The sequence below is a fragment of the Actinosynnema sp. NPDC037264 genome (genome assembly GCF_055603705.1).
Genome location: NZ_JBVJVK010000030.1, coordinates 56,039 through 103,818, shown reverse-complemented (window position 1 = coordinate 103,818; position 47,780 = coordinate 56,039). Strand labels below are relative to the sequence as shown.

Genomic DNA, 47,780 nt, shown 5'->3' with positions numbered 1-47,780 from the left:
TGCACTGGCAGGCCACCAACGACATCGTCGAGACCATCGACTGGATCCGAGCCGCACCAGACAAAACCCGATCATGACCCGGCGGACACGCCCTAATACAGGTGGACGCGGAGGGTCACCGTGCGAGAATCCGCGCGTGGACAAAGGGAACAACGTCCCGGGTACGCACTTCCTGCTCTCGTTGATCGACCCGGACGACGCCGCGACCGTGCGGCGACGCCTCGGGATCGACGAGCCCGAGGCGAATCCCGCGCGGTGGTGGGCGTGGTGGCTCCAGCGGCTCCAGGCGCCGGCGTCGGTGCTGCTGTGGATGTTGGAGCGGGACGACCCCGCCACGAACGCGCTGGCGTACCACCACGCGCACGCCACCGACGCGATCAAGCGCGACATCTACCGCGGCGTCCCGTTCGGCACGGCCCAAGGACCGCTGCCGGTGGTGCGGACGTGCGACACCCCAGGCTGCTCCCACGGCGCACCGCCGCTCGTCATCGGCCCGTCCGGGCTGGTCGGCGAACTGCGGCAGGCGCGGTCCATGGCCGCGGCGCGGGTGGCGGCGGGTGCCGTGGGCAGGGCCGACTGGCCCGAGATCGCCGAAGCGGACCGCGCCGAGCCGCTGCCGGGGTTCGCGCGGTGGGCGCTGTCGATCCGCGTGGACTGCCCACCGGAGGTGCGCGCGCGGTTCGGGTCGCACCCGAAGTTCGCCCACCGGCTGAGGCGGGCGGGCATCGTCGAGGACCCGCGCGAGTACGTCGAGCGCTGGACACCCGCGGCGGCCGTGCTCGACGTGCTCCAGGCCGGCACTGTCCTGTTCCCCGAACGCGCTCGTGAGGCCGCGGAGTTCCTCACGCCGCTCGTCCGGCGGGAACTCGGCGCGAACCCCGAGGCGTGGGCGGTGCTCGCCCAGGTGCTGCCGGCGTTCGCCGGCACGGTGGCGGAGCTGCTGCCCACCTGCGGCGCGGTCGCCTCGTTCAGGTGACGGGCGGCTGGATTCGAACCAGCGTGATCTGCCTTGGCAAGGCGGTGCGTCTGCCCCTGCGCTACGACCCGTCGCGTCGATCGTAGGTGAACAGCGGACAGGTGGACCGAGGAGGGGTCATCAGCCGGCACAACGGGAAGCGGCACGTCGTCGACCTGACCGACCGGCGGGCGCTGGTCGCCTGGCGGCCGGCCGAGCCGTCGGTCGTCGCCGAGGCCGAGCGGCTCAAGGAGGCGGCGCTGCTGGACTTCGGGCTGACCGAGTCCGCGGTGGCGTCCTGGCTGTTCTCCAAGTGCCGTCACCAGCTCCCGACCACGGCGATCGACACGGCGGCGGTCGTCGCCTCCGGTGACGGCACGTGCCTGCTGCTGTTCAACCCCGACTTCTTCGTCGGCATCGGGCTGGACGGCGTCAAGTTCGTGCTGTTCCACGAGGCGCGCCACCTGGTGCACCGGCACCTGTTCGCGGAACCGGAACTGCGCGAGGACCCGGTGTTCGCCATCGCCGCCGAGGTCGCGATCAACCACGTGGCGATGGTCCGGCTGCGCCGCGCCGCGCTCCCCCGCCTCGACGGGCGACCGACCGGTGTGGACCCGCGGGAGGTCCACACCGACTACGTCGCCGACCTGACGGCCCAGGGCCTCGAACCACTGTCCTACGACGACTTCCTGGACACGGACCTGGCCGTGTACCGCGAGCTGAAGCGGATGCGCAACCCGCCGGTGCCCGCGCCCCTGTGCGTGCACCTCGTGCCGGGTCACGTCTCGGCCGACCAGCAGACCGTCGACGCGACCGCGTCCTCGGTGCTGCTGAACTCCCTGCTCGCGGCACGCCGGGGGCACGGGAGCGCGGAGGCGGAGCTGCTCGACCTGATGGACCGCACCGCGAGCGCGTCCGAGCGGGCCGCCCGGATCTGGGGTTCGCTCGGCGCGGGCGCGTTGCGCGGCACGACCGCGCGGACCGGCACCGTCGACTGGTGGCAGCGGTGGCTGGTCGACGTGCTGGCGTCCAAGCTGCGCCAGGGCGAACGGCTGGTGTACCCGAGGAAGCGGGGCGCGGTGCTGGCCGCGCTCGGGCACGACCCCGTGCTGTCGCGCCGCGGCCCGGAGCGCGACAAGGTGCTGGTGATCGCCTACGACACGTCCGGCTCGATGCCGGCCGGCGTGGTCGAGTGGATGACCGAGCTGGTCGGCCGCATCGAGGGCGTCGAGGCGCACTGGCTGTCGTTCGACGGCGTGGTGATGCCGTTCGAACCCGGTCAGGCGGTGCTCGGTGGCGGCGGCACGAGCTTCCAGGCCGTCGTGGACTACGTCGAGGGCCGCACCGCGCTGGACGGCGTGCCGTTCGAGGAGCGGGCCGACGCGGTCGTCGTGCTGACCGACGGCCACGCCCCGCACGTCACGCCCGCCGAGCCCGACAAGTGGATCTGGCTGATCACGCCGAGCGGCGACGACTGGCCGGATGCCCACGACCCACCGATGGCCTGCCACCGCGTGCGGCCAGTGACCCGGACGGCAGGCCGATGAGCGACACGAAGAGCACGCCGTGGCGGCCCAACGCGACCTACCCCGTGCCGCCCGAGGGCTGGACCGGCGGGTCGGGGTTGTCCGCGTTCATCGACGCGATGATCGACATCGGGCAGACCGGGCAGGTGTTCGGCGCGCACGGCATCGGCAAGACGGCCACGTTCTTCTCCCACATCGCCGAGGCGTACCCGGACACCGAGCTGGTGTTCGTGCCCGCGGCCAACCTCACGCCCGACGACCTGCTGATCAACGCGCCGGTGCGCGACGCGGCCACCGGCGAGCTCGTGCTGCGGCAGCTGGTGATGAGCCAGCTGAAGCCGGGCAAGCGGTTCGTCCTGCTGATCGACGACTCGTTGCAGGCCGGTGAGACGATCCAGTCGCAGTTGATGCAGATCGCCTGCGACTGGACGTTGGGCGAGCACGACCTGCGCGCCCTCGGCTGCGTCGGCGTGTTCCTCAGCGACAACGAGTCCTTGGCCGAGACCTCCACCCGCCGCGGCGACCTGGCGATCCTCGACCGGATGGTCACCGCCCGCGTCACCGCGAACGACACGGCGTGGCGCACGACGCTCGCGGCGAAGTACCGGGACTGGGACCTGCGCGGGGTGTTCGACGTCTGGAAGTCGCTCGACCCGGCGACGCGCGAGCTGCTGTCGCCGCGCACCGTCGACCACGTGCTCGCCAACGCCCGCGAGGGCTTCCCGCTGCGCTGGGGGTTGCCGCTGGTCAACGGGGAGCGGTTGCGGCTGGTGGAGCCGCGCGCGGAAGGCAGGCGCGGCCGGGACCGCGACCGCACCGCGGAGGTCCTCGACCGGATCGCCACCGCGCTCGGCGTGCCGAACCCGGCCACGGTCCCCGACCCCGTGCGGCGGGTGCTGCGGGCGGCGGTGCGCAACCGGTGGAGCGTGCTGCTGCAGGGGCCGCCCGGCTGCGGCAAGACCCAGCTGGTCCGGCAGACGATCCGCGAGGAACTGGGCCGGGAGCCGCTGTACTTCTCGTTGCCGGTGACCAACGTCGAGGACCTGTGCGCGCCGATCCCGACCGCCGACGGCACGTTGGAGAACCTGATGGCCAGGCAGTTCACCGGTGGTGAGCCGAAGGCGATCGTGTGGGACGAGTACAACCGGCCCAAGGACAAGGCGGCGTTCGCCAAGCTGATGGAGATCACGCAGGAGTGGTCGCTGGCCGGCCGGCGGATCGAGAACCTCCGCGCGCAGGTCGCGATCCAGAACCCGCCGTACCACCTCGGCCGCAAGCTCCTGGTGTCGCGCAACAACATCGCGCAGGCGACCAGGTTCACCGCCTCGCTCACCGTCGAGCCGGAGGACATCCCCGCCAACGAGTGGCTGATCAGCACCTACGGCGGTGTCGCCGAGACCGTGCTGGAGTGGTGGAAGCACGACATCGACGACGACGGCCGGGCGTGGATCACCAAGCGCACCGTCGAGCGGCTGGTGAAGCTGCACGAACGCGGCCTGCCGCTGGAGATGGCCACGATCTACCTCGGTGACGGCGAGTACGCGCCCGTCCCGCTCACCGCGCTGGTCGACCGGTTGGCGAAGCGCGGGGTCACCGGGCTGGGCGAGCTGGCGCGGCAGGTGGACGCGTGGGAGGGCAGGTTGCGGCGGGCGCGCGAGGAGTCCGGCGAGGGCACGAACGACAGCGACGTGGTCCACCAGGTGCTCGCCAACGCCGAGCTGTCGCAGCTGCGCCGGTACCGCAAGGTGGTGGTCCGGCTGGTCGCCCTGCTGCCGCCGAAGCTGCGGGCGACGTACCTGGTGGGCGTCGCCGAGGACCGGCAGCGGTTCTGGGTGGACACGTTCGCGCGGATGGCTCGTCAGGGCTGACCGGCTGACTGGTTGATCGGGCGGCGGCTCGCTGGGCGGTGGCGAGCCGGGGTGGGAAACGAGCAGGGCGGCGAGCCAGGTGGTGACCAACCGGGGCGAGAGCTGGCCGGGCAGCGCCGAGCGGGCGGAGGCCGGCCGTGGCGAGCCGGGCGGAGGCTAGCCAGGCGGCAGCGGGGCGGGTGGTCCCTGGTCGGGTGGTGGCTGCCGGTGCACGCTGCGCACGGCGGAGACGTCGGCATGCGGGGCGGGATGGGCCGGGATGTCCGTGCTCAGCGCGTCCAACCGGCGTCGGACGCTGGTGGCGATGCCCTTGCCCAGCACGAAACGCGTCGGCGTCACCGCGCGCTGCGCGCCGTCGAGCAGCCGGTGCGCCTCGCGGCTGCGCATCCCCGTGTCGCTCAGGACCAAGTGCCGCAACCCGTGCGGCCGGGCGGCGAGCACCGCGGCGATCGCGGTCGTCGCGGTCTCGTCCAGCCGGTTGTCCCGCGCGCCGAGGACGCCCGCCGCCTTCACCCGGCCGAGGTCGCACACCTCGACGCCCGCGGTCACGGCCGCGGCCACGAGCCGGGTGGCGGCGGCCGGTCCGATGCCGTTGCTCGCGACCGAGAGCCGCCGCAGCCGCCCACCCGGCACGAGCGCCTCCGCGACGGTCTCCGCGCCCCGGTCGCCGAGCCGCGCGGCGGACACGTACAGCTCGCTGATCACGTCGGCCCGCAGGAGGACGGCCAGGTGCGCCGCGCCCTCCGCGCCGAGCGGGTTGCCGCCGACGTAGAGGCGTTCGACCCGACGCCCGGCCGCGCCGGCGGTGACCAGGGCGTCCACCAGGACGGCGAGGCCAGGCGCGTCCAGCCCGGTCTGGACCAGGTCGAGGGTGCGCAGCGAGCGGGCGGCCTCGACGATCCCCGCCGCGGCCTCGCCCGCGCCGCCGTCGAGCGGGTTGCGCTTGAGCCAGATCCCGGTGACCCGGGCGGCCTGCGGTGACGCGCGCAGGTTGTCCGCGATGTCGCAGGCGCCACCGGCGGTGATCCCGTTGCAGCCCAGGTACAGCGTCTCCACTTCCCGTTCGACGGCCCGGCCCGCCACCTCGGCCGCGCCCTGGTCGCCGAGCTCGTCGGTGCCCAGCAGCAGGTGCCGGACCACGCCGGGGCGCAGCGCGTCCGCGACCAGCCTGGCCCCGGTCGGCCCGAGCGCCTGCTTGCACAGGTCGAGGCGACCGTCCGGGAGCGCCGTCCCGGACGGGAAGTCCAGCCGCCGGTCCGCCGTGCCGCCGGTGCGCAGCCACGACAGCAGCGGTTCGAGGTCGCCCGGACGGGGTCGCAGCGGGCTCACCAGTCCACCTCGCGGTAGTCCTTGAGGAGGACGCCGGCGAGAGGCGCGCCCGCTTCACCCCGCACGATCGGGTCGTAGACGCGCGCCGAGCCGTCGACGACATCGAGCGGCGTGCGGAAACCGTTCGACGCGAGCCGGGCCTTCTTCGGCGCCGGGTTCTCGTCGGTGATCCACCCGGTGTCCACCGCGCACATGTACACGCCCTGCCGGGCCAGGTCGGGGCCGCTGGTGCGGGTCAGCATGTTGAGCGCGGCCTTGGCCATGTTGGTGTGCGGGTGCCGGGCGGTCTTGTTCCGGACCGCGAACCGGCCCTCGACCGCCGAGACGTTGACGACGTAGCGACGCGGGAAGGGCGACGCCAGCAGCAGCGGCAGCAGGCGGTCGCACAGCAGGGTGGGCGCGAGCGCGTTGACCAGCTGCGCTTCCAGCACCTCGGTCGGGTCCAGCTCGCCGAGGTGCGCCGACCAGGAGTTGGCGGGCGCGGTGTCGGGCAGCAACCCGGCCTCGTCGAGCTCCACCGCGGACGGCACGAGGGCGAGCTCTCGGCGGCCGTTCCCCAGCACGGGCACCGGGCGGAACCCCGGTGCGAGGCGGGCGTTCGCGGGCAGGGCGCCGGTCTCGCCGCCGATCAGGGCCGCGTACGCCTCGGGCGGTCGGCGCACGGTCTGGGCCGCGTTGTTGACCAGGATGTCGAGCGGCCGGCCCTCCTCGCGCAACGACTCGCACAGGCCGAGCACCTGGCGCGGGTCGCACAGGTCGATGCCGACGACCGACAGCCGGTCCAGCCACGCCTCGCTGCCCGGCACGGCCCGGAACCGCCGCACCGCGTCGTGCGGGAAGCGCGTGGTCACGATCAGTTCCGCGCCGTCGCGCAGCATCATCAGCGCGAGGTGGAAGCCGATCTTCACCCGGCCGCCGGTGAGCAGCGCGCGGCGTCCCGCCAGGTCCGCGCGCGCCGCCCGGCGCTCGGCGTTCTCCGCCGCGCAGGTCGGGCACAGCCGGTGGTAGAACGCGTCGGCGAGCCGGTAACCCGCCTTGCAGACGTAGCAGCGGCGGGACCGGGCGAGCGGACGTGCCGGCGCGGCCGGTTCGACGTGCAGCGGGGCGTCGTCACGGCGATCGAGGCCGCCGGTGGCGGTCGTGGCGTCCACCGCCGCGTCGGCCGCCGCGCGTTCGGCCGCACGCACCTTCCTGCGCCGCTGCTTGCCGTCGCGGACGAACGACTCCGCGACCCGCTCCGCGCGCAGCCGCACCGGGTCGTCGGCGGGCAGGGCGCGCAGCCTGGCGACGGCCGCGTGGAACGCCGCCTGCTCCTCCTCGTCCATCCCCGCCCGTCTTCCGTGCTCGTGGTGGTCCCGGCAGGATTCGAACCTGCGTGTCCGCCTTGCGGAGACGGCGCGTCTGCCTCTGCGCTACGGGACCGGACAGCCTGCCCGGGCGGCCGGATTCGAACCGGCGTGACCCGCACTGCCAGTGCGGAGCGCCTGCCTCTGCGCTACGACCCGGGCATTGGGCGGCATCTTATCGCCGCGCGACACCGAACCGTCCCCCGACGGCGAGCCGGCCGTCAGCGGAGGAGGTCTTCCAGGGCGGTGACGGCGTGCGCGACGCCGTTCTCCGCCCGCACGAGCCCGCCGATCCGGTCCGCTCGACGGCGGAGTTCCTGGTCGTTCACCGCGGTGGTGATGGCCTCGGCGAGCGTGTCGGCGGTGAGCCGTTGTTGCCGCACCGGCGGCGGTGCGACGCCGATCGCGTACGCCCGCTGCGCCCAGTGCGGTTGGTCGGCCACGAACGGGCACACCACCTGCGGCACACCGGCGGCCAACGCGGCGCCGGTGGTGCCGCCGCCCCCGTGGTGCACGACGGCGGCCACGCGCGGGAACAGCACGTCGTGCGGCGCCTGGTCGATGACGAACACGTCGGTCGACCCGGTGGAGGCGAGACCTCCCCACCCGGTGGCCAGCACCGCGCGCACGCCCGCCCGGCGCACCGCGTCGACCACGGTGCGGCCGGTGCGTTCGGCGTCACGGCCGGCCATGCTGCCGAACCCCAGGTAGACCGGCGGGGATCCGTCGGCGAGGAACCGCGCCAACGCCTCCGGTGGCGACCAGGGTCTGCTGGGCAGGAACCAGAACCCGGTGGTGCGCACCCGCGCGGGCCAGTCCGGGTCGACCGGCGTGACCAGCGGGCTGAACGCCTGCAACACCGACCGGTGGCCTCCGTCGGGTGCGTGCAGCAGGTCGTGGCCGTTCCGCCGGCGGGACAGGCCGAGTTCCCCGACCCGCCAGCGGTCGACGGTGCCGGCGAAGGCGCGCAGGGTCGCGGAGACGGTCAGGTACGTGGCGCGGTTGAGGGCCTTGGGCAGGCGCGGCAGGGGCACCATCGGGCACGGGAACAGGCTCGTCGGCACCCAGCCCGGCTGCAGGGCGGCCACGGCGGCGGGCACGTCGAGCATCTCGGCGACGTGCTGGGCGGGCACGGACGGCGTGTGCACCACGACGTCGGCACGGGAGCCGCGGGCGACGTCGCCGAGGTCGTGCAGCACCCGCGCCATCAGCGGTTTGATGCGGCGCGCGGTGCGCACGGCGGTGATCTTGCCCCGCAGGCCCCGGTAGCCGCCCTCGACCGCCTGCTTCACCACCGGGTCGTCCACGAGCCGGTTCGGCCCCTCGTCCAGGGCGGCGAACTCCACCTCGTGCTCGGCGGCGGTCGCGGCGAACGACCCCGGCGCGGCCAGCAGCGCCTCGTGGCCGGCGCGACGCAGCGCCACGGCGAGGGCCAGCATCGGCTGCACGTCGCCGCGCGTGCCGTGGGTGACCAGCAACGCCCTCATCGTCCGCCCCCGTCCAGCTCGGTGAACGCGGTCAGCCAGCGGTCGTCGGTGAACACTCCCCTGGTGAGCATCTCCAGCCCGGCGCGTGCGCCCCGGGTGGCCGTGGCGGGTTCGGCCGGGTCACCGCCCAACAGGCGCCCGACCTGTTCGCCGAGCACGAGCGGCGCGAGCTGCCAGGCCACGTAGACCACCGCGCGTGCCCGCGCGTCGCCGGTGGGCCGGACCTGGCCGGCCGCCTCGCCGCCGGCCAGCCACTTCTCGGTGCGGTCGACGATCGTCGTGAACAGCGCCGTCGCGCTCTCGGCGCCGTCGAGCAGCGCGCGGGCCAGGTAACGGCGGACCGGGGTGGCCGCGGCGAGCAGGTCGGCCAGCGCCGTGACGTCGAGGTCGTCGTCGACGTCCATGGCCGCCAGCACGTGCTCGTCGCACGCCCTCCGCAGTCCCTCCTTGGAACCGAAGTGGTGCACGACCAGGGCGGGCGACACGCCGGCGTCGGCGGCGATGGCCCGCACCGAGGCGCCCGCGATGCCGTCGGCGCCGAACCGGGCCAGCGCCGCGTCGCGGATGCGGGCGCGGGCGGTGAAGTCGGACGTGACTGAACGCATGTACAGAGTATTGAACAGATGTTCAGCCCGGCGCACGTCCTTTGACGCGATCTTGACGCCGGACACCGCCGGGGACCGTGATCCCTCCTCCCCGACCGACCAGCCAGAGCGCCGGGTTCAGCCGGCGTCCGGATTCGCGGTCCTCAGTGGACGGATCACCAGGGTGACCGTGACGCCGACCAGTGCCACCGCACCGCCGACCACCAGGTCGTTGACCGTCGCGGCCGTGGGGTCGACCTGGTCGCGGTAGCCGATCAGCCACGGTGCGGCGGCGAGCCACGCGCCCGCCGCGACCAGCACCGGACCGGACCACCTCGCGTCCGCGGGAGCCATCGCGCCGGTCAGCGCGACCACCACGACGACGATCCCGGTGACGACCTCGTTGCCGTGGCCGGTGAACCAGGTCCCGACGACGCCGTAACCCAGTGCGAACGGCGACACGACCAGCCACAGCCCGAGCAGGAACGCACCCGAGCTCAGCCGGGCGGCGATCGCGTAGCGGCGCGGCGTCCGCGGCGGTGGGGCGCCGACGACGCGGAACGAGTGGTCGAGTTCGTGGTCGATGGCGACCTCCTGGTGCGGGATTGCGGTCGGCGTGCCCGACCGGGCCGTGCGGACGGGGTCAGTCGGCGAACCGCACCTTGGCCCACACGGTCGTGCTCGCCGCCGCCCAGACGACACCCCACTGCTCGACCAGGCCGTCCACGATCAGCAGCCCGGCGCCGAGGGACCACGGCGCGCTGTGCCGGGGCGCGTGGTCGCGGACGCGGATCGTCAGCGTGTCGGTCCACTCGTCCGTCGTCAGCTCCAGCACGTAGGGCGGCTCGCCGTGGCGCCGGGCGTTGTCCAGCAGCTCGCCGACGACCACACCCACCCGCCGGGCGTCCTGGCCGGGCCGACCGCCGACGCGCTCCCGCAACCACGACGCGACCTCGGGCGCCGGCGGGGAGTCGTGGTCCTCCATGACCAGGGCGACGGTGTCGTGGCCGCGTGCCGGATCACGGGGTTGACGCTCGAAGTACACGTTCCAGCATCCCGTGAACCGGCCTCGGCGAACCTGACGATCGCCTTTCGGTCGCGGGTGCGCCGGGTTCACGCCGCGCAGTGCACGCACGAGTGCGGCCCGATCGCGCGGTCGCGGCCACTCCACCCGTCCGCGACCGCGTGGGTCCACAGCAGCCGCCAGACCGCGTGCGGCCGGCCGCCGTCGTAGGACCGACCGCAGTGGTCGCAGATCAGCAGGAGTGCGGCGGAATCGTGCTCGGCCGGAATCGCGGTCACGCTGCCGGAGCTCGACTTTCTCAGCGGGGGCGGGGAGGCGGGCGTCGGCCGCCGCGTTGCGGCCGACGCCCGGTCGTGCACAGGAATCGTCGTCGACGAGCGTGTACCACTGTGGCCGAGAACGGCGCGGGTGAACCTTGCGTTCGGCTTGCGATCCCCGCACGCGCCGAGCTGTCCGTCGCCGACCCGACCCCCCGACCCCTGATGTGAAGATTTGTCAGCTACTCGTCAGGTCAGCCACCAGCCACCCGCCCGCAGGATGGACGACATCCCCGAGACGGAACCGGAGCAGCCCGTGGTCGACGACGTCCCCCCGCAGACCTTCCGCCGCGCGATCAGCGCACGTCGGCCCATCGCGGTCGTGGGACGCGACCGCGCGGCGCGGAGGTGAGCATGGCGTTCGCGGAACGGACCAGGTCGGTGCCGGCGGACGCCGAGGCGGTGTTCGACCTCGTCACCGACCTGGAGAACCTGTCCGCGTGGCTGCCCGCCGGCGTCGAGGTCGAGCGGTACGGGCCCAACCTGGTCCGGCTGTGGCTCGGTGAGCAGAGCGTCGAGCGGCAGGTCGCGGTCGACTGGGACAAGCTGCGGATCGACTGGGGCGGCCGGTCGTCGCCCACGTGCTTCGGCACGCTGCGGGTCCTGCGCGTCGCACCGGGCCGCAGCGCCGTCACCGTCCGGCTGACCGGTCCCGACGGCTTCCCCGCGCCCCGCCTGGACGACTGGCTGGCCGACGCGCTCGAAGCGCTCGTCACGGCGGTCGGCGCGGAACGCGGGACCTCTCCGGCATTTCCCGGCTGCGCTCCCCCGCCGGCGGAACGGCTCGCCCGCACGGCGGACAGGCGCGGGGTGGCTGAAAAGTGGTCGACTCGCGTGGGTACCGCCCCCGCGAGTCGCCACACCATCATGCCCTGACCGGCGCCCGCCGGACCTGACGAACACCTGACGATCCTCTTCGGCCCCGCGGGCCGGACGAGGTCAGGCGGTCAGCCGACGAGCCACCGCTGGACGGCGAGCCCGTTGCACGTCCACTGCTGCACCGGCGAACCTGCCGCCGTGCCCCAGTCCTTGTTGTCCAGGCACAGCCCGCTGTGCCGGTTGACCAGCGTGGTCGTGCCGTTGGTCGTCGTCAGCCGCCACTGCTGGACGGCGAGGCCGTTGCACGACCACTGCTGCACCGGCGAGCCCGCCGCCGTGCCCCAGTCCTTGTTGTCCAGGCACAGCCCGCTGTGGCCGTTGGCCACGGTGTAGTAGCCGTTGCCGACCGGGGTGAGGTACCAGTCCTGCACGGCGAGGTTGTTGCAGGTCCACTGCCGGACCTCCGCGCCCGGTGTGGTGACGAGGTTGTAGTCGTCCAGGCAGAGGGCGCTGTGCTCGTTGCGGATCCGCACGCGCGTACCGCCGCCGGTCTCGCCGGACGGCCCCTGGAGCACGGTGGACGTGGAGACCGGCACGCCGAGGTTCGGCGTGCCGTCGGCGTTCCAGGAGATCTTCTGCACCCGCGTCGTGCGCGTCTTGCCGCAGCCCTGGGACGCCGAGTCGTTGGCGTGGTAGGCGATCCAGGTCTCGGCGCCGTCCGGCGAGGTGAAGAACGAGTGGTGACCGGGGCCGTAGACGCCGGCGGCGTCGTTGCGCTGGAAGATCGGGTTCGCGAACTTCGTCCACGAGCTCTGCGCCAACGGGTCGCCACCGCGGTACTCCAGCATGCCCAGCTTGTAGTCGGCGGTGCCGCAGTAGCTCGCGGAGTAGGTCAGGAACGTCCGGCCGCCGCGCTGCAGGGCGAACGACCCCTCGTTGACCGGTTGCCCCTGCCGCTCCCACGCCAGGGTGGGCGCGGAGATGCGCGTGCCGTGCGTCGAGACCGTCGTCGGGCTGCTCATCGGCGCGATGTAGATCGACTGGAGGCCGTCGGCGTGGAAGGCCGAGTAGTGGAAGTACAGGGCTCCGTCGAGCTTGAGCACCGCGCCGTCGATCGCCCAGCCGTTGTTCGGCATCAGGTTGAGCACACCGCGATAGGTGTACGGGCCCGCCGGGTCGTTCGCGGCGCTCTCCAGCACGTGCGTGCGGCGCGACCCGTACCCGGACCGCGGTTCCACCGAGTAGTACAGGTACCAGCGGCTGCCGATCTGCTCCAGGTGCGGGGCCCACATCGTGCAGCAGCCCTCGTTCTGGGTCGCGGTGAAGATCCGCGTCTCCGGGGCGCTGCGCAGACCGGCGATCGTGGACGACCGCCGCATCAGGATGTCGGAGGTCCACGTCGTGGCGACGTAGTAGTACTGGCCGTTGTGCTGCACCAGTGTCGGGTCGGCGCTGTTGGGCGCGGGCACGACCGGGTTGGTGAACGACGGGCCGGGCGCGGCGTCGGCGCGGTCCTGGACCACCAGGATCACGGACAGCGCGGCGACCAGGGCGACGGCGAGCGACAGGGCTCGCCGGCCCGCACCACGCCGATGGGCAAGCAGCATGAGAACTCCTGGGTCGGCAGGTCCGGCGAGGTCCTGACAGGACAGTTCGGGCCCGGGTGACAGCCCTCGGAGGGTTCGGACCCTGCGGTTGACGTGGAACCCTCCCGGCACCACTTCTGTTAGCGCTAACAACTACGCCACACGGTTGACCCCGCGAAGAGGGTCGTGACATGGCCGTGGACAGGCGCAGAGAGCAGGGGCTCCACCGGGAAGCCCGGTCGATCGGAACGGTCGAGAGCGTGCCGCAGCACCGTAGCGCAAGTTTTTCGTCGCGAGCAAGACCCGATCGTCGAGCCCGAATCGTCGTCGGTTAGCGCTCACAACATCACCGGTGGAGTCGACGGGCCGTCACCAAGGAGCCAGATCACGGCAGGCGAGCATCGTTAAAACGCTTTCAGCCATCGCCGCGACGCACGGGCACCACCAATCTCGCTGCTGACGAAGAGGTAGCCCGCTGCGACCGGATGTTGACAGCCGCTCCGGTCGCCTGGTTCGCTACCGGGCGAGGTAACCGTTTTCACGCGGTCGCCCGCACGCGCTGCCGTTCCCCGACGTGGAGGCACCGATGCCCCCAGTTCCTCGTCGCAGCTCCCTGGTGCGCAGCGCGCTCGCCGCCGGATCGACGCACACCGCCACAACCGAACTGTCCGATCGTCGGGGTGCGTGCCACACCCGACACGTCAAGGGACCATCATGAGACGACCGACAAAGACGTCCGCAGTCGTTGCCGTGACCGCAGTCCTGTCCGGTATCGCGGTGGCGGTGGTGTCCGCGCCCGCCGTGCACGCCGCGACGACCCGGTACGAGGCCGAGGCCTCACCCGCCACCTGTGACGGCGCCGTCGCCTCGAACCACTCCGGCTACTCCGGCTCCGGGTTCTGCGACTCCGACGGCGCGGTGGGCGCGTCCGCGCGGTTCACGGTCAACGCGACCACCGCCGGCGCCGCGACCCTCGCCATCCGGTACGCCAACGGCTCCTCCAACCGGCCGGCGGACATCAGCGTCAACGGCGCGGTGGTGCAGGCCGGCTCCGCGTTCGACGGCACCGGCGCGTGGAACACCTGGGCGACCAGGACGATCACCGTCCCGGTGACCGCGGGCGCGAACACCGTGCGGCTCGCCGCGACCACCACCGGTGGCCTGGCCAACATCGACTACCTCGACGTCACCACCACCGACGGCGGCTCCGACGGGGCCAGGCGGATGGAGAGCCTCGGCCGCGGCGTGGTGGCGGTGCGCTCCAGCAGCACCGAGGTACTCGTCAGCTGGCGGCTGCTGGGGCTCGACCCGACCGGCATCGGCTTCAACGTCTACCGGTCGACCGACGGCGGCGGCGAGGTCAAGCTCAACTCCTCCGTGCTGACCGGCGGCACCAACTTCACCGACTCGACGGCCGACGCCACCCGCGCCAACAGCTACCGGGTGCGCCCGGTGGTCAACGGCGCGGAGCAGGCGCCCAGCGGCGCGTTCACCCTGGCCGCCAACCGCGCGGTCGAGCCCGTCATCCGGGTGCCGCTGCGCGCCGGCGGCGCGGTGAAGTTCCTCTGGGTCGGCGACCTGGACGGCGACGGCGAGTACGACTACGTGCTCGACCGGCAGACCTCGCCGCAGAAGATCGAGGCCTACCGCCGTGACGGCCGGTTCCTCTGGCAGGTCGACATGGGACCCAACAGCACCAACCAGAACAACATCGAAGGCGGCTCCGCGACGATCGACGTCGGCCACAACGACGGCGTCACCGTCCAGGACCTCGACAGCGACGGCCGCGCCGAGGTCGCCGTCCGCATCGCCAACGGCGTCACCTTCGGCAACGGGACCAGGTTCACCAACAGCGACGACAACCGCCAGTTCATCGCCATCCTCGACGGCATGACCGGCGCTCCCCGCGCCACCGCGCCGGTGCCGACCGACTACCTGGCCGACGGCCCGATGTACGCGCGCTTCGGCGTCGGCTACCTCGACGGCGTCAACCCGAGCCTGGTGGCGTTCATGAAGAACCGGATCGGCAGCGGCGACTTCAACCTCATGTTCGCCGCCTGGCGGTTCACCGGCAACGCGCTCACCATGCAGTGGAAGTTCCTGCGCGGCAACCAGAACCTGCCCGACGGCCACAACACCCGCATCATCGACGTCGACGGCGACGGCAAGGACGAGATCGCCGAGATCGGGTTCGTGCTCAACGGCGACGGCCGCCTGCGCTACTCCCTCGGGCCGGCGGGCGTCGTGCACGGCGACCGCTTCCACATCGCCGACCTGGACCCGGGCCGTCCGGGGCTGGAGGGCTACGGCGTCCAGCAGGTCAACCCCAGCGGCCTGCGCGACTACTACTACGACGCCGCCAACGGCAACATCATCTGGCGCCACACCGAATCCGGCACCGCCGACGTGGGCCGCGGCATGGCGGGCGACATCGACCCACGCCACCCCGGCATGGAGGTCTGGGCCTTCTCCGGCCTGTACAACGCGCCGACCAACCGGCTCACCCAGTCGAGCACTTCGCTGCAGCCCTGGCCGCAGCTGGGCCTGTACTGGGACGGCGACACCACCATGGAACTGCTCAACGACGGCAAGTTCGAGAAGTGGAACCCGACCAGCCCCACCACCACCAACAGCGTCCCGCGCCTGCTCACGACCTCGCAGTACGGCGCGGTCGACGCGGCCCAGGGCAACTCGCCGGTCATCTACGGCGACATCCTCGGCGACTGGCGCGAGGAGGTCCTCTACACCAACGCCGCCTTCAACGAACTGATCATCTTCACCACCAACCGACCGAGCGGCACCAGGCTGTACACGCTCGCCCACAACCCCGCCTACCGCAACGCCATGACCCTCAAGGGCTACATGCAGTCGCACCACGTCGACTACTTCCTCGGCGCGAACATGGCCACGCCGCCCCGCCCGGCCATCACCTACCCGTCGAGGTAGGCACGTCCGCGTGAGGTGAACCGAGAAGCCGCCCGCCGCGGGCGTCCCAGAGGCGGCGGGCGGCTTCCGGTGGGATGCGCGGACCCGTGGGGCCCTCAGGAGTCCTACGCGGACGGCCGAGCGGGAATCGTCGCGGGGTCCTCCGAGTCACGCCGGGTGAGCACCAAGGGCTCGTCCTCGGTGATGGCGATCGTGTGCTCGGAGTGGGCCGTGCGCGAGCCGTCGGCCGAGCGGATCGTCCAGCCGTCCTCGTCGTAGACGATCCGGTCGGTGGTGCGGGTGAACCACGGTTCGAGCGCCAGGGTCAGCCCGGGCCGGAGCTTCAGGCCGCGACCCGCCCGGCCCTTGTTGGACACGTGCAGGTCCTCGTGCATGGTGCGGCCGATGCCGTGGCCGCCGAACTCGGTGTTGACCGGGTAGCCGTAGTCGCGGGCCACCGCCCAGATGGCCGCCGAGATGTCACCCAGGTGGTTGCCCGGCCGCGCCACCCGGATCGCCGCCTCCAACGCCTCCTCGGTGGCGCGGATGATCCGCAGGTCCTCCTCGGCGGCGGTGCCGACGATGACCGTGCGCGCCGAGTCGGCCACCCAGCCGTCGATGCCGACCGCGAGGTCCGCGCTGAGCACGTCACCGTCGCGCAGCGTGTAGTCGTGGGGCAGGCCGTGCAGCACGGCGTCGTTGACCGACAGGCAGATGACGTTGCGGAACGGACCGCTCCCGAAGGACGGCGAGTAGTCCCAGTAGCACGACTCGGCCCCACGCCGTTGGATCATGCCGCGCACGTGGTGCTCCAGGTCCAGCAGGTTGACGCCCACCTCGGCGAGCCGGCCGACCTCGGCGAGGACCTCGGCGACGAACCGCCCGGCCACGTGCATGCGTCGGATCTCCGCAGGCGTCTTCAACTCGATCACGGAATACCTCGCGCCCCAGTGTTGGTATAGTTATACCGTCACCGTAGCACTTGCCGGTATAACTATACCAACCCTATCCTGGGGACATGGTCCGCCAACCGCTCACCCCCGAGCAGCTCGAAGCCGGCCGACGCCTGGGCGCCCTGCTGCGCCGCGCGCGAGCGGAACGCGACGCGGCGGAGGTCGCGCACGCGGCCGGCATCTCGCCGGAGACGCTCCGCAAGATCGAGACCGGACGGCTGCCGTCACCCGGGTTCGGCACGATCGTCCGCCTCAGCGAGGCGCTCGACGTGCCGCTGCACGACCTGGCCGCCACCTGGCGCGGCGCCGACCAACCGTTGAAAGCCGTCTCGTAGCCGGCGGCGTCCTCCTAGCCGGCGTGGACGGCGGCCCGTGCCACCTGCCGCTGCCCGTCACGCAGGCCGGCGACCACCGTCCCCCACAGCACCGCCGCGCCGCCGAAGCCGGGCACCAGTCGCCACGCCCACTCCAGCCCCGCCGCGCCGAGCACGACGGTGAGCGCGGCCGTGCCGCAGAGCAGCGCGGCCAGCAGCAGGTACCGGTTGGCGCCGAACAGCTTCGCGAACGGCGCGAAGTGCGCGCCGACGGCGAACAGGACCCACGCCGGGGTCGCCTGGGCGAGGTCGAGGTGCGCCAGCAGCCGTGAGCCGGCGAAGATCCCGATCAGCATGAGCAGCACCGCGATGCCGTACCCCTTGCCGAACGGGCTGTCGGACCGGCCGCCGCCAGGGGGCAGCCCGCCGCCGGAGCGGCCGAAGTGGACCGCCCAACCGATCAGGCCGAGCACGATCGCGACACCCACCACCGCCAACGCCGTCGCGCCGCCCGTCACCGACCCGACGCCGGAGAACCACCACCCGCCGCCGAACCCGACACCGATCAGCGACGTGATCACCAACGTGATCACGTGACCCTTGGTGAACTGCTCGTCACTCATGCCGCCCCCACTGTCGCGATTGCCCGACACTTACCTACACGTCGAGAAATCGCTGGTCCCGAGCGGGGCACTGCTGCACATCCGCCAATGTGGACTTTGAATTCATTTCTGTCAACACTGAAGCTATTGAGACCGCTATCTCAGCGCAGGTATCGTCGATCGGACCGGTCCCGGAGCTATTGCGGGCGCACTGCCCTGATCCACAGGTGCCAAGGAACCGTGTCGTTGTCGACCTGCGGTTCCCGCAGCGCCTCGATGAGCAGACCGGAGTCCTCCAAGGCCGTGGTGTAGGCGCTCAGCGGGTGGTTCCACCCCTGGAACTTCATCGCCATCCCGTCCCGCACGACCTCCTCCTCGAAGCGGTGACGTCCGAAGTACGGGCGGTCGAGCACGAACACGCCGTCACGGCGGCTGCCGGTGTTGGTGATCGGGTGGGTGATCGCCAGGCACAGCCTGCCGCCCGGTTCGAGCACCCGGCCGATCTCGGCGACGGTGCCCGGCAGGTCGTCGACGTCCATCAGCACGCAGTAGGCGATGACGAGGTCGAAGCTGTCGTCCGGGAAGGGGAGGTCCGCCGAATCGGCGAGCAGGTACCGACCCTCGGGGTGGGCCTGTCGCGCGGCCTCCAGCAGGGTGGGCGAGGCGTCGATGCCGGTGACCCGGTGCCCGCGCTCGACGAGGTCGCGGGACACCCGGCCTTCGCCGCAGCCGAGGTCGAGGGTGGCCCGGCCGGCGGTCGGCACCAGCTCGAAGAACGCGTCGCGGTAGCGCCAATAGGAGTCGAAGCCGGGTTTGCGCACCCAGGCGGTCCAGTTCCGCGCCTGCGTCTCCCAGTCCTGCCCGGCCGCGGTCAACGCACTGTCGGTCATTGGCCGCAGCCTAGTTCGGACCGGGAACCCGGCAACCGACTTTCCACGGCCGCGTTCGCCGTGCCGGTCTCAGCCGCGTGTCGGGAGGCGGACGGTGAACACCGCGCCGCCCTCCCCCACCCCGGCGAGCGACGCCGACCCACCGTGCGCTTCCGCCACCGAGGCGACGATGGACAGGCCCAGTCCTGCCCCGCCGCGGCCGTCCACCCGTTCCGAGGTGCCCCGGTAGAACCGCTCGAACACGCGATCGCCGTGGTCCGCGGCGACACCGGGGCCGTCGTCGGCCACCTCCAGCACGGCCTGGTCACCGGCGACGTGCACCCGCACCACCGCCCGCGTGCCCACTGGCGTGTGCTGGGCGACGTTGGCCAGCAGGTTGGCCAGCACCTGGCGCAACCGGTCCTCGTCGCCCACCACCGCGACCGGCTCCGCGTCCACCTCGAAGACGTGCCCCGGTGACGCCGCACGGGCGTCGGCCACGGCTTCGGCCGCCAGGTCCGCCAGCCGCACCGGCCGCGCCTCCAGCGGTCGACCCTGGTCCAGGCGGGCGAGCAGGAGCAGCTCGTCGACCAGCACGCCCATCCGCTCGGCCTCCGACTCGATCCGGCGCAACGCCGTGGCCAGGTCGTCGAGCCGGGTCGCGGCGCCGAACCGGAACAGCTCGGCGTACCCGCGGATGGTGGCGATCGGCGTCCTCAGCTCGTGCGAGGCGTCCGCGACGAACCGCCGCAGCCGCTGCTCGGAGTCCTCACGCTCGCGGAACGCCGACTCCACCTGGCCGAGCATCGCGTTGAGCGCGGCGCCGAGCCTGCCCACCTCCGTGTCGGCACCCGCACCCTCGACCCGCCGGGCGAGGTCGCCGGAACCGATCGCCGCCGCGGTGTCGGAGATGTCCTCCAAGGGACGCAGACCGCGCCGCACCGCGCGCAGCGACAGCAGGGCCAGCCCGACCAGGGCGACCGCGCTGGTGATCACGGCGACGTTGGCGACCCGGGAGCTCAGCTCGGCGTAGTCCTCGGTGCGCATCGCGACGACCAGGACGTCGCCGCCCCCGGCCACCCTCGACGTGCGGACCAGCCAGTCGGGGTCGACCTCCGCGAACCGCCCGCCGTCGGGGTTCCCGGCGGTCACCGGACCCGGCCACAGCGCCGCCGGCAGCGGGTCCGCCAGGTCGGGCGCCCCGCCGACCGCCGCCGTGTCCCGCACCCGGCCGTCCGGGGTCCTGACCTGGAAGAACGACGGCACCTGGCCCTGCTCCGCCGCCGCACGCAGCGGCCCGTCGACCGCCGTCGGCCCGATGCCCGCGAGCACGTCCTCGCGGAACCGGTGGCCCACCGAGGCCAGCACGTCGTCGTTGACGTCACCCGACCAGTCCTGCAACGCGCCGAAGATCGCGCCGACCGACGCGCCGAGGGCGAGCACCAGCAGGCCCACCATGGTCAGCACGAGCCGGGTGCGCAGCGACATCAGGTGGACGAGCCCATCCGGGGCCACCCGTCCGGGACCCGCAGGACGTAGCCGACCCTGGGCACGGTGTGGATCAGCGGCGGTTCGAAGGCGTCGACCTTGCGCCGCAGGTAGGAGATGTAGGTCTGCACGACCCCGTCGTTGCCGTTGAAGTCGTACTCCCAGACGTGGTCGAGGAGCTGCCGCTTGGACAGCACCCGCCCGGCGTTGGCCGCCAGGTACCGCAGGAGCTTGAACTCGGTCGGGGTCAGGTCGACCGGCTCGCCGTGCCGGCGCACGCGGTGCGCGTCCTCGTCGACCTCCAGGTCGGCGAACCGCAGCACGGCCCCGCCGCGCGCGTCCGGGCTCGTCCGCCGCAGCACGGTCTGGACCCGCACGACCAGCTCCTCCAGGCTGAACGGCTTGGTGACGTAGTCGTCGCCGCCCGCGGTCAGGCCCGTGATCTTGTCCTCGGTGGCGTCCCGGGCGGTGAGGAACACCACGGGCGCCCGGACGCCGTCGCGGCGCAGCCGGCGGCACAGGTCGATGCCCGAGGTGTCGGGCAGCACCACGTCGAGCACGATGAGGTCCGGCCCGAACGTGCCGACCCGGCTCAGGGCCTCGCCGCCGGAGTTCACCGTCGCGGTCTCGAAACCCTTGTAGCGCAGGGCCGTCGCCACCAGGTCGGCGAGGTAGCGCTCGTCGTCGACGACCAGGACTCGGGTCGATCTGTCGGTCACGCGCACAGTGTGCCGCAGCGCCGGCGCGTGATCCGGTTTTGACAGAGAACTCCCAGGACGGTCGCAGCGGCCCGGAAGATCCGCCTGGTGACCTGGTCGCCATGGAAAACCTGTCCAGGTTCGTGTTGGGCCGCAAGCGCCTGGTCGGCGTGCTGACCGCGGCCCTGCTGCTCGCCGGCGGCGCGGCGATCGCGCTGGTGCTGCCCTCGGTGTCCGAACGCAACGCCTACCCCGGTCTGCCCGGCTACGAGGCGAACCAGCGGATCGCCTCCACCTACGGCACGGGCGGCTACGAGCGCCCGTTCGTCCCGGTGATCACGCTCCCGGAAGGCACGACGGTCTCCTCGCCGGGCGTGCGAGCCGCGTTGGGCGAGGCGTTCGACGCCGTCGCCGCGGCGACGCACGCCCGGGTCGTGTCCTTCGCCGACACCGGCGACCCGGTGTTCGTCGGCGACGGTGGTCGCACCACGTTCGGGCTGGTGTTCGGCGGACCCGTGGAGCAGGGCGGGCTGCCGGGCAGCGCCCTCGGCGAGGGCTCCGACCTCGACGCGGCGATCGCCGAGGCCCTGCGGCCGGAGTTGCCGGCCGGCGCCGAGCTGCACGTCACGGGCCTGGACGCGCTGGCGACCGGAGCCGACGCGGGCGGGCTGAACGTGCCCGTCAAGCTGCTGGTCACCATCGCGGCCGCCGTCGCGGTGCTGGCCTGGGTGTTCCGGTCCGCGCTCGCCTTCGTGCCGCTGGTGACGGCGTTCGTCGCGGTGCCGGTGTCGTTCGTGGGCCTGCTGGTGGCGAGCGCCTTCATCGACGTGCACGAGACGACGCTGATCATGCTGCCGCTGTTCGGGATCGGCATCGCCGTCGACTACGCGCTGATCCTGGTGACCCGGTGGCGCGAGGAGCGGGCGCGGGGCGTTGAGGGTGACGCCGCGGTGCACCGCGCGATGGCCACCGCCGGCCACGCGATCGTGTTCAGCGGCGGCGCGGTGGCCATCGGTCTGATCACCATGATCGTGCTGCCGATCCCGCTGCTGCGCAGCCTCGGCGTCGGCGGCACGCTGGTCACCGCCGCGTCCGCGCTGGTCACGCTGACCCTGGTGCCGCTGGTGCTGTCGTCGGCGGGACGTCGGCTCGACCGGGTCGACCGGCGCGAGGAGCCGGCCGGCCGCTGGTGGGCGTCGTGGGCGCGGGGCGTGGTGCGGTTCCGCGTGGTCGCCGTCGTGCTGGCGGGCGGCGTGCCGGCCGCGCTCGCGCTGGTCGCAACGGATCTCAACCTCAAGGTGCCGGAAACGGCGAACCTGGCCCGGTCCGGTCCCGCGAGGGACGGGCTGTCGGCGCTGCGGGACGCGGGCATCCCGTCCGGGACGCTCACCTCGTTCGACGTGTTCGTCCCCGCGGGCACGTCCGCCGCGGACGTGGTGGCTCGGCTGCGCGACGTCCCCGGCGTGCACGGCGCGGTGACCGCCGCCGACCCGGCCTGGCAGCGGGACGGATCGGCCCTGGTGACGGTGATCCCGGCGGACGAGGGCGGCACCACCGCCGGTGAGCGGACCATCGAGCGCGTGGTCGACGCCGTGCCGCACGGGACCCTGGTCGGCGGCAACGTCACCCAGCAGGTGGACTACGTGGACGTCACCTACACCGCGTTCCCGTGGATGCTGGCCCTGCTGTCGGTGGCGACCTACGTCATGCTGGCCCGCGCGTTCCGGTCTCTGCTGCTGCCGTTGAAGGCGATCCTGCTCAACCTGCTGTCGCTGGGCGCGGTGCTCGGCGCGATGGTGCTGCTGTGGCAGTGGGGGTGGGGCACCGAGGCGCTGCTGGGTCTCCGGCCGGACGGCGCGATCGGGACGTTCGTGCCGATCACCGTCTTCGCGTTCCTCTACGGGCTGTCGACGGACTACGAGGTGTTCATCATCGCGAGGATGCGCGAGGAGTACGACCGCACCGGCGACACCACGACCGCCGTGGTGCACGGGGTCCGGCGCACCGGGCGCCTGGTGACGTGCGCGGCGCTGATCCTGTTCCTGTCGTTCGCCTCGATGGCGTTCGGCGGTGAGCTGGACGTGGCCGTCTTCTCGTCGGGTGTGGCGCTGGGCATCGTCCTGGACGCGACGCTGATCAGGTCGGTGCTGGTGCCCGCGGCGGTGGCGGTGATGGGGCGGTGGAACTGGTGGCTGCCAACGTGGGCAGCCCGCGTGCTGCGCGTGCCGGCGTCGCCGCTGCGCGAGGACCGCCTCCTCGGCGACCCGGCGTGACCCCCGGTGGTGCGTCCGCCGGTGATCACCTGCACTATCGGGGCATGCGCAGCTCACTGTTCAACCACGCCGAGCGGTCCGTCGAGCCCGGCAGCTTCCAGTTGCAGAACGACCGCATGCTCAAGGTGGACCTCACCGGCAGCGGCGGGTTCTTCTTCGCCAAGCAGGGGTCGATGGTCGCCTACCAGGGCGACGTCGACTTCGCCTACGAGGGCAGCGGCGGTCTCGGCAAGCTGTTCAAGAAGGCCTTCACCGGTGAGGGCATGTCGTTGATGAAGGTGTCCGGCAGCGGGGACGTGTTCCTCGCCCAGGACGCCGACGAGGTGTTCGTGCTCTACCTGGAGGACGAGGGCGTCACCGTCAACGGCCGGAACGTGCTCGCGTTCGAGAGCACGCTCACGTGGGACATCAACCGCGTCGAAGGCGCGTCGATGCTCAGCGGCGGCCTGTTCAACACGACGTTCACCGGCACCGGCGCGCTCGCCGTCACCGCCTTCGGCACGCCGGTCGTGCTGAACGTGGACGTGCCGACGTACGTCGACATGCAGTCCTCCGTCCTGTGGTCCACCTCGTTGCAGTCCTCGATCCGCAAGACCGCCAAGCTCGGCGCCGCCATCGGGCGCGGCTCGGGTGAGGCGTACCAGCTCGCGCTGTCCGGCCAGGGCATCGTCGTCGTGCAGGCGTCGGAAGGCCACCCGACCCCGCCCAAGCAGTGACGCGCACCGGGGCCGGGTCGTGCTCACGCCCGGCCGCGGGTCCTCTGTGGACGATGTCCGCGACGCCGTGGGGATCGCACTCGTAGCGCGACGTCCGGCGCGAGTCGTGGTGCCGACGGCGACACCGTGACCGTCACCGAACGGCGATGACCGACAACCGATCGAAGGACACCGGCCCTCAGAGCCGCCGGGCGCGGAGCACGCCGGTCTGCATGGGCAGGGTGAACCCGCCCCGGCCGGTTTCCGGTCGGCTCGCGAGGAAGGCCCGGATCGCGCCGAGCGTGGCGTCGCGGTCCCGTTCCGGCATGACGAGCATCCCGGCGCGGGTCGCGAGCGTCGCGACGAGGGAGTCGGCGGTGCGGCGCTGCCCGTGCGGGAACTCGACCTGCTCCGGTGAGCCGAACCGGGCGGCCCCGGTCTCCGGAAGGTGCAGGCCCGCCGTCGCCGCGCGCCAACTGATCACCGTGTCACGCGGACCGACCGCCGCGCTCCCGGCGACCCGCGTGAGTCCCGCGACCCAGTCGACCCGGTCGTCCAGCACGTTCCACAGGCCGGCCGGCACACCGCCGGGCGCGAGCACCCTGGCCATCTCCGGCCCCGCCACGGCGAGGTCGAACCAGTGCAGGGCGTTGCCGGCCAGGACCGCGTCGACGGACGCGTCCCGCAGGGGGATCGCCTCCGCGCTACCCGCCAGGGCACGGACGCCCGGCAACGCGCGGCGCAACTCGGTCAACATCGCCGGGTCGGGCTCGACCGCGACGACGTCGGCACCCGACGCGAGCAGCGTGGCCGTCAGCTTGCCGGTGCCGGCGCCGAGGTCGAGCACCCGCCGGCCGGGCGAGAACTCCACCGCCCACCGCACCGCGGCCCGCGCGTAGTCCGGGCGGTGCTCGGCGTACGCGGCCGCCGCCGTGCCGAACGACGAGCCGAGCAGGCCCCGCTCTCCCACTGCCCCACCCCCGCCGACGTGCCCCCGGTTAGACCGCTTCCAGGACGAAGAACAGGAAGCTCAGGAACGCCCCGGAGGGGAACTTCGCCAGCTCGTCGGGGAACAGCTCGCGGGCTTCCGGCGCCGGGTGCGGTTCGCTGATGACGGCGGTGCGGAAGCCGGCCGCGGTGAAGGCGTCGGTCATCGCGTGCAGCGGCCGGTGCCAGTAGGTGAGCACGGCCGGCTGACCGTTGAAGCTGTGCTCGCTGGACCACTTGCTGGTCGCGAAGTAGTCGGCCGCGGGATCCACCAGTTTGACGAGGAGGGGGTGGTTGACGACCACGACCAGCCGCCCGCCGGGCTCCAGCACGCGCCGCAGCTCGGCCAGCGGTCCGGTCCAGTCCTCCAGGTAGTGCAGCACCAGGGCCGCGACGACGTCGTCGAACGCGGCGTCGGGGTACGGCAGCGGCGCGGCGATGTCGGCGACCCGGAGGTCCACGTCGTCGCCCAGTCGCCGCCGGGCGAGCTCCACCATCTTGGCGCTGCGGTCGAAACCGGACACGACGGCGCCGCGGTCGCGCAGCGCCGCGGTCACCGTGCCGGAGCCGCAGCCGGCGTCGAGGATCCGCCGCCCGGCCACGTCCCCGACCAGGTCGAGGACCGCGGGCAGGGTGTAGTAGGCGTTGAGGAGGCTGGTCTCGTTCTCCGCCGCGTACGCCTCGGCGAAGCCGTCGTAGTCGTTCTCCACGGCCACGCCGGCGGAGCTCTCGAGATTGGCAGGCATGGACCCATACTGCCGGCGGTTCCCGACGACCCGCCCCACCCGGGACACCGCGCCGGCTAGAGGTACGAGACGAGCCTCTCGGCCAGCTCCACCGGGTGGCTGACCGGGACGCAGTGCGGCCCGTCGATCTCGTCGGGCTCCAGGCCGAGCCGCTCGCGCGCGACCCGCCGTTGGAACTCCGGCGGGAAGAACCGGTCGTCCCGGCACAGCAGCACGCGGGTGGGCACGTCCGGCAGCGCGTCGAGCGGCCAAGGCTCGGAGGACTCCGCGCTGACCTGCGATCGGCCGTGCGCCTGGGCCCGCGCCACGACGTCGGCCGGGACGCCGTTGAAGAACACCTCGGTGTCGTCGAGGCCCTCGGGGTGCTCGAAGCCGGTGTTGTCCCACCAGTCGCCCGGCTTCTCCCCCGGCGCGGGCACCATCCCGGCGAGGAACACCAGGAGCCGCACGGGCAGCCGTGCGCACACCAGCGGTGCGGTGAAGCCACCGTAGGAGTGCCCCACCACCACGAGGTCCCGGCGTTCGCCGATGGCGTCCACGACGGTCTCGGTGAACTCGGCGAGCCCGGCCGCCGGGTCGTCGATGGGCAGGTCGGGGGCCACGACGTCGTGGCCGCGCACGCGCAGCTCGGGTTCGAGGCGCTCGAAGTCCCGACCGCTGCCGCCCCCGCCGTGGACCAACACGAAGGTGCTCATGGCCACACCCTGCCACCCCGGGTCGCCCTGCTCCGGAGAAGGGCGGCGCACCAGTGGAAGTGGCCGTCGCCGCCGTCGGCGGAGAACAGGTCGTAGGTGGTGAGGGCGTACACGGCCTGGTAGAGCGCGAGGGTCTCGACGGGGTGGCCGAGCTCGTCGGCGAACAGGCGGGTGAGGGTCGCGGTGTGGTGGTCGGCGTGGGGTCCGTACATGTCCCAGACGGCGGCGGTGACGGCGGCGTCGAACGCGGGATCGCCGGCGGTGGTGAAGAAGCCGAAGTCCAGGACGGCGGTGGGGCGGCCGGTGTCGTCCACGTGGATGTTGGGCGGGACGAGGTCGCCGTGGACGACGCTGACGGGTGGGTCGGGCAGGGCCGTGAGGGCGGCGAGGACCCGTGCCACCGTGGCGTGCAGGTCCGGGACGTGGGAGGCGAGCAGGTCGCCGTGGCGGCGGGCGGCACGGCGGACGAGGGCGGCGAGCGCGTCGGGGAACCGCGCGTGCCCCTGCCAGAGGGGGCGGTCGTCGCCCTGGACGGTGAGTTCGCGCATGGCCTCGGTGCCGGGCACGGTGGCGAGGCCGCGCAGGACCGTCAGCAGCGCGGTGGTCTCGGTGGCGGGCAGGTCGCGTTCGGCGGAGGTCATGACCGGGTCGGCGCGGAAGGGTGTCCCGGTCAGCTCCCGTTCGTAGGTGACGAGGACGCCGTCGTGGACCTCGGTGTCGAGGATCTCCGGCGTGGCGAAGGGCAGCCGGTGCCGGGCGACGTCGACGTAGACCCGACGCGTGAGGTCGAGGTCCGCCGGCGGCCGGCCGCTCCACACCTTGGCGACCAGACCCGCGTCGAGCCGGTAGACCGCGCCCTCGACCCCGGCGGCCAGCGGGCGCGGCGCGCGGTGGCCCCGGCGGACGAAGTGCGCGACCCACTCGTCGGTGTGACGCTGACGGTGTTCGACCATGACGGGAGTACACCCGCCCTCCCCCGTGCCCGCACCCGGATTTCACGGCCGACCAGTCGAGCCGCGGCAGCGCGAAGCCTCCCACGCCGAGCCGCCCACGACCCCGGCGGATCACTGCGGGTTGCGGCCCAGCCGGTCGCGGATCCCGTCGACCAGGCCGTAGGCGAGGGCCTCCTCCGCGGTGAACCACCTGCCCACGGCGGCATCCGCGGCGACCTGCTCGACGGGCTGACCGGTCTGCGCCGCGACGATGGCCGTCATCTCGTCGGTGGTCCGGGCGAGCATGTCGAGCTGCGCCGGGGTCGGGTCGGCCGGCCACGACGGCTTCATCATCATGATCTTGGCGTGCGGCAGCGCGTACCTCTTGCCCGGCGCGCCGTTCGACAGCAGGACCGCGGCGATGCCGGCGGCCAGTCCGGCGGCCCAGGTGACCACGTCGGGGCGGATGTGCCGCATCGTGTCGAAGATCGCCATGCCCGCGGTGACCCCGCCGCCCGGCGAGTTGAGGTAGAAGTGGATGTCCGCGGTCGGATCGGCCTGTTCCATGAGCAGGAGTTGGCCGACGACCTGGTCGGCCGCCGCGTCGTCGACCTCGGAGGTCAGCAGGACTATCCGTTCCCGCAGCAGTCGCTGAGCGCGGTCGACCACGCCGTGCCCGCTCACCACGGCTTCAAAGGGAAGATCATTCACCCACCTTAGGGAGCGACGGGCCACCGGCAGGACCTGTGACCTGAAGCTGTCACGCCCGGCAGAACACGCTGGTCGAGCACGGAGGGCTGCGGGACCGTCATCCCGCAGCCCTCCGTCCTCACGTGCCCGGTCAGCGCGCCGCGTGCTGCTCGGCCACCTCCGCGTCGGTCAGGGCGCGGTCCACGGCTCGGACCTCGTCGACCGCGCCGTGCCAGAAGTCGCCGCGGACGCCCGCGTACTTGGCGCGGCCGACGGCCAACGGTCCGGTGCTCACCTCGTCCGGCCCGATCGGGATCGCGGCCGCACGCACGCCGTCGACGTACAGGCGCGTCTCGCCCGCCGCCTCGTCACGCACGCCGACCAGGTGGTACCAGCGGCCGAGCTCCGGTGTGGCGGCCAGCGTGGCCCGCCGGCCGCCGGGCACGCTGAACGCCCACCGGCCCTGCCCGTACTGGAGGTAGAACGGGTTCTCCACGCGCCGGCCGTCCTGGCTGACGGCGGTGGCGTAGTTGCCGGGCAGCGAGTCCATCCGCACCCACGCCGACACCGAGTACGAGCCGGTGGTGTCGAGCACCGGTCCGGTGGTCTGGGCGTAGTCGCCGTTCCCGTCGAACGCCAGCGCCTGCCCGCGCACGCCGGCCGTCCACGCCGCGTCCCCGGTGAGGGACAACGGGTTCGGCGCGCCGCTCGTGTCGTCGCCGTTGCCGTCCAAGGACCAGGAGCCCTTGCCGTCGTACGTGCGCTCGGCCGCCGCGGCGCCGGCCGCGACCACCCGCCTGTTGATCTCACGCACCGGTCCCGGGTCGACCTTGATCTCCCGCCGGTCGTAGGTCCACAGGCCGTTCAGCTCGGTCTCCACGTCGGTGATCTGCGTGTAGACCGACCCGGACAGCTCCGCGCCGGCCGCGTCGAGGTAGAACGTCTCGGTGTTCGACACGTACTTCGCGGTCAACGCGGCCTTGTCGGGCACGCCGCTGTAGATCACGGCCGGCGCGCCGGGCCACTGGTGGCCGGGCGTGCGCAGGGTGAACCCGCCGTGCTCGCCGTCCATCGCGACGCGGGTGGCGTCCGGCCAGGCCGGGTCGGTGTTGTTGTAGTCGTGGTGGTCGATCACGTCACCCTTGCCCGAGTCGCCCTTCGACGCGCAGCAGTTGACGCCGCTGTGCGCGTTGACGACCCGGGACGGGTCCGCGGCCTTGACCGACTCGGTGATGCGGCCGGTCTCCTCCCGGTTCCACTCGCCCCAGCCCTCGTTGAACACGACCCAGCCGATGATGGCGGGCGAGTCGTGCAGCTGCTCCATCGCGCGCCTGCCCTCGGTCAGGAACGCCTGCTGCCCGGTCTCGTCGGTGACGTTGACGTTCACGAAGTCCTGCCACACCAACATGCCGAGCTGGTCGGCGTGGTAGTACCAGCGGGCGGGCTCGACCTTGATGTGCTTGCGCAGCGCGTTGAACCCGAGGTCCTTCTGGGCCTTGATGTCCCACGCCAGCGCCTCGTCGCTGGGCGCGGTGTTGAGGCCGTCGGGCCAGAAGCCCTGGTCCAGCATGGCCAGCGAGAACACCGGCTCGCCGTTGAGGACGAGCTTCGGGAAGCCGGCCACGGTGCGCACACCGATGGAACGCATGCCGAAGTAGCTCTCGACCTCGTCCTTGCTGCGACCGTCCTCCAGGGTCACGTCCAGGTCGTACAGGTACGGGTCGTCCGGGCTCCACAGGCGCGGGTTCGGCACCGGCAGGGTCAGGTCGGTGTTCGGCGCGCCGGTGACCGTGCCGACCTTCGTGCCCCGCTTGTCTCGGGCGGTGGCGGTGACCTTGGCGTTCGCCGAGGCCGTCGAGGACGACACGTGGACGGTGAGCGTGCCCTTGGTGATGTCCGGCGTGGTCTTCACGTCGTCGATCGCCTTGTCCGGCACGGGCTCCAGCCACACGGTCTGCCAGATGCCCGAGGACGGCGTGTAGACGATGCCGCCGGGGTTGCGGGACTGCTTGCCGATGGGCTGGTTGTCGCCGGTGGTGTCGGTGACGGCGACGATCAGCTCGTGCCTGCCGCCGCCGCGCAGGGCGTCGGTGATGTCGGCGGTGAACGCGGTGTAGCCGCCGGTGTGCTCGGCGACGAGCGTGCCGTCCACCCACACCCTGGCGTGGTGGTCGACCGCACCGAAGTTGAGCTTGAGCCGCTGGCCGCGGCCGACGCGCCAGTCGCGCGGCACCTCGAACTGGCGGCGGTAGAACATGTGGTCCTCGTGGCGTTCCAGCCCGGAGAGCTGGGACTCCACCGGGAACGGCACGGTGATCCGCTCGGGCAGCGCGCGGCCGAACGCGGGCTGCTGCCCGGCGGTGGCGGCGGAGAACTCCCACCGGCCGTTGAGGTTGAGCCACTCGTCGCGCTCCTGCTGGGGGCGCGGGTACTCGGGCAGCGGGTGGTCCTCGTCGAGTTCCTCGCCCCACTCGGTCAGCAGGCGTTGGGTGGAGGTGTTGGTCGCGCTGCGGATGATCCGCGGCACCGTTTCCGCGCCCACGACCAGGCCGCCGCTGCCGTCGTAGGTGACCCGGACGCGTTGCGGCTTCTGGATGGTCGCGCCGAGCTTCACGATCACCTTGGTGCGGTCGCGCCGGTCGACGGCGGCGGACTCGATCGGGAACGGCACGGTGTCGACCTCGACCTTGAGGTGCGACTTCAGGTCGCCGAGGGCGGTCACCGGCTGGTCGAAGGCCGCCTCCAGCCGCCGGCCGTCCGGTGACACGGTCAGGCCGACCGGGTAGACCGGGAAGTCGGCGGGCGGGAGGAACGCCGTTTCCGGCACCGGCTGCTTGGCCAGCGTCGGCGTCGACCAGCGCAGGCGCAGGTTCGCGCCGCCGACGTCCTGGAAGAGCTCCATCCGGAAGTCGTGCCGCTCGCCCGCGACGAGGTGGACCGGCGCGCTGTGCTGCTCGACGTCCCAGTCGCCGACCCAGTGGTCGATGACCGGCGCGCCGTCGAGGAACAGGCGGAAGCCGTTGTCGCCGATGGCGTGGAAGGTGTAGTCGCCGGTGGCGGGCGCGGTGAGGCTGCCGGTCCAGCGGGCCGTGGTGTGCTCGGTGCGGCCGGTGAGCTGCTGGAACGTGCCGGTCAGGTCGGCGAAGTCGACGTTCGGGTCGAGGGTGGCGCCGCCGGACTCGGCGAAGTCGCGGGCGCCGGGAGCGGACATCCGGAAGTACTCGCCCTTGAGGCCGTGCGCGGGCGGCGCGGCGGCGGTCGCGGTACCGGCGAGGACGGGGGTGAGCAGGAGTGCCAAGAGCAGGGCGGACAGCCGTCTGGCGGCACGGGGCATGTAACTCTCCTCGGGGCTCGACTATGAGGCCCATCACAAACGCCGTTCATCTATCCACAAACCCCCGCAGAAGACAACAAGAAGCCTCACAGTTGGGAGCGCTCCCACAGCGTCACCGCTCAATCCCACACAAAGGTCCGAACCATCGCGGACCTCCCGAGCCCGCTGGAGGCCGGCGTTCGGCGGCACTCCCTGTTATCCGAGGCGGCCTCGGTCCGGCTCCGCGCGGAAGGTCCTGTCCTAGTAGTCCAGTTCGAAGTCGCGGTGGTCGTCGGGGTCGACCGCCGCGACGAGCTTGTTCCCGGGCCTGAGGCTGGGGTGGTACCCGGCGTCGTGCTCGATCTCGAACTCGGGCACGTCCGGGCCGCTGATCCGCAGCCGGACGCGAATCGTGGAGTCCTCGCTGATCGGCTCCATCGACAGGACCTCGGCGGTCGCGGGCAGACCTACCTCGTCCAGGCGCAGCAGCCGCCGCTTGGCGCGTGCGATACCGCGCCACACGGCGATGCCCAGCGGCAGCAGCACCACGGTGAGCACGATGCCGACGGTGCCGCCGTCGTTGGCCGCGTAGACGATCGGTCCGGTGACCATCAACGCCAGGGCGAAGAGGTGCAGGATCACGTTGTTGCCCCGGTTGGCCCCGCGTACCTCGACGAACCCGTCCTCCGCCATCCCCGCACCTTAAGCGGGCCGTGCGGCACCGTAGGCCGGGTTGGCGCGAGTGCGGCCGGACGGCGGAGGGCGTGAGGGGACCAACACCGGTCGGCTAAGCGACCGCAGAAACCCTGCCTACGCCGCGCACTTGTCCTGCCCCGGCGAGAGGGCGGCCCGCACCTCCCGGCTCAGTTCGCCGCTGCGCACGAGTTCCGTCGCCTTCTCCAGGTCCGGGGTCAGGTAGCGGTCGTCGACCAAGGGCGCGATGTGCCGCCGCACGGCTTGGTGCAGCCGGTCCGTGCCCTGGCCCAACGGGAACGCGGCCATCTTGTCCTTGATCAGGTCGATCCCCTGGGCCGCCATCAGCACGTGCACCGCCAGCACCGTCTCCAGGCGGTCGAGGTTGGCGTGCAGGGCGCGGACCGAGGCCATCGCCATCGTGTTGTGGTCCTCCTGCCCGAACTTCGCCGGCCGGGACAGCGTGCCGGCGGGCGTGGCCAGCTGCTGCATCTCCGGCACCAGCGCCACCGCGACGGTCTGCGCCTGCACCATGCCGGAGTTCAGCCCGATCTCGCCGCCGGCGAGGTTGGCCGGCAGGTGGTAGCTCCACTTCTCGGACAGCAGCCGCGCGGACAGCTCCTGCGACAGCACGCCGAGGTCGGCGATCTGGGCGTTGAGCGAGTCGATCTCGTGGCCGAGCAGCGCGGCGTCCCAGTTGCCGCCCATGACGAACTCGTGGCCGCCGCCCGGCTTGGCGAACACCAGCGGGTTGGACGTGGACGCGTTCGCCTCGCGTTCGACGTGAACGCGGGCGTCGGTCAGCCGTTGCCGCAGCGCCCCGACGATGTGCGGGGTGGCGCGCACCGACACGGCGTCCTGGATGCGCGGACCCTCGTCGCTGATCGCCTTGCGCCCCTCCTCGGTCATCCACCCCGTGCCGCAGATCAACGCCCTGGTGACGCGGGCGGCCTCGACCTCGGCGGGGATGCGCCGCTCGTCGTGGGTGCGGGCGTCGAACGCGCCCTGTTCGGCCCTGGTCGCCTCCAGGAACAACGCGAACGCACCGTCATAGGTGTCGAGCAGCCGTTCCGCGCGCACGACCGCGTCGACGTACCGCGCGGTGACCACGCTGCTCCCGCTGATCAGCGGCAACGCCTCGCCCTGCGCCAGCTGGAACGTCGGCGCGACGCCGGCCGCGGCGAGGATCTCCGGCGCGGGCGCTTCCCGGCCCTGGAAGCGGGCGGGCGCGGGCTCGCCGGTGAGCACCAGGCCCGCCGCCGCCATCGGCTGGAGGTCGCCGGTGCCCAACGACCCGATCTCCGGCATCCGCGGCGTGACGCCGGCGTTGACCAGTTCCAGGATCCGGTCGACGAACTCCGGCCGCACCCCCATCGTGCCGCGCGCCATCGTGTTGGCCCGCAGCACCAACGCCAACCGCGCCACCCGGTCGTCCAGCGCGGGACCGACACCGGCGGCGTGCGAGCGCAGCACCCGGCGCTGGAACTCCACCCGGTCCGCCTCGGGCAGCGGCTGGTCCTTCAACGGGCCCAACGCCTGGTTCCACCCGTACACGCGCTGCCCGGCCGCGAGCGCCGCCTCGGCGCCCTGCCGGGTCTTGACCATCTCCTGGCGGGACTTCAGGCCGAGGCGGACGGTGACGCGGTCGGCTTCGAGCACCTCCACCAACCGCGACCAGGTCAACGAGTCGCCGTCCAGCTCCAGCGCGGGCGCGTGCTGCCGGGTCGCCACGTCGGCCGGCGCGGCGGCCGTGCTCGACACCGTGACGGCGCCGACGGCGAGGACGACCAGGAACCGCCACGGGACCTGCATTCGCGCTCCTACCTCGTTCGAGGACCAGGTTCTCGCCCGGGATCCTGGCACCGGGAGCGTTCCTCGGCCGGGCGTGCGCGCACGAACCGAACGATCGGGTGATGCCCACGACGTGCACCGCTGATCACCCGGCACCTCACAGCAGACGGGTGCGGACGCTGGTGTCCCGGCATATCTTCGGGACGGGGAACCCGGCGCGGAACCGGCAGTCCGCGCCACGACCGGGTCCTGCGGCACGAGCAATCAGCTAAGGAGCACGGGTGAGCATTAAGGCCAGCGAGAAGGTTCCGGCACCGGACGCGTCCCGCGAGGAGGTCTTCGCGTGGAACGCGGCCGTCCTGGAGGAGTACCGCGCCAACGGCGGCCGGGTCGGCGGCGCGATGGCCGGCATGGACCTGCTGCGGCTGACCACGACCGGTGCGCGGTCGGGCAAGCCGAGGAGCATCCTCACGCTCCACCACCGCGACGGCGACCGCTACCTGGTGGTGGCCAGCAACTTCGGCAAGCCGCGCCACCCGGACTGGTACCACAACCTGGTGTCCACCCCCGAGGTCACCGTCGAGGTGGAAGGCGAGCGGTTCGCCGCCGACGCGGTCGTCCTCGACGGCGCGGAGCGTGATCGGGCGTTCGAGACCGTGGCCCGTCGGTACCCGTTCTACGCGGGCTACCAGGCCGGCGTGACCCGCACGATCCCGGTGGTCGCGCTGACCCGAGCCGATCGGGCCTGACACCAATCGATACGCTCCCCGGCCCGATCCGCGCCAGACCTTCTCGCTGCGCAACTTCTTCGCTACGGTCGCCCGGGAGCGTTCCCAGGCCCAGCGTCGGACCCGGATCGTGGAGGAACAGGTGCACACCACCCGCTATCGGTCGGCGATCGCCGGCGTGGCCGTCGTCGGCGTGACCGCGGCCTTGACCGCCGTCGCCGTCACCGCACCGGCCCAAGCGGCCGTCGGCTGCAAGGTCACCTACCAGGTGACCAACCAGTGGTCGGGTGGTTTCGGCGCGAACGCGAGCGTCACCAACCTCGGCGACCCGGTCGCGAGCTGGCGGCTGACGTGGTCGTTCGCCGCCGGCCAGAAGGTCACCCAGCTCTGGAACGGCACGGTGAGCCAGTCCGGCGCGCGGGTCCAGGTCGACAGCGTGAGCTGGAACGGCCGCCTCGGCACCGGCGCGAGCGCCGGGTTCGGCTTCAACGGCTCGTGGACCGGCTCGAACCCGGCGCCCACCGACTTCGCGCTCAACGGCACCCCGTGCACCGGGACCACCGTCACGTCGACCACCACCACGACGACGTCCACGCCGCCGGTGTCCGACATCCTCGGCCGGACGCACACCGTCGGCCGGGTCCGGGCCACCGCGGACACCGCGCGGTACACGTGGCCCGGCATCTACTTCGAGAGCCGCTTCCGCGGCACCGGTGTCGGCATCGTGCTCAACGACGCCGTCAACGACTACGACGTCCAGGTCGACGGCCGGACCGTCGCCACGCTGGTCACGCCCGGCCGGGTCACCCGGTGGATCAACGGCCTGACCGACGCCGAGCACACCGTCCGGTTGGTCAAGCGCACCGAGAGCACCTGGGCCAGCGGCGAGTTCGGCGGGTTCCTGCCCGCCGCCGGCGGCGAGATCCTCGCCAAGCCCGCCGCGCGCACCCGCCAGATCGAGTTCATCGGCGACTCGCTGACCGCGGGCTACGGCAACACCTCCACCACCCGTGACTGCTCGGCCAACGGCGGCGTCGACCGCAACACCAACACCGACCTCGCGTTCGGCCCCCTCACCGCCCGCGCCCTCGGCGCCGACTACCAGGTCAACGCCCACTCCGGCCGCGGCATGGTCCGCAACTACAACGGCGGCGACCCGGACACCACGTTCCGCACCTACTACGACCGCGGCCTGCAGAACGTGGCCGGCGACGTGTGGCGCAACCCGGACACGTGGCGGCCCCAGCTCGTGGTCGTCGGCCTGGGCACCAACGACTTCTCCACCGCGATCAACCCCGGCGAGCCGTGGACCCCCGACAGCCTGACCGCCGCCTACCGGACCGCGTACCTGGGCTTCCTCGACAAGCTCCGCGCCCAGTACGGCCCCGACACCGTCATCGTGGTCAGCGCCACGGACCTGTTCGCCGAGGCCGCCCGGCAGGTCGTCACCACCCGCAACGCGGGCGGCGACGACCTCGTGCGCTTCTGGAACTACGAGGACCCGAGGCTCGACCGGCTCGGCTGCGACTGGCACTTCTCCCTCAACGACCACCGGCTCATCACCGGCCTGCTCACCGACTACGTCGCCACCCTCCCGCTCGACTGGTGACCGGCGCGGCTACGGGCGGAAGACGGTCAGCGTGGTCGGGCCGGTGAGGCTGGAGATCCCGGCGCCGGCGCACTGCAGGACGTCCGGTGTCACCAGCACGGCCACCTGCTCCGCGCTCGCGCCCGCGAACGTGCCGCTGGTGATCAGGCCGGTGTTGGTGATCACGGCCTGGCCGGCGACGTCGCTGACCGTCCAGTTGTAGGTGAACGTCGTCGGCGCGGCCAGCGGGTTGGTCCACGTGTACGTGCGCGACGCCGCGCCCGCGGTGAGCAGCGTCGCGCACGACACCGTGTCGGTGAACTCCTGGCCGTAGAACCCGCTGGGCGCGGCCGGGTTCGTGCACGTGGGGAAGACCCCGGTGAGGTTGCCGCGCACGACCTGCGGCGTGTTGGTGATGGGCGGGTCGTAGGTGACCGCCCACGTGCCGGCGCAGACCTGCTCCACCGTCACCGCGTTGGCCGCGCCGGCCGTGGCCGCCACAGCGCCCGCCACGACCACCACCAACGCCAATAACGAACCGAACCTCCGTGACATGACACCTCTCCCTTTCCGGACGCCTACTCGCAGCCGACGCCGTCGTGGTCGGCGTCCAACTGGTACTCGTCGGGACCGATGACCTTGATCGGGCCGGTCACGTACGCGGGGCCATTGCCCTTGCCGGGCTTGCAGTCGACGTCGCTCGCGATGGGCACGCACGGCTCGTAGCTCGGGTGGCAGCCCTGGTTCGGCGCGGGCGGTGGCGGGGCTAGGGTTTCCGGCTGCGGCTGCGGCTGCGGCTGAGGTTGCGGCTTCGGCTTCGGCTCCGGATTGGGCTGGGGCTGGGGCTTCGGGGCCGGCTCGGCAAGGGTCGTCGTGGTCGTGGTCGTGGTGGTCGGCGGGGCTGTCGTGGTCGTGGTCGGCACGGTTGTCGTCGTGGTCGTGGTCGTGGTCGGCAGGGTGGTTGTCGGCACGGTGGTTGTCGCGTCGGTCGCGGTCGTGCTCAGCGTGGCAGCTGAGTCCGTTGTGGACGGTTGCTCGTCGGCGAGGGCCCCGATGACGACGAACAGGAACACCACCGCCCCGGCGGCGATCCACATCGGACGGCGGGACTTCCGCTTCACCGGCGAGGCGAAGGCCCCTGCCGGCACGACGACGGCCGACGGGTCGCGCGGCAGCTGGACCACGATCTCGTGACCGCGCTCGCCGACCCGGATCACCGCCTCGCAGCCCGGCCTTCCGCCGGCGTCGATCACCTGGCCCATGATGTCCGCGTACCGCCGTGACATCAGGTACGTCAGCTCACCGACCCGCTGCCCGTCCAACCGGACCTCGATGGCGTACTGGCCCAGGTACTTGCCGGAGTTGATCGTGCACCACGCCAGGGCGACCACGACGCGCCAGCTCCCGCCCGGCGCGACGGGGTACCTCGCCAGCCAAGCCTGGTGGTCCTCCTCGCCGGTGACGACGACCGGAACCTCGGCCTTCAGCAGGAACAGACCTGCCGCAGGGTCCTCCATGAGGCACCCCCTTTGACACCGAACGTATGTACGCAGGTCATCGACGCGGTTCTCGACGCCGTTACCAGATCCACAAGAGTGACTGAACACTCACCAGTCGAAACCGGCCACACTCTCAGCATCACTTGACAGAAGACCGGCCCACGCGGTGAGCTGTAGACGTAGTGAGTGACTAACCAATCACACGCCCGGGAGTTGTCATGACCGCCCCTGCCCTCGACCGCCGAACGCCCTCGCCGACCACCGCCCTCACAGCCTCCGCAGTGCTGGCCGTGGCGAACGCGATCGCCTTCCTGGTCCTCGCCGGCCAACCCAACCCGGGCATGGCCGCCCTCTCCGCCCTCCCCCTGGCCGCCGCCGCACTGCTGTGGCGACGGGTCCGGGTCGCGCCGGTCGTGACCATCGCCGTGGCGGCCCTGGTCGTGTTCATCCGGCCGGTGGAGCTGGCGTTCGACCTGGTCCGCCCCGGTGACGTGCTGCCCTTCGCGGTCGCGGCGGCGCTCGTGGTGGCCGCCGGGGTCGCGATCGTCTCGTCGCTGGTCCTGGTGCTGCGACCGGGCACCGGCCACGGTGAGCGGCTCGTCGGGCTCGGCGGTGGCGCGGCCGTCGGGGTGGCGTTGGCGGCGACCTTGATCGTCGGGTGGCCGCAGTCCGACGACACCGGGTCCCTCACCGACGAGCAGCTCGCCGCGCTGCCGACCGTGGACCTGACGAACTTCAAGTTCTCCCCCGCCCAGCTGCGCGTCGGTCGCGGTCAGCCGGTGGCGTTCAAGTTCACCAACGACACCGACGACAACCACACGTTCACGATCACCGAGCTGGGAGTGGACGTCGAGGTGCCCAGCGGCCGGACCCGGATCGCCGTGGTGAACGCCCGACCTGGCCAGTACGCGGTGCACTGCGCGGCCGGTGACCACCAGGAGAAGGGCATGGTCGGCCGGTTAACCGTCACCGAGGGCGCGTTGACCCCCACCACGACCGCGACCGAGACGCCCTCCGGAGCGCACCACCATGGCTGAGCGGAAGATGTCCCGGCGGACCGCGCTGATCGCGGGCGGCCTGACCGCCGGGGCGCTCGTCGCCGGCGGTGTGCCGCTCCTGCGCGCCACCCTCGCCGCGCCAGGGCCGGCCGACGGCCCGCCACTCCCCGAGCACACCACCCTGCCGCTGCACGCGGGCGCGGACGGCGTGCTGCGCGGCGAACTGGTCGCCGCCGCGTCCGGGGACTCCCTGCGCTACAACGGTTCCGCGCCCGGTCCGCTGGTCAAGCTCCGCGAGGGCGACCGGGTCCGACTCGGTTTCCGCAACGACCTCGACGCCGACAGCAGCCTCCACCTGCACGGCCTCCCGCTCGCACCCGCCGTGGACGCGCCGCTGACCCACCTGCCGCCCGGCGCGACGAGCACGCAGGAGTTCGCCGTGCCCGAGGGCGTGGCCGGCACCTACTGGTACCACCCGCACGCGCACGGCGACGTCGAACGACAGCTGCTCGCGGGCCTGGCCGGACCGATCGTCGTCACCGGCGCGACCGACGAACTGCTGAAGTCGTGCGACGACCGGCTGCTCGTGTTCACCCGCACCGGCCAGGACATCAGCGTCAACGGCGCCGTGCGGCCCGTGCTCGCGCCCACCAGCGGCCGGACCCGCCTGCGCCTGCTCAACGCCACCGCCGGCGACCACCTGCTGGTCGGCGTGCTGCGCTCGGGTGAGCGCACGCCCCTGCACCTGGTCGCGACCGACGGCGGTTTCGTGGCCGAGCCGGTCGAGCTGACGGAGGTCCTGCTGGCGCCCGGTGAACGCGCCGAGGTGCTGGTGGACACCACCGTCGCCGGTCGCCTGGAACTCACCGCGCTGCCGTACTCGGTCTACGGCGAGGGCGGTGCGGCGAGCGCCGCGTTCCGCCTGGCCGCGCTGGACGTGCCACCGGGCCTGCCTCCCGTCGCCCTGCCCGCACGGCTGCGCGACGTGGAGGCGCTCGACGAGGCGAACGCCGTGCGCCGCCGCCGGATCGCGTTCGACGGCACGGGAACCGACCACTTCACGCTGGACGGCAAGACCTTCGACCACCACCGCGTGGACCTGCAGGCGCGCCTGGGCACGCTGGAGGTCTGGGACGTCGTCAACGACCACACCACCGACCACCCGTTCCACCTGCACAGCTACTCGTTCCAGGTGCTGTCCCGCAACGGCGCTCCCGAACCGCTGCGGGCGTGGCGCGACACCGTCAACGTCCCACCGGGCGGCACCGTCACGATCGCCGTCCCGTTCCGCGGCGAACCGGGCCGCACGGTCTACCACTGCCACATCGCCTCCCACGAGGACCTGGGCATGATGGGCGTGCTGGAGGTCGTTCGGTGACCGCCCCCGGGCGGTAGCGGTGGGGCGAGCGGATGACCGGGTCGGCGGATGGTGGGCGCGCGGTGCGAACGGGAGCGTTGCGGTAGCGCAAACCTGGGGAGGTTCTCGTCCATGAGACGCACAAGATCCATCGCCGCCACGCTCGCCGCCCTGCTCGTCGGCGCCGCGCTCGCGGCCGTCGCACCACTGCCCGCCGCCGCGGCGCCCACCGACGACACCGTGATCAACCAGAAGCTGCAAGCCCTGGTCCAGCCGGTGCTGACCGCCTCGGCCGACAGCCGGCTCCGCGCGCTCGTGCGCTACCTCGCGAGCACCCGGTCCCACGGCGACACCGACGCGTTGTTGCGGGAGGTCGTCGAAGCCGCCGAGGACTCCTACGTCGTCAACCCGTACGAGCCGTGGTGGGTCGAGCTCAAGACCGCCGTCGCGGGCTTGCGGAGCGTCAACGGCTTCGCCTACGACGCGCAGATCCACATCCCCGATGCCGACGAAGGGGTCACCACCGGTGACGACGTCGTGCTGACCGTCGCGCCCGCCGACGAACGGGCCACCAGCGCTCCCGGCTACGTCCTCTCGCCCACCGGCGGCGTCCGACCACTGCCGAACGCGATCGACGAGGGCTACGCCGCCGTCAACGAGGTGTGGGTGCTGTCGGTCCACGAACCGACCTCCGCCCTGCCGGCCCTCCAGGCGGAGGAGGTGAGCGGGCAGGCGGTGTGCGACCCGACCGGGTCGCGCCGCGACAACGGCTTGGAGCACCTGCACCAGTGGCGCGTGCCCGACCGCGCCGCGTTCGGCAGCTGGTTCGAGGGCGAGCGGGAGATGCGGGTGCTGGTCGTCACCACCACGGGAACCGTCCTGCGCCGGATCGCGCTGCCCGGCGTCGCGCAGGACGACATCGGCTCGTGGCAGTCGTCCGGGGTCTTCGTCACCACGTGGGACCGCTCGGCGCTCGGTGACGTGCTCGCCTACCAGTGGTACGAGGAGGACGGCGGTCCGCTGGTCGACGTGCCCCTGTCCCTCCCGACCCCCGGCGGGACGATCGACGCGAACGTCACCTGGCACCGGCGCGACGACGACGCCGGCCACGCCGTGGTGCGGTTCGCCGACTCCGCGCACCGCGAGTACGACACCGGCTCGGTCCGGTTCACCTCGTGCAGCCAGGGCGGCGACGGCACGACCGGCAACCTGGCGTGCGCGAGCACCGCGTCGGCGTCCAGCACGCACCTCGGCTACTCCCCCGACCGCGTCAACGACTGCGTCCGCGACACCCGGCCGGGCGGCGCGCACAGCTGGGCCAACGCGCCCGGCACCTGGCCGCCGGGCAGCCCGGAGTGGGTGCAGGTCGACTTCGGCAGCGCGAAAACGGTCCGCCGGGTCGTCGTCCACACCAGCGAGGGCTATCCGATCCGCGCGTTCCAGGTGCAGGTCTGGGACGGCGCGGCGTTCGCGACCGTCGCGGAGGTCGCGGACAACGCGTCGCTGAGCGTCTCCCTCACCTTCCCCGCCCGGACCTCGCGGCTGGTCCGGATCAGCGCCTCGCAGGGCCCCGCGCACCAGCCCGGCTACGTGCGGGTGAACGAGCTGGAGGTCTACTCGACCTGACCGACTGCGATCGTAAGCACAATTCACTTGTTCGAACGCACATGATTTGCGACGGTTGCTCACGTGAAGAGCGCCGACCGCCACCGGGTGATCGTCGAACGGCTCCGCTCCGGCGCGCAGGTCGCCGTGGCGGAGCTGGCGGCGGCCACCGGCGCGTCGGAGATGACCATCCGCCGTGACCTGGACCTGCTCGCGGCGGGCGGCGTGCTGCGCCGGGTGCACGGCGGCGCGGTGCCGCTCAGCCCGGCGGGCGTCGAGCCCCCGTTCACCGCGCGCACGGCGACCGCGAACGGCGCGAAGCGCGCCATCGCCGCGGCGGCCGTCGAGCTGATCCGCGACGGCGAGACGATCGTGCTGGACAGCGGCACGACGGCGGTCGAGGTGGCCAAGCTGCTGCGCGGCCGCCCGGTCACCGTCATGCCGCTGTCCCTGCACGCGGTGCGCGAGCTGCTCGACGCGCCCGAGGTGCGGCTCCTGTTGCCCGGAGGCGAGCCGAGGCCCGGTGAGCTGGCCATGGTCGGCCCGCTGGCGCTGGCGTCGCTGCGCGCCCTGCGGTTCGACGTCGCCGTGCTCAGCCCGTGCGCGTTCGACCTGGACGCCGGGCTCACCGCGCACAACCTGGCCGACGCCGAGGTCAAGCAGCAGGCGATGGCCGTGTCCGGCCGCACGATCGTGCTCGCCGACGCCACGAAGTTCGACCGCACCGCGCTCGCCCACGTCTGCCCGGCCGACCGGCCGGACGTGCTGGTCACCGACTCGGACACCCCCACCGACGTGCGCCGCGAGCTGGCCGCGCGCGGGGTGCTCGTGCACGTAGCCGAACGACTGGAGAACCTGTGACGACCCCCCTGCCGCGCGCCGCACGCGTCGCGACGTGGATCTACTTCACCATCAACGGGTTCGCCGTGGGCCTGTGGGTGGTGCACATCCCGAACGTCGAACGCGCGACCGGCATCTCGCACAGCACCCTCGGCGGGTTGCTGCTCGTGCTCGGCGCGGCGGCGTTCCTCGGCATGCAGGTCGCCGGTCCTCTCGCCGACCGGCTCGGCCAGCGCAAGCTGCTGCCCGCGGCCGGGGTGCTCCTCGGCGTCGCCCTGTTCTTCCCGGGCCTGGCCACGTCGTGGTGGACGCTGGGCCTGGCCCTGGCGTGCTTCGGCTTCGGCAACGGCACGATCGACGTGGCGATGAACTCGCACGCCGTGGTCGTCGAACGGGCCTACCCGCGGCCCATCATGGCGTCGTTCCACGCGATGTGGTCGATCGGCGGCGCGATCGCGGCGGTCGTCGGCGCGGTGACGTTGAACGCCGACGTGCCCACGACGGTGACGTTGAGCGCGTGCGGCGTGTTCACCATCGTGGTGTCGCTGGTGACCGGCCGGTTCCTGATGGACGGCCGTCCCGAGCCGGCAGAGGCCTCGTCGGCCGCGCCGTCGGCCAAGCCGTCGACCAAGCTGGTGTGGCTGCTGGGCGCGATCGCGTTCGCCATGATGCTCGCCGAGGGCGTCGCCAACGACTGGGCCGCGCTGCACGCCGAGGACGTCCTCGGCACCTCCACCAGCACGGCGGCGTTCGCCTACGGGTCGTTCGCGGTGGCGATGACCGTGGGCCGGTTCGCCACCGACCGGGTCGCCGCGCTCGTCGGGCCCGTCGCGATCGTGCGGTACGGGGCGGCGCTGGCCGCGTTCGGGCTCCTGCTCGTGGTGCTCTCGTCGTGGGTGTGGGCGGCGTTCGCGGGCTGGGCGCTGTTCGGCCTGGGCTTGTCGGGCAGCGTGCCGCAGCTCTTCTCGGCCGCGGGCAACCTGGACAAGCGGTCGTCGGGCGCGTTGATGGCCCGGGTCGTCGGCCTCGGCTACGTGGGGCTGCTCGCGGGTCCGGCGCTGATCGGCGGTCTGGCCCACTGGATCCCGCTGAACGTGGCGTTCCTCGTGCCGGTGGCGTTGTGCCTGCTGGCGGTGGGTTTCGCGGGCGTCCTCGCCCCGCGTCCGGCACCGGCGGAGGAGCAGGTCGGGTCGCGCTGACCACCGTCGCCTGAACGCCGCCAGCCACCCGGTCCCCGCGATGCCGCTCGCCGCGGCCCCGCGTGCGATCACGGTGCCGATCTTCGAGCGTGGTGATCGGACCGGGTGGTACCGGAAGGTCTAGGGTGGGTGACCGGACCAGCGACGAGGATCTGCACAGCATGGCGCACTCACCCCACCCGTCCCGACCCGTCCGCGCGGTCCTGGTGGAGGACCACCACCTGGTGGCCGAGGCGATCCGGCTGGCCTGGGCGGACTCGGGCGAGGTCGAGGTCGTGGCCACGGTCGGCTCCGTGGCCGACGCGGTGGCCGAGGTCCGCAGGCACCGGCCCGACGTGGTGCTGCTGGACCGCCGGCTGCCCGACGGCGACGGCCTGGACGCGATCCCCGGCTTCGAGGAGTGGGGCGCACGCGTGCTGGTGCTGACCGGCGAGGCGACCGTGTCCGTCGCCGCCCGCGCCGCGGAGTCCGGCGCCGCGGGCCTCGTGCTCAAGTCCGCCCGCCTGGAGGACCTGACCGACGCCGTGCTGCGGGTGGCGGCCGGCGAGGTCGTGTTCGACGGCGGGCTGCTCGCGGGCGTGCTGGACAAGCTCACCGGCCGCGCCAAGGACAACGGGGTGCCGCTCACGGTCCGTGAGCGCGAGGCGCTGCTGCTCATGGCCGAGGGCGCGAGCACGGAGGAGATCGGCGAGCGCATGGGCGTCGCCCGCAACACCGTGCGCAACCACGTGCAACGGGTGCTGGAGAAGCTCGGCGCCAGGTCGAAGCTGGAGGCGGTGGCGATCGCCCGCCGCGACGGCCTGCTCGACTAGTGCAGCTGCACTAGACGCGACGGTGACGGTGCGTCTGGGCACCGACCGCTCGATACCGCAGAGTACGACCGTGGACGTCTCGGTGTCTGGCCCGGTCGCTGAGTTCAGCGCGCCGATCGACCGGGGAGCGGCGGGCCTGGCCCGCGATTTCGTCCGCAAGACCCTCACCGACCTCGGCTACCTGGGCGACCACGGCGACGTCGTGCTCGTCGCCTCCGAACTGGTCTCCAACGCCCTGCGGCACACCGCCACCATCCCCGTCATCCGGCTGGCGGGCGACGCGCGCCGGCTCCGCGTCGAGGTCGAGGACGGCAGCCCGGTCCTGCCGCGCGCCCGGCTCTCCGCCACGGTCGGCGGGTGGGGCCTGCAGCTCGTCCAGCACCTGACCACGGCCTGGGGCGCGCACGCCGAGCGCGGCGGCAAGGTCGTGTGGTGCGAGATGGCCGCCGACGCGACGTCCTGAGGCCGGGTGCGCAGGCCCGTGGCACCGTGGCAGAGCATCGTGCACAGTGACGCCATGGCCGCTGATCACTCCTCCCACCCCGCGCTCGAACAACCGCCGGAGGACGCGTACCGCCTGCTGGTGGACAGCGTGGTCGACTACGCGATCTTCATGCTGGACCCCACGGGTCGGGTGATCAGCTGGAACGCGGGCGCGGAGCGGATCAAGGGCTACTCGGCCGAGGACATCATCGGCAAGCACTTCTCGACCTTCTACCCGGCCGAGGACCTCGAGGCGCGCAAGCCCTGGTACGAGCTGGAGGTGGCCGCCGAGGTCGGCCGGTTCGAGGACGAGGGCTGGCGGCTGCGCAAGGACGGCACCCGGTTCTGGGCCAACGTCATCATCACCGCCCTGTTCGAGAAGTCCGGCCGCCTGCGCGGGTTCGCCAAGGTCACCCGCGACATGACCGAGCGGATGCGGGCCGAGGAGGCGCTGCGGGCGAGCGAGGAGCGGTTCCGGCTGCTCGTCCAAGGCGTGCTCGACTACGCCATCTTCATGCTCGACCCGACCGGCCGGGTGATCAGCTGGAACGCGGGCGCGGAGCGGATCAAGGGCTACTCGGCCGAGGAGATCGTCGGCGAGCACTTCTCGCTGTTCTACCCGCCCGAGGACCTGGTGGCGCGCAAGCCCTGGCGCGAGCTGGAGGTGGCCGCCGAGGTCGGCCGGTTCGAGGACGAGGGCTGGCGGCTGCGCAAGGACGGCACCCGGTTCTGGGCCAACGTCATCATCACCGCCCTGACCGACGACGCGGGCCGCCTGCGCGGGTTCGCCAAGGTCACCCGCGACATGACCGAGCACCGGCGGGTCGAGCGGACGTTGACCGAGCAGCGCAGGCTCGTCAGCCACCTCGTGGAGGCCCAGGAGCTGGAGCGGCGCCGCATCGCCTGGGACGTGCACGACGATTCGATCCAGTCCATGGTCGCCGTCGGCATGCGGCTGCAACTGCTGGCCAACCGGCTGCCCGAGGAGGACGCGGCCGTCGTGCGGCAGCTGGACGAGGCGGTGCGCTCGTCCATCGGACGGCTGCGCAACCTGGTCTTCCGGCTGCGCCCGCCGGAGCTCGACCGGCACAGCCTGGTGCAGGCCCTCGACCACTACCTCACCGACGTCGCCCAACCGTGGGGCATCACGTACCGGCTGCGGCACGAGCTGGACCGCGAGCCGCCCGCCGAGTCGGCGATCACGATCTTCCGCATCTGCCAGGAAGCCCTGGTCAACATCCGCAAGCACGCGCGGGCGTCCGCGGTCGAGGTGTCGTTGACCTCGACCGGCGGCGGCACGCTGGTCGAGGTCGTGGACAACGGCGTCGGTGTCGGAACCGGCGTCGGCGCCGACCCGGGCGCGCCGGGCGACCGACCGGCGTTCGACCACTTCGGCATGATCGAGATGCGGGAGCGCGCGGAGACCGCGGGCGGCTGGTGGTCGGTGGGACAGGGCCCCGACGGTGGCGCGGAGGTGCGGTTCTGGATCCCGGACTCCCCCGGCGGTGAGCCGTGACCGACCGCAAGCTCAGCGTGGTGATCTCGGACGACGACCCGATGATCCGCGAGGCGTTGCGCGAGGTGCTCGACGCGGAGCCGGACTTCGAGGTCGTCGCGGTGGCGCGGGACGCGGACGAGGCGATCGAGCTGGTCGAACGCCACAGCCCCGCCGTCGTCGTGCTCGACGTGCGCATGCCCGGCGGTGGTGGTGGCCGGGCCGCGCGGGAGATCAGGCTCCGGTCGCCGAACACCGGGATCCTGGCGCTGTCGGCCTTCGCCGATCGGGAGGCCTTCCACGAGTTCACCTCGGCCGGCGTCGGTGAGCACCTGGTCAAAGGCGTGTCGAACAGCGACATCGTGGCGGCCGTCCGCCGGTTGGGACGGCCGGGGCACGGCGAGCGCAGGGGTGCGTCGCCGCTGCCCAGCACGTAGCGTCGGCCTGGTACAACTGTGGTTCGACACCGCATCACACCCGGGAGACGTCGTGGCCGAGCCGATGGGGCAACCCTCACCGATCCTCGACATCCGTGTCACCCGAGCGGGCGACGTCCTCGTCATCGGCGTGGCCGGTGAGGTCGACGTCGACACCACTCCCGAGGTCCGCGCCGCCGTGCTGTCGGGCCTGGCCGAGCGCCCGTCCGCCCTGGTCCTCGACCTGTCCGGGGTGAGCTTCTTCAGCTCCGCCGGCTTGTCGCTGCTGCTGGAGACCCGCGCTCGCGTCGACACCCTCGCGGTCGTCGCGACCGCGCGCGCCGTGCTCAGGCCGATCCAGCTGACGTCCCTCGGGTCGCTGCTGACGGTGTTCGGCTCGGTCGACGAGGCGCTGGCGTCGGTGGCGTTGCCCCAGGGCGCCCGCCGGAGCTGAGCCCTCCCCCGTTCCGGTCACGCGTGCCGGAGACCCGACGGCGGCACTCCCGTCGGGCACCACGCCGACGGAGGTCGACCGCGGGCATCCGTCGAAAGTGGGGAGCGCACACCCGTTCGACTGCCTCCACGCTGGTCACGGGCGGTCTCTCGCTCGTCCGAGTGGTCCTCTCGGGGATCAGCGTGCGGTGGCCGCCGCGGGTTACATGATGAGGCGTGGCCGCCGCCGAGTGCGCGCAGTCGTCCGTCGGCTCGTGAAAGCACCGGGCGGCGCCACTCGAAGATTCCTCACGAGAAGGGACGCACGATGACCAAGCGCGTGTACGAGGCACCGGTCCTGATCCGCTCAGGCGCATTCTCGAAGGTGACCGGCTTGCTGCAACGCAACGGCCGCGACCGCCTCATCTTCAGCAAGAACTGACGCCGCCGACGCGTTGATGTCGGCGCCGAATCGCACGCCGGGCCACGGCGACGTCGGCTTCGTGGTCCTGCCGGACTGCGAGGGCGCGCTCGCCGTGGCCCCCTTCCGGGGCGCGGCCGACCTGAACGTCACGCACGCCTCGGGACGGCCGTGGCTGGTGGCCCGCCGCCCCGGCGGCGAGATCACCGTGGCCGAGACCGGGCGCACCAGGCTGGCGGTGATCGGGTGCTGCCCGGTGACGGCGGCGGAACTCACCCGCGAGGCCGAGCGGGTGCGGGACGTGGCCGACCTCGACCGGTTGGCGCGCCGGCTGCCCGGCAGCTTCCACCTGGTGGCCTCGGTGGACGGGCGGCTGCGGGTCCAGGGCAGCGCTTCCGGCAT

Annotated in this window: 46 protein-coding genes and 3 tRNA genes (1 of these 49 cut by a window edge); 23 read left to right on the top strand and 26 right to left on the bottom strand. The window is 72.5% G+C overall.

What is annotated here, in order from left to right; genetic code table 11:
• Positions 1–136 precede the first annotated feature (136 nt).
• Positions 137–976 carry a hypothetical protein gene (locus ACZ7GX_RS28110; RefSeq protein WP_498780906.1) on the top strand — a complete coding sequence of 280 codons (840 nt, stop codon included), beginning with the start codon at positions 137–139 and terminating at the stop codon, positions 974–976.
• On the opposite strand, the gene ACZ7GX_RS28105 is transcribed toward ACZ7GX_RS28110, so the two are convergent.
• Positions 974–1,049, bottom strand: a tRNA-Gly gene (locus ACZ7GX_RS28105). The genes ACZ7GX_RS28110 and ACZ7GX_RS28105 overlap by 3 nt on opposite strands.
• Before the next feature lie 28 nt (positions 1,050–1,077).
• Between ACZ7GX_RS28105 and ACZ7GX_RS28100 the strand changes: the two genes are divergently transcribed.
• Together ACZ7GX_RS28100 and ACZ7GX_RS28095 are read left to right on the top strand one after the other, a co-directional pair.
• The gene (locus ACZ7GX_RS28100; RefSeq protein ID WP_498780904.1) at positions 1,078–2,502 is read left to right on the top strand and encodes a vWA domain-containing protein; all 1,425 of its coding nucleotides are present in this window, start codon (positions 1,078–1,080) and stop codon (positions 2,500–2,502) included.
• Positions 2,499–4,349, top strand: a complete 1,851-nt coding sequence (locus ACZ7GX_RS28095; protein WP_498780903.1) for an ATP-binding protein — start codon at positions 2,499–2,501, stop codon at positions 4,347–4,349. Before ACZ7GX_RS28100 ends, ACZ7GX_RS28095 begins: the two co-directional genes overlap by 4 nt.
• A gap of 156 nt (positions 4,350–4,505) precedes the next feature.
• On the opposite strand, the gene ACZ7GX_RS28090 is transcribed toward ACZ7GX_RS28095, so the two are convergent.
• The 9 genes from ACZ7GX_RS28090 to ACZ7GX_RS28050 all read right to left on the bottom strand — a co-directional run bounded on the left by ACZ7GX_RS28090 (position 4,506) and on the right by ACZ7GX_RS28050 (position 10,397).
• Positions 4,506–5,678 carry a leucine-rich repeat domain-containing protein gene (locus ACZ7GX_RS28090; protein ID WP_498780901.1) on the bottom strand — a complete coding sequence of 391 codons (1,173 nt, stop codon included), beginning with the start codon at positions 5,676–5,678 and terminating at the stop codon, positions 4,506–4,508.
• Positions 5,675–7,003 carry an SDR family NAD(P)-dependent oxidoreductase gene (locus ACZ7GX_RS28085; RefSeq protein WP_498780899.1) on the bottom strand — a complete coding sequence of 443 codons (1,329 nt, stop codon included), beginning with the start codon at positions 7,001–7,003 and terminating at the stop codon, positions 5,675–5,677. Before ACZ7GX_RS28085 ends, ACZ7GX_RS28090 begins: the two co-directional genes overlap by 4 nt.
• A 22-nt stretch (positions 7,004–7,025) precedes the next feature.
• A tRNA-Ala gene (locus tag ACZ7GX_RS28080) sits at positions 7,026–7,100 on the bottom strand.
• 10 nt (positions 7,101–7,110) lie between these two features.
• A tRNA-Ala gene (locus tag ACZ7GX_RS28075) sits at positions 7,111–7,184 on the bottom strand.
• Positions 7,185–7,245: 61 nt separating this feature from the next.
• Positions 7,246–8,511 carry a glycosyltransferase gene (locus ACZ7GX_RS28070; protein ID WP_498780897.1) on the bottom strand — a complete coding sequence of 422 codons (1,266 nt, stop codon included), beginning with the start codon at positions 8,509–8,511 and terminating at the stop codon, positions 7,246–7,248.
• Positions 8,508–9,116, bottom strand: a complete 609-nt coding sequence (locus ACZ7GX_RS28065; RefSeq protein ID WP_498780896.1) for a TetR/AcrR family transcriptional regulator — start codon at positions 9,114–9,116, stop codon at positions 8,508–8,510. Before ACZ7GX_RS28065 ends, ACZ7GX_RS28070 begins: the two co-directional genes overlap by 4 nt.
• A gap of 117 nt (positions 9,117–9,233) precedes the next feature.
• On the bottom strand, positions 9,234–9,797 hold the full coding sequence (locus ACZ7GX_RS28060) for an SPW repeat domain-containing protein (protein ID WP_498780895.1): 564 nt from the start codon (positions 9,795–9,797) through the stop codon (positions 9,234–9,236).
• Complete coding sequence (locus ACZ7GX_RS28055; RefSeq protein ID WP_498780893.1) at positions 9,739–10,140, bottom strand: ATP-binding protein; 402 nt, start codon at positions 10,138–10,140, stop codon at positions 9,739–9,741. The genes ACZ7GX_RS28060 and ACZ7GX_RS28055 overlap by 59 nt, the downstream gene beginning before the upstream one ends.
• 68 nt (positions 10,141–10,208) lie before the next feature.
• Positions 10,209–10,397, bottom strand: a complete 189-nt coding sequence (locus tag ACZ7GX_RS28050; protein ID WP_498780891.1) for a hypothetical protein — start codon at positions 10,395–10,397, stop codon at positions 10,209–10,211.
• A 259-nt stretch (positions 10,398–10,656) separates the two neighbouring features.
• Between ACZ7GX_RS28050 and ACZ7GX_RS28045 the strand changes: the two genes are divergently transcribed.
• Positions 10,657–10,788 (top strand): hypothetical protein, encoded by a 132-nt coding sequence (locus ACZ7GX_RS28045; RefSeq protein WP_498780889.1) that lies wholly within the window; start codon positions 10,657–10,659, stop codon positions 10,786–10,788.
• A gap of 2 nt (positions 10,789–10,790) precedes the next feature.
• Entirely contained in the window at positions 10,791–11,312 is a 522-nt protein-coding gene (locus ACZ7GX_RS28040; RefSeq protein WP_498780888.1) for an SRPBCC family protein, read from the top strand.
• A 71-nt stretch (positions 11,313–11,383) separates the two neighbouring features.
• Here ACZ7GX_RS28040 and ACZ7GX_RS28035 read toward each other — a convergent pair whose 3' ends face one another.
• Complete coding sequence (locus tag ACZ7GX_RS28035) at positions 11,384–12,862, bottom strand: family 43 glycosylhydrolase (protein WP_498780886.1); 1,479 nt, start codon at positions 12,860–12,862, stop codon at positions 11,384–11,386.
• Positions 12,863–13,591: 729 nt separating this feature from the next.
• Here ACZ7GX_RS28035 and ACZ7GX_RS28030 point away from each other — a divergent pair.
• Positions 13,592–15,787 (top strand): rhamnogalacturonan lyase family protein, encoded by a 2,196-nt coding sequence (locus ACZ7GX_RS28030; protein WP_498780885.1) that lies wholly within the window; start codon positions 13,592–13,594, stop codon positions 15,785–15,787.
• 104 nt (positions 15,788–15,891) lie between these two features.
• Here the strand turns inward: ACZ7GX_RS28030 and map are convergent, their stop codons facing one another.
• The gene (gene map / locus ACZ7GX_RS28025) at positions 15,892–16,698 is read right to left on the bottom strand and encodes a type I methionyl aminopeptidase (protein ID WP_498780884.1); all 807 of its coding nucleotides are present in this window, start codon (positions 16,696–16,698) and stop codon (positions 15,892–15,894) included.
• Between the two features lie 86 nt (positions 16,699–16,784).
• Between map and ACZ7GX_RS28020 the strand changes: the two genes are divergently transcribed.
• The gene (locus tag ACZ7GX_RS28020; protein WP_498780882.1) at positions 16,785–17,054 is read left to right on the top strand and encodes a helix-turn-helix domain-containing protein; all 270 of its coding nucleotides are present in this window, start codon (positions 16,785–16,787) and stop codon (positions 17,052–17,054) included.
• Between the two features lie 14 nt (positions 17,055–17,068).
• On the opposite strand, the gene ACZ7GX_RS28015 is transcribed toward ACZ7GX_RS28020, so the two are convergent.
• From ACZ7GX_RS28015 to ACZ7GX_RS28000, 4 genes are all read right to left on the bottom strand, one after another.
• Positions 17,069–17,656: a DUF7010 family protein gene (locus tag ACZ7GX_RS28015; protein ID WP_498780880.1), complete on the bottom strand. Its 588-nt coding sequence runs from the start codon at positions 17,654–17,656 to the stop codon at positions 17,069–17,071.
• Between the two features lie 176 nt (positions 17,657–17,832).
• Entirely contained in the window at positions 17,833–18,525 is a 693-nt protein-coding gene (locus tag ACZ7GX_RS28010) for a class I SAM-dependent methyltransferase (protein WP_498780878.1), read from the bottom strand.
• A gap of 69 nt (positions 18,526–18,594) precedes the next feature.
• Complete coding sequence (locus ACZ7GX_RS28005; RefSeq protein WP_498780876.1) at positions 18,595–19,992, bottom strand: sensor histidine kinase; 1,398 nt, start codon at positions 19,990–19,992, stop codon at positions 18,595–18,597.
• Entirely contained in the window at positions 19,992–20,711 is a 720-nt protein-coding gene (locus ACZ7GX_RS28000) for a response regulator transcription factor (protein ID WP_498780874.1), read from the bottom strand. Before ACZ7GX_RS28000 ends, ACZ7GX_RS28005 begins: the two co-directional genes overlap by 1 nt.
• Positions 20,712–20,812: 101 nt before the next feature.
• Between ACZ7GX_RS28000 and ACZ7GX_RS27995 the strand changes: the two genes are divergently transcribed.
• Positions 20,813–22,963: an MMPL family transporter gene (locus ACZ7GX_RS27995; RefSeq protein WP_498780872.1), complete on the top strand. Its 2,151-nt coding sequence runs from the start codon at positions 20,813–20,815 to the stop codon at positions 22,961–22,963.
• A gap of 44 nt (positions 22,964–23,007) precedes the next feature.
• Positions 23,008–23,679: an AIM24 family protein gene (locus tag ACZ7GX_RS27990; RefSeq protein ID WP_498780870.1), complete on the top strand. Its 672-nt coding sequence runs from the start codon at positions 23,008–23,010 to the stop codon at positions 23,677–23,679.
• Positions 23,680–23,857: 178 nt separating this feature from the next.
• On the opposite strand, the gene ACZ7GX_RS27985 is transcribed toward ACZ7GX_RS27990, so the two are convergent.
• From ACZ7GX_RS27985 to ACZ7GX_RS27950, 8 genes are all read right to left on the bottom strand, one after another.
• Positions 23,858–24,628, bottom strand: a complete 771-nt coding sequence (locus ACZ7GX_RS27985) for a class I SAM-dependent methyltransferase (protein ID WP_498780868.1) — start codon at positions 24,626–24,628, stop codon at positions 23,858–23,860.
• A 28-nt stretch (positions 24,629–24,656) separates the two neighbouring features.
• Entirely contained in the window at positions 24,657–25,391 is a 735-nt protein-coding gene (locus ACZ7GX_RS27980) for a class I SAM-dependent methyltransferase (protein ID WP_498780867.1), read from the bottom strand.
• Positions 25,392–25,447: 56 nt separating this feature from the next.
• Positions 25,448–26,086: an alpha/beta fold hydrolase gene (locus ACZ7GX_RS27975; RefSeq protein WP_498780865.1), complete on the bottom strand. Its 639-nt coding sequence runs from the start codon at positions 26,084–26,086 to the stop codon at positions 25,448–25,450.
• Positions 26,083–27,039, bottom strand: coding sequence for a phosphotransferase family protein (locus tag ACZ7GX_RS27970; protein WP_498780864.1), 957 nt, complete (start codon positions 27,037–27,039; stop codon positions 26,083–26,085). Before ACZ7GX_RS27970 ends, ACZ7GX_RS27975 begins: the two co-directional genes overlap by 4 nt.
• Before the next feature lie 111 nt (positions 27,040–27,150).
• Complete coding sequence (locus ACZ7GX_RS27965; RefSeq protein ID WP_498780862.1) at positions 27,151–27,729, bottom strand: ATP-dependent Clp protease proteolytic subunit; 579 nt, start codon at positions 27,727–27,729, stop codon at positions 27,151–27,153.
• 130 nt (positions 27,730–27,859) lie between these two features.
• Positions 27,860–31,042, bottom strand: a complete 3,183-nt coding sequence (locus ACZ7GX_RS27960) for a LamG-like jellyroll fold domain-containing protein (RefSeq protein WP_498780861.1) — start codon at positions 31,040–31,042, stop codon at positions 27,860–27,862.
• A gap of 240 nt (positions 31,043–31,282) precedes the next feature.
• A complete protein-coding gene (locus ACZ7GX_RS27955; protein WP_498780860.1) occupies positions 31,283–31,714 on the bottom strand; it encodes a hypothetical protein in 432 nt (143 codons plus the stop codon).
• 117 nt (positions 31,715–31,831) lie between these two features.
• The gene (locus ACZ7GX_RS27950) at positions 31,832–33,526 is read right to left on the bottom strand and encodes an HAL/PAL/TAL family ammonia-lyase (RefSeq protein WP_498780858.1); all 1,695 of its coding nucleotides are present in this window, start codon (positions 33,524–33,526) and stop codon (positions 31,832–31,834) included.
• A 260-nt stretch (positions 33,527–33,786) separates the two neighbouring features.
• Between ACZ7GX_RS27950 and ACZ7GX_RS27945 the strand changes: the two genes are divergently transcribed.
• Both ACZ7GX_RS27945 and ACZ7GX_RS27940 read left to right on the top strand, forming a co-directional pair.
• Positions 33,787–34,254: a nitroreductase family deazaflavin-dependent oxidoreductase gene (locus ACZ7GX_RS27945; protein WP_498780857.1), complete on the top strand. Its 468-nt coding sequence runs from the start codon at positions 33,787–33,789 to the stop codon at positions 34,252–34,254.
• Between the two features lie 121 nt (positions 34,255–34,375).
• Positions 34,376–35,842, top strand: coding sequence for a cellulose binding domain-containing protein (locus ACZ7GX_RS27940; protein ID WP_498780855.1), 1,467 nt, complete (start codon positions 34,376–34,378; stop codon positions 35,840–35,842).
• Positions 35,843–35,851: 9 nt separating this feature from the next.
• Here ACZ7GX_RS27940 and ACZ7GX_RS27935 read toward each other — a convergent pair whose 3' ends face one another.
• Positions 35,852–36,376: a hypothetical protein gene (locus ACZ7GX_RS27935; RefSeq protein ID WP_498780853.1), complete on the bottom strand. Its 525-nt coding sequence runs from the start codon at positions 36,374–36,376 to the stop codon at positions 35,852–35,854.
• A 23-nt stretch (positions 36,377–36,399) separates the two neighbouring features.
• Positions 36,400–37,338: a hypothetical protein gene (locus tag ACZ7GX_RS27930; protein WP_498780852.1), complete on the bottom strand. Its 939-nt coding sequence runs from the start codon at positions 37,336–37,338 to the stop codon at positions 36,400–36,402.
• Positions 37,339–37,538: 200 nt separating this feature from the next.
• Here ACZ7GX_RS27930 and ACZ7GX_RS27925 point away from each other — a divergent pair, with 200 nt between their 5' ends.
• The 12 genes from ACZ7GX_RS27925 to ACZ7GX_RS27870 form a co-directional block, all read left to right on the top strand.
• Positions 37,539–38,357: a cupredoxin domain-containing protein gene (locus ACZ7GX_RS27925; RefSeq protein ID WP_498780850.1), complete on the top strand. Its 819-nt coding sequence runs from the start codon at positions 37,539–37,541 to the stop codon at positions 38,355–38,357.
• Entirely contained in the window at positions 38,350–39,696 is a 1,347-nt protein-coding gene (locus ACZ7GX_RS27920; RefSeq protein WP_498780849.1) for a multicopper oxidase family protein, read from the top strand. The genes ACZ7GX_RS27925 and ACZ7GX_RS27920 overlap by 8 nt, the downstream gene beginning before the upstream one ends.
• A 111-nt stretch (positions 39,697–39,807) precedes the next feature.
• Entirely contained in the window at positions 39,808–41,301 is a 1,494-nt protein-coding gene (locus ACZ7GX_RS27915) for a discoidin domain-containing protein (protein WP_498780848.1), read from the top strand.
• 63 nt (positions 41,302–41,364) lie between these two features.
• On the top strand, positions 41,365–42,141 hold the full coding sequence (locus tag ACZ7GX_RS27910) for a DeoR/GlpR family DNA-binding transcription regulator (protein ID WP_498780846.1): 777 nt from the start codon (positions 41,365–41,367) through the stop codon (positions 42,139–42,141).
• Positions 42,138–43,319 carry an MFS transporter gene (locus ACZ7GX_RS27905; protein ID WP_498780845.1) on the top strand — a complete coding sequence of 394 codons (1,182 nt, stop codon included), beginning with the start codon at positions 42,138–42,140 and terminating at the stop codon, positions 43,317–43,319. The genes ACZ7GX_RS27910 and ACZ7GX_RS27905 overlap by 4 nt, the downstream gene beginning before the upstream one ends.
• 161 nt (positions 43,320–43,480) lie before the next feature.
• Positions 43,481–44,131: a response regulator transcription factor gene (locus ACZ7GX_RS27900; RefSeq protein ID WP_498780843.1), complete on the top strand. Its 651-nt coding sequence runs from the start codon at positions 43,481–43,483 to the stop codon at positions 44,129–44,131.
• Positions 44,132–44,201: 70 nt separating this feature from the next.
• Complete coding sequence (locus tag ACZ7GX_RS27895) at positions 44,202–44,594, top strand: ATP-binding protein (RefSeq protein WP_498780842.1); 393 nt, start codon at positions 44,202–44,204, stop codon at positions 44,592–44,594.
• 54 nt (positions 44,595–44,648) lie between these two features.
• The gene (locus ACZ7GX_RS27890) at positions 44,649–46,130 is read left to right on the top strand and encodes a PAS domain-containing sensor histidine kinase (protein WP_498780841.1); all 1,482 of its coding nucleotides are present in this window, start codon (positions 44,649–44,651) and stop codon (positions 46,128–46,130) included.
• Complete coding sequence (locus ACZ7GX_RS27885) at positions 46,127–46,546, top strand: response regulator (RefSeq protein ID WP_498780839.1); 420 nt, start codon at positions 46,127–46,129, stop codon at positions 46,544–46,546. Before ACZ7GX_RS27890 ends, ACZ7GX_RS27885 begins: the two co-directional genes overlap by 4 nt.
• A gap of 52 nt (positions 46,547–46,598) precedes the next feature.
• Positions 46,599–46,979 (top strand): STAS domain-containing protein, encoded by a 381-nt coding sequence (locus tag ACZ7GX_RS27880; RefSeq protein WP_498780838.1) that lies wholly within the window; start codon positions 46,599–46,601, stop codon positions 46,977–46,979.
• Between the two features lie 306 nt (positions 46,980–47,285).
• Positions 47,286–47,399 (top strand): keywimysin-related RiPP, encoded by a 114-nt coding sequence (locus ACZ7GX_RS27875; RefSeq protein ID WP_498780837.1) that lies wholly within the window; start codon positions 47,286–47,288, stop codon positions 47,397–47,399.
• Between the two features lie 16 nt (positions 47,400–47,415).
• Positions 47,416–47,780 carry the start of an asparagine synthase-related protein gene (locus ACZ7GX_RS27870; RefSeq protein WP_498780836.1) on the top strand. 1,468 nt of this gene lie beyond the right edge of the window, so 365 of the gene's 1,833 nt are visible here — the first part of the coding sequence; it begins with the start codon at positions 47,416–47,418; its stop codon lies off the right edge, out of view.

Excerpts from the sequence above, each read along its gene's own strand:
- ACZ7GX_RS28095 (WP_498780903.1), top strand. The coding sequence starts at position 2,499 with ATGAGCGACACGAAGAGCACGCCGTGGCGGCCCAACGCGACCTACCCC.
- ACZ7GX_RS28085 (WP_498780899.1), bottom strand. The coding sequence starts at position 7,003 with ATGGACGAGGAGGAGCAGGCGGCGTTCCACGCGGCCGTCGCCAGGCTG.
- ACZ7GX_RS28070 (WP_498780897.1), bottom strand. The coding sequence starts at position 8,511 with ATGAGGGCGTTGCTGGTCACCCACGGCACGCGCGGCGACGTGCAGCCG.
- ACZ7GX_RS28065 (WP_498780896.1), bottom strand. The coding sequence starts at position 9,116 with ATGCGTTCAGTCACGTCCGACTTCACCGCCCGCGCCCGCATCCGCGAC.
- ACZ7GX_RS28045 (WP_498780889.1), top strand. The coding sequence starts at position 10,657 with ATGGACGACATCCCCGAGACGGAACCGGAGCAGCCCGTGGTCGACGAC.
- ACZ7GX_RS28040 (WP_498780888.1), top strand. The coding sequence starts at position 10,791 with ATGGCGTTCGCGGAACGGACCAGGTCGGTGCCGGCGGACGCCGAGGCG.
- ACZ7GX_RS28035 (WP_498780886.1), bottom strand. The coding sequence starts at position 12,862 with ATGCTGCTTGCCCATCGGCGTGGTGCGGGCCGGCGAGCCCTGTCGCTC.
- ACZ7GX_RS28020 (WP_498780882.1), top strand. The coding sequence starts at position 16,785 with ATGGTCCGCCAACCGCTCACCCCCGAGCAGCTCGAAGCCGGCCGACGC.
- ACZ7GX_RS28015 (WP_498780880.1), bottom strand. The coding sequence starts at position 17,656 with ATGAGTGACGAGCAGTTCACCAAGGGTCACGTGATCACGTTGGTGATC.
- ACZ7GX_RS28010 (WP_498780878.1), bottom strand. The coding sequence starts at position 18,525 with ATGACCGACAGTGCGTTGACCGCGGCCGGGCAGGACTGGGAGACGCAG.
- ACZ7GX_RS28005 (WP_498780876.1), bottom strand. The coding sequence starts at position 19,992 with ATGTCGCTGCGCACCCGGCTCGTGCTGACCATGGTGGGCCTGCTGGTG.
- ACZ7GX_RS27995 (WP_498780872.1), top strand. The coding sequence starts at position 20,813 with ATGGAAAACCTGTCCAGGTTCGTGTTGGGCCGCAAGCGCCTGGTCGGC.
- ACZ7GX_RS27990 (WP_498780870.1), top strand. The coding sequence starts at position 23,008 with ATGCGCAGCTCACTGTTCAACCACGCCGAGCGGTCCGTCGAGCCCGGC.
- ACZ7GX_RS27980 (WP_498780867.1), bottom strand. The coding sequence starts at position 25,391 with ATGCCTGCCAATCTCGAGAGCTCCGCCGGCGTGGCCGTGGAGAACGAC.
- ACZ7GX_RS27975 (WP_498780865.1), bottom strand. The coding sequence starts at position 26,086 with ATGAGCACCTTCGTGTTGGTCCACGGCGGGGGCGGCAGCGGTCGGGAC.
- ACZ7GX_RS27970 (WP_498780864.1), bottom strand. The coding sequence starts at position 27,039 with ATGGTCGAACACCGTCAGCGTCACACCGACGAGTGGGTCGCGCACTTC.
- ACZ7GX_RS27960 (WP_498780861.1), bottom strand. The coding sequence starts at position 31,042 with ATGCCCCGTGCCGCCAGACGGCTGTCCGCCCTGCTCTTGGCACTCCTG.
- ACZ7GX_RS27955 (WP_498780860.1), bottom strand. The coding sequence starts at position 31,714 with ATGGCGGAGGACGGGTTCGTCGAGGTACGCGGGGCCAACCGGGGCAAC.
- ACZ7GX_RS27950 (WP_498780858.1), bottom strand. The coding sequence starts at position 33,526 with ATGCAGGTCCCGTGGCGGTTCCTGGTCGTCCTCGCCGTCGGCGCCGTC.
- ACZ7GX_RS27935 (WP_498780853.1), bottom strand. The coding sequence starts at position 36,376 with ATGTCACGGAGGTTCGGTTCGTTATTGGCGTTGGTGGTGGTCGTGGCG.
- ACZ7GX_RS27930 (WP_498780852.1), bottom strand. The coding sequence starts at position 37,338 with ATGGAGGACCCTGCGGCAGGTCTGTTCCTGCTGAAGGCCGAGGTTCCG.
- ACZ7GX_RS27925 (WP_498780850.1), top strand. The coding sequence starts at position 37,539 with ATGACCGCCCCTGCCCTCGACCGCCGAACGCCCTCGCCGACCACCGCC.
- ACZ7GX_RS27920 (WP_498780849.1), top strand. The coding sequence starts at position 38,350 with ATGGCTGAGCGGAAGATGTCCCGGCGGACCGCGCTGATCGCGGGCGGC.
- ACZ7GX_RS27915 (WP_498780848.1), top strand. The coding sequence starts at position 39,808 with ATGAGACGCACAAGATCCATCGCCGCCACGCTCGCCGCCCTGCTCGTC.
- ACZ7GX_RS27900 (WP_498780843.1), top strand. The coding sequence starts at position 43,481 with ATGGCGCACTCACCCCACCCGTCCCGACCCGTCCGCGCGGTCCTGGTG.
- ACZ7GX_RS27890 (WP_498780841.1), top strand. The coding sequence starts at position 44,649 with ATGGCCGCTGATCACTCCTCCCACCCCGCGCTCGAACAACCGCCGGAG.
- ACZ7GX_RS27875 (WP_498780837.1), top strand. The coding sequence starts at position 47,286 with ATGACCAAGCGCGTGTACGAGGCACCGGTCCTGATCCGCTCAGGCGCA.